Below are 49,303 nucleotides of genomic sequence, written 5' to 3' on the forward strand. Positions count from 1 at the left end.
CCACACATCACTCCACATAGTTTGCGACATACATTCTGTACCAACTATGCAAATGCAGGAATGAATCCAAAGGCATTACAGTACATTATGGGACATGCTAATATAGCCATGACGCTGAACTATTACGCACATGCAACATTCGATTCTGCAATGGCAGAAATGAAACGCTTGAATAAAGAGAAGCAACAGGAGCGTCTTGTTGCTTAGTAGTACAAATGAATTTACTACTTATTTACCACTTCTGACAGCTAAGACATGAGGAAATATGCAAAGAAACGTGAAGTATCTTCCTACAGTAAAAATACTCGAAAGCACATAGAATAAGGCTTTACGAGCATTTAAGAAAATATAAAAAGATAATTAGAAATTTATACTTTGTTTGTGTCAAAAAAATCTAACAGATGCTTGGGCTCAGCTCCCCAATAGTGGTCCTGTGTTAAATAATTGGTTAATGAGTGGGACGCTAGCTGTGACAGGGATTACGACAAGTTTGGCTGCCCTGACTCAGTTAGTAAAGGACCGTGAAAATCAAGTAGATCAGGATCTTTATTTATCGGATCAAGGAAAGTGGCGGTTACCATTTTCGTATCTAACGAGCGCAATCATCATCTCTTTTTTTATGCAGGCTCTTATGTATGTGCTGATGTGTGGCTATTTTAGAGAAGTTCCAGCACTGTCTTTATTACCTGAAGTACTCCCTATTATGCTGCTTAGTAGCCTGCTTTCTAGTTTAGTGAATGCCATTTTTGTTTATTTTTTCCAATCAGTAGACAGTCTTGGGAAGTTTTCGACCATAGTGGGTACAGCTTCTGGTTTTTTGGTAGGGACTTATGTACCTTTAGGTGTTCTACCTGATTTTGCACAACTACTAATGAAATGTACTCCAGCAACTTATATTGCTGCACTTTATCGGCAAGTACTCATGAAAGAAGCATTAAATGAGACCTTTAAAGGTCAAGATAATCTTCTTCAAGAGTTTCAAGAAAAAATGGGTGTTCAGCTCAAATGGCAAGCGTTATTGACAAAGGAACAAACATACCTTATAGTGTTAGGTGGTATTCTTCTAGCTTTGGGGATTTGGGTTTCCTTAGCAAAAAGATCGAATAAAAGAAAGTAAGTGAGAATTGGAGTAGGAATGAAGATTCGTTTTGAGGAAAAACAGGATATCCCAGAAAGCAACCCCTGTGTGGTCATTCAAGCTAAGCAATTATCTGATCAAGCACGAGAGGTGATGGACTATCTCGAACAGTTTTCGACAGTGAATCAAGTAGTGATCCCTATCAAAACAGATGATCATTTGATCATGGTGAAAATTGATGACATTATTCTAGCCGAGATTGATAAGAATCAGCTAACCATTTATACGACAGACAAAACGTTCACCGTCAGAGACACTTTGACAAATTTTCAACATCGGATTAATCGTCGTAATTTTTTACAGATATCACGCCACGCGGTGATGAATATCGACCATTTAGAATCGCTATCGGATAGTTTTTCAGGCAATATGATGGCTAAACTGACACGCGGAGTAAAATCAAGTGTCAGTCGGAAATATGTCAAATCCTTGATGGATTATTTAGGGGTATAGGAGAAAGTGATGAAACGAGTTATAGCTTATTTTGTATCTGGTATGAGGACAGGATCCTTCTTTTATTTGTGTTTGGTGTTATTATCCCATGTCTATCCTAACATCGTCTATCCCGCTGTAAATGTCCGCAATATCCTGGCGATCTTTTTAATGAGTGGAACAATGGGAGTCTTGACGTTCATTCTTGAGGAAGAAGAGTTTTTGACCTATAGTTTGCGTGTGGTCCTGCATTTAGTTGTGACAGCTACCATCTTAGCATTGACCTACTTATTTTTTGGCTGGGGGGCAGCCTTACGGAGCCCGATTCCTTGGTTGATCTTTCTAGCTATTTACGGCCTGATCTGGCTTTATCAGATTTGGCAGCTCCATAAAAAAACTCAACGAATCAACCAAGCTTTGTTGCATCGCAGAAAAGGGAAATAGTCCCAGAAAAAAGTGTATAAGAAAACCACGAAGTTAATAGGAAACTTCGTGGTTTTACTTTCTTAATAAGTCAAAACAAAGTATTTTTTCTTACCGCGACGGATAACGGTCAATTCGTTTTCTAATTTATCGCTATCGCTCAAGACATAGTCAAGGTCTTGGATGCGTTCGCCGTTAACGTAGATAGCTCCGTTTTGAACATCTTCGCGGGCTTGGCGTTTAGAATTTACCACACCAGCTGTGACCAAGAGTTCAACAATGTTGAGGTTGTCTTCTGCTTGGACCTGGTAGTTTGGCACACCACGAAGGCCTTGTTTGAGTTCTTTGACAGAAAGGTTTTTGATGTTTCCTGCAAAGAGTTGTTCTGTGATGTTGAGGGCTTCCTTGTAGGCTTCTTCACCGTGGACAAGGGTGACCACTTCACGCGCTAAGATCTTTTGAGCTAAGCGTTCATGAGGAGCAGCCTCAAACTGTTTGCGGATCTCTTCAATCTCATCAAGTGACAAGAAAGTGAAGATCTTCAAGAAGCGCACAGCATCCGCATCCATCACATTCATCCAGAATTGGTACATTTCGTATGGAGATGTTTTGTCTGCATTGAGCCAGACCGCATTGCCTTCTGATTTACCGAATTTCTTACCAGTTGCATCTGTGATCAAAGGCACAGTCATAACATGACCAGTTTTATCTGCTTTACGACGCATCAACTCAGTACCAGCTGTCATGTTTCCCCATTGGTCAGATCCACCGATTTGAAGGGTAACATTGTGTTCTTGGTTGAGGACGTAGAAGTCATAGCCTTGCATAATTTGGTAGGCAAACTCTGTGTAAGAAATCCCTGTCTCAATCCGTTTTTTAACAGATTCTTTACTCATCATAGCATTGACTGTAAAGTATTTTCCGACATCACGAAGGAAGTCAATAAAGCTAATGCTTCCGAACCAATCGTAGTTGTTGACCATTTCGGCTTTATTGTCCCCATTTTCAAAATCGAGGAAACGAGACAATTGCCCTTGAATGGAGCGAACCCATTCTTGTACAGTTTCTTTTGTTTGGAGACTACGTTCAGCATCTTTGAAGGACGGATCTCCAATGAGACCAGTCGCACCGCCAACGAGCGCATAAGGTTTGTGGCCTGCTAGTTGAAGACGACGGCTCGTCAAGATGGCAACCAAGTGACCAAGGTGAAGGCTGTCAGCAGTTGGATCATAACCAGTATAATAAGAAACCTGACCTTCTTCCAGTGCTTTGCGCAAGGCTTCTTCATCCGTCGTTTGAAATACCAAACCACGCTCTTTTAGCTCATCAAAAATGTGCATGTGTCTTTTCTCCTTTATAAGTTTATTCATTTCTCTATTCTACCATAAACCACGGAAATGGCAATGCTTTCCATCATTTTCTTATCCTTACCCAGGAAGAATGAGTGACGATTTCTACGCTCTTGTGATTGAAAACAAAGGGCCTAATCTGCTATAATATAGGGAACAAGGAGAAAGAATCAGTGAATCAATTAAAAGAGAAGCTGCAAGAGTTTTGGAAGAAAGTCCAAAAATTCTTTGCAAATATGTATACAGAAACTCCGAATAAGGAAAAAAATGAGGAAAGTAGCTGGTCTGTCGGTGATATTTTTGCGACCTTTTTACGAACCCTCAAACTCTTGTGGGATGTGATGATCGCCCTGTTCGTGTGCCTCTTTTTATTTGGCGCAGGGATTGGGATTGGTTATGCGGCGAGCCTCTTTAGCAACGTCAAGGTTCCAAAGACAGAAGAATTGGTCCAGCAGGTTCGCGACGTCAGCAGTGTTTCAAACCTGACCTATTCCGATAAGAGCTTGATTGCAGAAGTGGACAGCGATTTGATCCGCACGCCGGTAGCTGGAGATGCCATTTCAGACAATGTCAAGAAGGCTGTGATCGCTACTGAGGATGAGAATTTTGAAAGCCACAAGGGGGTTGTCCCTAAAGCCGTTCTTCGGGCAACACTTGGATCCGTAGCCGGTGTGGGTTCCTCTAGTGGGGGATCAACCCTAACCCAGCAGTTGATCAAACAGCAAGTTGTGGGAGACGCTCCGACCTTTACTCGTAAGGCGACAGAGATTGTCGATGCCTTGACTTTAGAGCGGGGAATGAATAAAAATGAAATCCTAACCACCTACTTAAATGTTTCGCCTTTTGGACGAAACAATCGGGGACAAAATATTGCGGGTGTGGAAGCTGCGGCTCAAGGGATCTTTGGCGTCTCTGCAAAAGACTTGTCTGTTCCACAAGCGGCCTTTATCGCTGGCTTGCCACAAAGTCCGATTGTCTACTCTCCTTATGCTGCAGACGGTAGCCTAAAGAGCAAAGAAAACCTCGAGTTAGGTTTGGCGCGTGCCAAAGACGTTTTGTTCAATATGTACCGGACGGGAGCCTTGTCGAAAAAAGACTACGAGACCTATGCTCAGTACGACTTGACCAAAGACTTCATCGCTCCAGATGGCATCGAGAAAACACCGCATGACTACCTCTACTTCCAAGCCATGGCAGAAGCAAAAGAGGCCATGTATGATTACTTGATCAAGCGAGACAATGTCACCAAGCAAGACTTGAAAAATAATGAAACCGTCAAGGCTTACCAAGAATTAGCTGAGAGCGAGTTGCGCGAAGGTGGCTACACCATTCAAACCACGATTAACAAACCGGTTCACAATGCGATGCAGGCCGCAGTAGCAAACTTTGGAAGCGTCTTGGATGATGGGACAGGTTTTGTAGAAGTTGGGAATGTCCTTATGGACAACCGAACGGGTGCCGTTTTAGGATTTATCGGCGGACGGAATTTTGACGGCAACCAAAACAACCATGCCTTTGATACAGAACGTTCCCCAGGGTCTACTATCAAACCACTGTTGGCCTATGGGATTGCCATCGACCAAGGCTTGATGGGAAGCAATAGCATCCTTTCTAACTATCCGACTAATTTCTCAAGTGGTGAGCCAATCATGCACGTGGATAGCCGAGGAACAGCCATGATGGATCTCCGTGAGGCCCTCAATACCTCATGGAATATTCCAGCTTACTGGACTTACCGGACTCTTCGTGAAAAGGGTGTGGATGTCCCATCCTACATGAAGAAAATGGGCTATGATATCCCTGAATATGGCATTGAAAGCCTGCCAATGGGGGGAGGAATTGAGGTCACTGTTGCCCAACATACCAATGGTTTCCAAACCATTGCTAACAATGGGAACTACCTCAAACGCTATATGGTAGAGCAAATCATTGATCGAGATGGGGACGTAGTCTACAAGCACGAGGCAGATCCTGTTCGTGTTTACTCTCCAGCAACGGCAACGATTATGCAGGATCTCTTGCGCGGGGTTATTACGTCTGGTGCTACAACGACCTTTAAGTCACGGATTAGCCAAATCAATCCAACACTGGCGGGTGCTGACTGGATTGGAAAAACCGGTACGACCAACTCAAATGGAGATATGTGGCTCATGCTGTCCACCCCTAATGTTTCTTTAGGAGGTTGGATTGGCCATGACAACAATGCTTCTATGCAGACCTTGACTGGATACAACAACAATGCCCAATACATGGCGCAGTTGGCGAATGCGATCTACCAAGCAGATCCAAGTCTCTTTGGGATTCAGGATAAATTCACTCTCGATAAGAGTGTGATCCGCTCTGAAGTGCTCAAATCGACTGGTGAAAGACCGGGCCGCGTCAATGTCAATGGCCGGGATATCGATGTGAGCGGTCAAACGGTAACCAGTCTTTGGGCTAAAAACGGAGCGCCAACCACTCAATACCGCTTTGCCATCGGGGGATCGGATAGCGATTATCAAAGTGCTTGGGCAGCCATTCTCGGCAATACCAGTGGAAATCAGTCGAATAATAAGAACAATTCGCCAACCAATAGTTCATCAAGCAATAGTTCAAATCGAAACAGCTCAAATCGTGGCAATCGACGCTAGTTTGATCCAGTAGAAAACCTAGAGAAAGCCTTGATTTTTGGAGCAAAAAACGGTATAATAGTGGTAACTAATTTGTCGTGTGCTTTATTTGAAATATTGTCCAAATAAGAGCTTACAGCAGTTAAATCTTACTTGAATAAGTCGATTTAGCTGCTCTTTTTGTGCCTATTTTTCAGGAAAAACCTAGTTTGTTACACAAATTTAATTTTTCTAAAAATTACAAAAAGCGACGAATGAGGTGAAGAGACAGCTCTTCACGTGATGCAAATCACACAATTGTAGTTAAAACCGGATAGGTGGTGAAAGTCATTTTACCAAGCTATCCTAGTATGGAAAAAGGAGCTAAAAACTTTGGCAGGACATGACGTTCAATACGGGAAACATCGGACCCGTCGTAGTTTTTCAAGAATCAAAGAGGTTCTTGATTTACCAAACTTGATTGAAATCCAGACAGACTCATTCAAAGATTTCTTGGATCATGGCTTGAAGGAAGTATTTGAAGATGTGCTTCCAATCTCAAACTTCACGGATACAATGGAATTGGAATTTGTGGGTTATGAAATCCGCGAACCCAAGTATTCACTTGAAGAAGCGCGCATCCACGATGCCAGCTACTCAGCACCAATCTTTGTGACCTTCCGTTTGGTCAACAAAGAAACAGGTGAAATCAAGACCCAAGAAGTTTTCTTTGGTGATTTCCCAATCATGACTGAAATGGGAACCTTTATCATCAATGGTGGAGAACGGATTATCGTATCTCAGTTGGTGCGTTCACCAGGTGTTTACTTTAACGACAAAGTGGACAAAAACGGTAAGGTCGGTTATGGATCAACGGTTATCCCGAACCGTGGGGCTTGGTTAGAGCTGGAAACCGATTCAAAAGACATTGCTTACACACGCATTGACCGTACGCGTAAAATTCCATTTACAACCCTTGTGCGTGCTCTTGGATTCTCAGGAGACGATGAAATCATCGATATCTTTGGGGACAGCGAATTGGTTCGCAATACCATTGAAAAAGATATCCACAAAAATCCAATGGATTCACGGACAGATGAAGCCCTCAAAGAAATCTACGAGCGTCTTCGTCCAGGTGAACCAAAAACAGCGGAAAGCTCACGTAGCTTGTTGGTAGCCCGTTTCTTTGATCCACGTCGTTATGATTTGGCACCAGTTGGTCGCTACAAGATCAACAAGAAACTTAATATCAAGAACCGCTTGTTGAACCAAACCATCGCAGAACCATTGGTAGATGCTGAAACAGGGGAAATCCTTGTAGAAGCTGGTACTGTCCTGACGCGCGATGTGATCGACAGCATCTCAGAACAATTGGATAACGGTTTGAACAAAATCACCTACATTCCAAATGATGCTGCTGTTTTGACAGAACCAGTTGAATTGCAAAAATTCAAAGTTGTCGCTCCAACAGATCCAGACCGTGTTGTCACCATCATCGGAAATGCTAATCCATCTGACAAAGTACGCATCGTAACTCCAGCAGATATCTTGGCAGAGATGAGCTATTTCTTGAACCTTGCAGAAGGTCTTGGGCGTGTAGATGACATCGACCACCTTGGAAACCGTCGGATTCGTGCCGTTGGTGAACTGCTTGCCAACCAAGTGCGTCTTGGACTTTCACGGATGGAACGAAACGTTCGTGAACGGATGTCTGTACAAGATAACGATGTCTTGACACCACAACAAATCATCAACATCCGCCCAGTAACTGCGGCAATTAAAGAATTCTTTGGTTCTTCACAGTTGTCACAGTTCATGGACCAACACAACCCGCTTTCTGAGTTGTCTCACAAACGTCGTTTGTCTGCTTTAGGACCTGGTGGTTTGACACGTGACCGTGCCGGATATGAAGTGCGTGACGTGCACTATACCCACTATGGTCGGATGTGTCCAATCGAAACACCTGAAGGACCAAACATCGGTTTGATCAACAACTTGTCTTCATACGGACACTTGAACAAGTACGGTTTCATCCAAACGCCATACCGTAAAGTAGATCGTGAAGCAGGCGTTGTGACAAATGAAATCGTCTGGTTGACAGCTGATGAAGAAGATGAGTACATCGTAGCGCAGGCCAACTCTAAGTTGAATGAAGAAGGTGGCTTTGCTGAACCGATCGTCATGGGACGTCATCGTGGTAATAACCAAGAGTTCCCATCTGATCAAGTCGACTACATGGACGTGTCTCCAAAACAAGTAGTTGCCGTTGCGACAGCATGTATTCCTTTCTTGGAAAACGATGACTCCAACCGTGCCCTTATGGGTGCCAACATGCAACGTCAGGCTGTGCCGTTGATTGATCCAAAAGCACCATTTGTTGGTACGGGTATGGAATACCAAGCAGCTCATGACTCAGGAGCTGCAGTTATTGCACAACATGGTGGTAAGGTTACCTATGCAGATGCGGATAAGGTGGAAGTTCGTCGGGAAGATGGTTCTTTGGACGTCTACCATGTTCAAAAATTCCGTCGTTCAAACTCCGGTACAGCCTACAACCAACGTACTCTTGTAAAAGTTGGTGAAACCGTTGAAAAAGGCGACTTTATCGCTGACGGTCCATCGATGGAAAAAGGGGAAATGGCCCTTGGTCAAAACCCAATCGTCGCTTACATGACTTGGGAAGGGTATAACTTCGAGGATGCCGTTATCATGAGTGAACGCTTGGTGAAAGAAGATGTCTATACATCTGTTCACTTGGAAGAATTCGAATCAGAAACGCGTGATACCAAGTTAGGCCCTGAAGAAATTACCCGTGAAATTCCAAACGTCGGTGAAGATGCTCTTCGTGACTTGGATGAAACAGGTATTATCCGTATTGGTGCGGAAGTAAAAGAAGGAGATATCCTTGTCGGTAAAGTAACACCGAAGGGTGAAAAAGACCTTTCTGCTGAAGAACGTCTCCTTCATGCTATCTTTGGAGATAAATCTCGTGAAGTGCGGGATACGTCTCTTCGTGTGCCTCACGGTGGAGATGGTGTCGTTCGCGATGTCAAGATCTTTACGCGTGCAAACGGAGATGAATTGCAATCGGGTGTCAACATGTTGGTTCGTGTTTACATCGCACAAAAACGGAAGATCCGCGTCGGAGATAAGATGGCCGGCCGTCACGGAAACAAAGGGGTTGTATCCCGTATTGTTCCTGTAGAAGACATGCCTTACCTTCCAGATGGAACTCCAGTCGATATCATGTTGAACCCACTTGGGGTGCCATCTCGTATGAATATCGGTCAGGTTATGGAACTTCACCTTGGTATGGCGGCTCGTAACTTGGGCATCCACATCGCAACACCTGTCTTTGATGGAGCAAGTTCAGAGGATCTCTGGGATACGGTCAAAGAAGCTGGTATGGATAGCGATGCTAAGACGGTTCTTTATGATGGCCGTACCGGTGAGCCGTTTGACAACCGTGTTTCTGTCGGTGTCATGTACATGATCAAACTTCACCACATGGTTGATGATAAACTCCATGCCCGTTCAGTCGGACCATACTCAATGGTTACTCAACAACCACTCGGAGGGAAAGCTCAGTTTGGTGGACAACGTTTTGGGGAAATGGAAGTGTGGGCCCTTGAGGCTTATGGTGCATCAAATGTCCTTCAAGAAATTTTGACCTACAAGTCAGACGATGTCAATGGACGTTTGAAAGCCTATGAAGCGATCACCAAAGGAAAACCAATTCCAAAACCAGGTGTGCCAGAATCCTTCCGCGTTCTTGTCAAGGAATTGCAATCACTTGGTCTTGACATGCGTGTCCTTGACGAAGATGATCAAGAAGTGGAACTTCGTGATCTCGACGAAGGGGAAGACGATGATGTGATTCACGTGGATGACCTTGAAAAAGCACGTGAAAAAGCAGCCAAGGAAGCTAAAGCAGCCTTTGATGCGGAAGAAGCAGAAAAATAATCAGTCAAAATGATTGTCTTGTGAGAAACGAATGTTTCTGATAGGATGATTCGATAATAAGATACAGACACAAGGAGGTGGTGAGAAAGTTGGCTTTCTTCCCCACCTAAGACTGTATTTAAATGAAACAAGTATGAAAACAAGGAAAGGTAAGAAATAGTGGTTGATGTAAATCGTTTTAAAAGTATGCAAATCACCCTAGCTTCTCCAAGCAAGGTCCGTTCATGGTCTTATGGAGAGGTCAAGAAACCTGAAACAATCAACTACCGTACATTGAAACCAGAACGTGAAGGTCTCTTTGATGAAGTCATCTTTGGACCTACAAAAGACTGGGAATGTGCGTGTGGAAAATACAAACGGATCCGTTATAAAGGAATCGTTTGTGACCGCTGTGGTGTGGAAGTAACACGTGCCAAGGTTCGTCGTGAACGTATGGGGCATATTGAGTTGAAAGCACCTGTATCACACATCTGGTATTTCAAAGGAATCCCTTCTCGTATGGGATTGACCTTGGATATGAGCCCTCGTGCTCTTGAAGAAGTCATCTACTTCGCTGCTTACGTGGTGATCGATCCAAAAGATACACCGCTTGAGCACAAATCCATCATGACAGAACGTGAATACCGTGAACGCTTGCGTGAATACGGACCAGGTTCCTTTGTAGCTAAGATGGGTGCAGAAGCGATCCAAGACCTCTTGAAACAAGTGGATCTGGAAGCTGAAATTGCTCTCTTGAAAGAAGAATTGAAGACTGCAACTGGTCAAAAACGTGTGAAGGCTGTGCGTCGTTTGGACGTCTTGGATGCCTTCTATAAATCTGGCAACAAGCCAGAATGGATGGTCCTCAACATCCTTCCCGTTATTCCACCAGATCTTCGTCCGATGGTCCAATTGGATGGTGGCCGGTTTGCCGCCTCTGACTTGAACGACCTTTATCGCCGGGTAATTAACCGGAACAACCGTTTGGCTCGTCTCTTGGAATTGAATGCACCAGGTATCATCGTGCAAAACGAAAAACGGATGCTCCAAGAAGCGGTTGACGCTTTGATTGACAACGGTCGTCGTGGTCGTCCGATCACAGGACCAGGTAGCCGTCCACTGAAATCATTGAGCCACATGCTCAAAGGGAAACAAGGACGCTTCCGTCAAAACTTGCTCGGTAAACGGGTGGACTTCTCAGGACGTTCCGTTATCGCCGTTGGTCCGACTCTGAAGATGTACCAATGTGGTGTACCACGTGAAATGGCCATTGAGCTCTTTAAACCATTTGTCATGCGTGAAATCGTTGCGCGTGATATCGTACAAAACGTTAAAGCTGCAAAACGCTTGGTAGAGCGCGGAGATGAACGGATCTGGGATATCCTCGAAGAAGTCATCAAAGAACACCCAGTTCTCTTGAACCGCGCACCGACCCTTCACCGTTTGGGTATCCAAGCCTTTGAGCCTGTCTTGATTGACGGGAAAGCTCTTCGCTTGCATCCACTTGCCTGTGAAGCTTATAACGCCGACTTTGACGGGGACCAAATGGCCATCCACGTGCCTCTTTCAGAAGAAGCCCAAGCTGAAGCGCGTATCTTGATGTTGGCTGCTGAACACATCTTGAATCCAAAAGATGGAAAACCAGTCGTAACGCCTTCTCAGGATATGGTTTTGGGGAACTACTACCTTACAATGGAAGAAGCGGGTCGTGAAGGGGAAGGCATGGTCTTTAAGGACCGTGACGAAGCTGTGATGGCGTATCGCAATGGTTATGTGCACCTACACTCACGTGTTGGGATTACGACCGATAGCTTGAACAAACCATGGACAGAAGCGCAACAACACAAGATTCTCTTGACAACTGTTGGTAAGATTCTCTTCAACGATATCATGCCTGCAGAACTTCCATATCTCCAAGAGCCAAACAACGCCAACTTGACAGAAGGGGTTCCAGCTAAGTACTTCTTGGAATCAGGTCAAGATGCTAAATCAGCAATTGAAAAATTAGAATTGAATGTTCCATTCAAGAAGAAAAATCTTGGGAACATCATTGCTGAAATCTTCAAACGCTTCCGTACAACAGAAACATCTGCTTTCTTGGACCGTTTGAAAAACCTTGGTTACAACCATTCAACCCTTGCTGGCTTGACAGTGGGGATTGCCGATATTCCAGTTGTTGAAGACAAGGCCGAAATCATCGAAGAATCTCACAAACGTGTGGAACAAATCACTAAGCAATTCCGTCGTGGTATGATCACAGATGATGAACGCTACAATGCTGTTACTGCTGAATGGCGTGCAGCCCGTGAACGATTGGAAAAACGCCTGATTGACAACCAAGATCCGAAGAACCCAATCGTTATGATGATGGACTCTGGAGCCCGTGGTAACATCTCAAACTTCTCACAACTTGCCGGTATGCGTGGTTTGATGGCCGCTCCGAATGGTCGGATCATGGAATTGCCAATCCTTTCAAACTTCCGTGAAGGTTTGTCAGTACTCGAAATGTTCTTCTCAACTCACGGTGCGCGTAAAGGGATGACCGATACGGCCTTGAAGACTGCCGACTCAGGTTACTTGACTCGTCGTTTGGTAGACGTTGCCCAAGACGTGATCATTCGTGAAGACGATTGTGGAACTGACCGTGGTCTCTTGATCCGCTCTATCACAGAAGGCAAAGAGATGATCGAGTCTCTGGAAGAACGTCTGAACGGTCGTTACACTAAGAAAACCGTTCGCCATCCTGAAACTGGTGAAGTCATCATCGGCCCAGACGAATTAATTACAGAAGACAAGGCGCGTGAAATTGTCAATGCTGGTGTGGAAGAAGTCACTATCCGCTCTGTCTTTACATGTAACACTCGCCACGGTGTCTGCCGTCATTGTTATGGTATCAACTTGGCGACCGGTGATGCGGTTGAAGTGGGTGAAGCAGTTGGAACCATCGCTGCTCAATCTATCGGGGAACCGGGTACACAGCTGACCATGCGTACCTTCCACACGGGTGGGGTTGCCTCAAATACCGATATCACGCAGGGTCTTCCTCGTGTCCAAGAAATCTTTGAAGCCCGTAATCCGAAAGGGGAAGCGGTCATCACAGAAGTCAAGGGTGAAGTTACAGCGATCGAAGAAGATGCTTCAACTCGGACTAAGAAAGTCTTTGTCAGTGGTGCAACTGGTGAAGGTGAATACGTTGTCCCTTACACTGCTCGCATGAAAGTCGAAGTGGGAGATCATGTTTCTCGTGGTGCAGCATTGACAGAAGGGTCTATCCAACCAAAACATCTCCTTGCTGTACGTGATGTCTTGTCTGTTGAAACATACCTCCTAGCGGAAGTACAAAAAGTATACCGTAGCCAAGGGGTAGAAATTGGCGACAAACACATCGAGGTCATGGTTCGCCAAATGATCCGTAAAGTTCGCGTCATGGATCCAGGAGATACCGACCTTCTCATGGGAACGCTCATGGATATCACAGACTTTACAGATGCCAATAAGGATGTCCTCATCTCAGGTGGGGTACCAGCGACAGCTCGCCCAGTTCTTATGGGAATCACCAAAGCCTCGCTTGAAACCAATAGCTTCTTGTCAGCTGCTTCCTTCCAGGAAACAACGCGTGTCCTTACAGATGCAGCAATCCGTGGTAAGAAAGACCATCTTCTTGGACTTAAGGAAAATGTTATCATTGGTAAGATTATTCCTGCAGGTACAGGGATGGCTCGTTACCGTAACTTGGAACCACAAGCGATTAACGAAGTTGAAATCATCGAAGAAGTGCCAGTAACAGATGGAACAGTCGATGAAGTTCAAACAGCTGAAGTCGTAGAAGAATAAGAAAAAAGTCGGAACTACATGTTCCGGCTTTTTTTTGAAAAAATTATAAAAATTTATTATTTGAAAAATAATTGTATAATTATTGATTTATTTTTTTACCAAAAATATTAGCCCGTTAAAAGTCGTGTCGTAAATACTTACAATTAGTGATTATATGGATATGTATTCTAAACACCAAAATAATAAAATGACTAACTATTAGTAATTTCTTTATAAAACCCAAATTCGGTTTGACATTTAAAGTCTTTGGCGGTAGAATGAGGAAAGATGTACAGAAATTAAAAAAATGTCGAATTACATGCATGTCGACGGGAGAAGTTTATGGGAAAATTGAAAATTATGGTTGTGTTTGGAACGCGACCGGAGGCCATCAAGATGGCCCCTTTGGTGCTGGAATTACAAAAACAAAAGGAGGTTATTGAGACCATCACAGTGGTCACTGCTCAGCACCGTCAAATGTTGGATCAGGTTTTAGAAACCTTTAACATCGTACCTGATTATGATTTGGATATTATGGGGAAAAGTCAGACCTTATTAGACATTACCTCTAAAATTCTGAATCAATTAGATCCAGTTATCAAAAAAGAAAAGCCGGATATGGTACTCGTCCATGGTGATACGACCACTACCTTTGCGGCGAGTCTGGTTACCTTTTACAATCAAGTCCGCATTGGTCACGTCGAAGCTGGTTTGAGAACCTTTGATAAATATTCGCCATATCCAGAAGAGATGAACCGTCAAATGACGGATGATTTAGCGGATCTGTATTTTGCGCCGACTGGCGAAAGTAAGGCCAATCTCTTAAAAGAAAATCATCCGGAATCCTCTATTGTGGTGACAGGAAATACTGCCATTGATGCGCTGAAACTCACGGTTCAAGAGGACTATCATCACGAAGTGTTAGATCAATTGGATCCAAAGAAAAAATTGATTCTTGTAACCATGCATCGAAGAGAAAATCAAGGCCAACCCATGAGAGCGGTCTTTGGAGCTCTGAGGGAAATAGTTGATCAAGAACCGGACATTGAAGTGGTTTACCCGGTACATCTTAGCCCAGCGGTCCAAGAGGCGGCAAACGATCTATTAGGAGATCATGATCGGATCCACCTTATCGCACCATTAGATGTGCTGGACTTCCACAACTTGGCTTCGAGAAGTTACTTTATCATGTCGGATTCAGGTGGGGTGCAGGAGGAGGCGCCATCATTAGGAAAACCGGTATTGGTATTACGCGATACAACGGAACGCCCAGAAGGAGTCAAAGCAGGGACCTTGAAATTAGTTGGTACGGATCCTGCCGTTGTCAAATCCACGATGACGGAGCTCTTAACCAACGAAAGCCTGTATCTCCAAATGGCAAATGCCAGAAATCCTTATGGGGATGGAAGAGCTTCTGAGCGAATCGTGCAAGCTATTAAACATTACTTTGGCCAGGGAGAGGCTACCGAAGAATTTCATGAGGGAGAGAAAGAATAAATGAAAAAAACGGAAAAATTAAGTAGATGGTTGCTGATTTTGATTGTTTTCGAAGTACTTCTTTTACTTTACTCCTTGTTTTTTGCAAGAGAGATTCTGATTGAAGAAGGATTGTTCTTTGTTTTAGGATTATTTTCTGCTATTGTTTTATCGGATTTATTGTTGACATGGACCATCCTGTTGTCATTTGCCCTAGGGATTGTCTTTTTGGTGGCGGGTGTTGTCTATATCCCCCTTCATCAAGCCTTGCTTCTGCTCTTTAGTTTTCCAATTTTGCTTGGAATTTTGACCCAAATTCGCTATCACCTCTTTAAAGAGATTGCAAAAGTGAAAGATCAAGAGTCAGAAGCTTACGCAGATTATCGCGACCGCATCGCTTCTTATGGTGGGCAAACCAATGATACGATTCAAGCCTTACTCATTCACTGGTCGCACGAGGAATTGTTCTTCCAATTGCAACCGAGAGAGTACAATCTGACCTTGAACCAAATCAACTATTTGGTAACGCATCATCTGAAGCCAAATGAAAGCTTGTATTACGTATCAGACGGTAATTTCTTGATTTTATCTTCTGATAGCGAGCGGGATCTGAAGAGCGATTATATGACGGTCTTAAAACCACAGTTGGAAGGACTGGTTTTCAAAGGAGAAGACGGGGTTCAGGCCATTCAATGTCAGTCAGGATTTCTTGTAGTGGATCAATCCAATCGAACCAAATACCATCGTTATAAAGAAATGATTCGTTACTTAAAACGTCAACTTGAAACAGATATTATTGTGGAATATTAGGAGGAAAACATGTCTCTTACAAATATATTTTTTAATATAGCTGTAGGCATTAGTGTATTTTTTGCCTTGTGCTTTATTGTATTATTTGTAGCTTATACGGTGATCTATCATCGTGTCAATAAAAACTTTAAGGCGGTGGACCATGATTAGTCAAATTGTGATGATTATTGCATTGATTTCGATTTGGTTATCCTTAGCTTGGGGCTTGGTCATTCTCTTTTCAGCCGTTCATTTTTGGTTCAAACACAGTGATTTTCGTGTCAATACAGATCCACTACCTTATTATCCAAAAGTGACGATCGTCGTACCCGCCCATAATGAAGATGTGGTCATTGCCCAAACAGCTAAGGCCATTCTCGACCTCAACTACCCCCATGATCGTGTGGAATTATTCCTCTTTGCGGATAATTGTTCCGATCGCACCTATGAAGAGTGTTTGGCGGTTAAAGCATTGCCAGAGTACGCAGGACGTGATGTAACCATTATCAATCGCAGTGGGACAGGTGGGAAAGCCGGTGTGCTAAATGATGCTTTGGCCATGGCGACTGGAGACTATATCTGTGTCTATGATGCAGATGCCATGCCTGAAAAGAATGCTCTTTATTTCCTTGTGAAAGAAGTGCTCAAAGATCCAGAGCGTCATGTGGCTTCTTTCGGCCGCAATAAAACGCGGAATGCCGGTCAAAACTTCTTGACCCGCTGTATCAACCAAGAGATTGTGGTCACCCAACGGGTTCACCATGTGGGCATGTGGCATCTCTTTAAGATTGGACGGATTCCAGGAACCAACTTCATTATTCAAACCGAATTTGTCAAGAGTATTGGAGGATGGAAAAACGGTGCCTTGACTGAGGATACGGATATTTCCTTTAAGATTATGCAAAGTGGAAAGTTGATTGCGCTAGCTTATAATTCAGAAGCCTTCCAACAGGAGCCAGAGACTCTGAAGAGTTACTATATGCAACGGAAACGTTGGGCCAAAGGGAATTATGAAGTGGTTCTTTCCAACTTCAAGCATTTATTTGGTAAGGGAAATTGGCGCGTGAAGTTAGAAGTGACCAACTATTCCTGTATCTTCTTCTGGTTCAATGCGGCCATCGTATTGTCTGACTTGATCTTTTTTGCCAATATTCTGGCCATGTGTATCCATACAGTGGTTCCAAGCGTGCAAATTCCATTTGCCTTTGATTCTGAAAATATCTACATTGCGCAATTGATGCTCTTCAATTGGATCTTGATGATCGGGCTTTATTTGCTTCAGATTAATGTGGCTCTTGCTTCACAATTTGGTCAAGCTACTACCAAGCAAATTTGGTTAGCTTTAGCTGCCTATTTCACCTATTCCCAACTCTTCATCATTGTGTCCATTGATGCCATTTCTTCGATTGTGATGGATAAACTATTGCACCGGAAAGAAACCAAATGGGTTAAAACAAAACGATTTGCAGGTTAGGAGAACTTATGAAAACGAAAAAAATGAGATATGTGTGGTTTCTAGTTATCCTTTGTATTTTCTGTTTGACCTTGTTTTTGGCGAGAACGAGAAGTAAGGTGGACATGCGAAATCGGATCTATCGTCAGTGGAATGAGCATTTTGTTGTTTCAAAAGGGAAAGAATCCTATGTTCGAACCACCAATGATAGCAATCAAACAGTAGTGTTATCCGAAGCGCAAAGTTATGGAATGCTCATTACTGTTGCAGCCGCCGAAAAAGGACAAGCCCAGCAAGCAGATTTTGATCGACTCTATCAATATTATCTAAATCATCGCTTGGAAGGTACCCAATTGATGTCTTGGAAACAAACCATCAGCAATGGACAAGCAAAGGATGAGGATCATAACGCCACAGATGGAGATCTCTACATCGCCTATGCTCTTCTAAAAGCCGCTCAGCAATGGCCAAAGCAAGCCAAAGACTACCAGGCTCAAGCCAAAGCGATTTTAGAAGATATTCTCGCACACAACTACAATGAAGAAACTGGTGTGTTAACGGTGGGGAATTGGGCTAATCAGGATTCGGGATTCTATCATTTGATGCGAACATCTGATACACTGCCAGCGCAATTCCAGATCTTTTATGAAGTGACAAAAGATTCAAAGTGGTTGGACATCAAAGAAAAGATGTTGCAACAACTCCAAACGATCAGCTCCCAAACAAAAACAGGTTTACTACCTGATTTCATCTGGGTAGATGAGCAAGGGACGCGCGTAGCAGATCCAAAGACGATTGAATCCAAGTATGATGGTGCCTACTCGTATAACGCTTGTCGCCTTCCATACAACCTTGTTCAAAGTAAGGACGCGGCCAGTCAAAAATTGGTGAAAAAGATGCTTAACTTTTTCAAGAGTCAAAGAAACCTGTATGCGGGTTATGACTTGAAAGGAAAGGCCTTGAACAATCATCAAGCAGCAAGTTTTTTGGCACCGATTGTCTATGCCTCTGAACATGAAAAAGGCTATTTGAAGTTGGTGCAACAGAACAAGTATATCTTTACACAAGATCTACCTCTGAACAACTATTATGATGCAACCATGACAACAATGATTGCACTTGAATTGTTCTAAATACTTGAGAAGAGAGAGTTTCCAAGATGGCTCGTCAGTTTGTTGGGACTCTCTTTTTTTGATTCTCGAAAAAAGGACCCAATAGCAATTAGGCAGTCTATTTTTAAAAAAAATGGTGAAAATCATCTGAAAACTACCTGAAAAATCATGCTCTGAGCAGAAAACTTTTATTCTCAAAGGATTTTCTATATAATAGAGGATACAAAGGATGGAAGAGTTTATGTATCGAGTGATTGAAATGTACGGGGACTGTGAACCCTGGTGGTTTTTAGAAGGCTGGGAAAAAGATATCGTCAGTAGTCGGAAGTTTGAAGACTATTACCAGGCTTTGAAATACTACAAGCAGAAGTGGTTGGAGTTAAATGAGCACTTTCCAAGTTATAAGAGTCGGAGTGACCTCATGACGATCTTTTGGGATACCAAAGAGCAAGAGTGGTGTGAGGACTGCAGTGAAGATGTGCAGTTTTTCCATTCGATTGTCCTCTTAGAAGACGAGCACAAGATCCCTAAAAGCAAGCTCCGTCCAGGTTACGAAAAGGAAAGAGGCAGTCGCAAACACCGTTCTTGTCAATATACACTCGATTCAAAAAAGGGGACGACCCTGTCATAAGAGAAATTCGGAAGATTTTTTAGAGCGATCTAGAAAGTCTTCTTTTTTTGTCTTCTTTTTCGAATAGTATAAGTGAGAGGAGGAACTATGGTTCAAGAAATTGCAAAAAAATTGATTCGCATGGGAAAGAAGGAAGAAGCCCAGGATCTCTACTTCATCCCTCGGAAGGAGGAGTACCAAGTTTTTATGAGAGTGGGAGATGAGAGGCGCTTTGTACAATCCTTCCCTTTTGAGGAGATGACGGCTATGATCAGCCACTTTAAGTTCGTAGCAGGCATGAATGTGGGAGAAAAAAGGCGGAGCCAGCTAGGCTCGTGTGATTACCCTCTGGAGGATGGGCTGGTATCGATTCGCTTGTCGACGGTGGGGGATTATCGTGGCTACGAAAGCTTGGTGATTCGGCTTTTGCATGATGAGGAACGCGAATTGCGTTTTTGGTTTGATCAACTACCTGAGTTGAAGAAGAAATTAGCTGGTCGTGGGCTTTATCTTTTTGCGGGGCCTGTGGGTTCGGGAAAGACCACTCTCATGCATGCTTTGGCACAAGAGCGCTTTGCGGACCAGCAAGTCATGTCCATTGAAGATCCTGTCGAGATCAAGCAGGATAATATGTTACAGCTTCAGCTGAATGACCAGATCGGCATGACCTATGACAACCTGATTAAACTCTCCTTACGCCATCGGCCGGACCTTCTCATTATTGGAGAGATCCGAGATAAGGAAACAGCTCGTGCGGTCGTACGAGCTAGTTTGACAGGGGTCACCGTCTTCTCTACGATTCATGCGAAAAGCGTTCGAGGTGTTTATGAGAGGCTTTTAGAGCTTGGAGTGAGTGAGGAAGAGCTCAAGATTGTTTTACAAGGTATTTGCTACCAACGATTAATTGCAGGAGGAGGTGTGGTCGATTTTGCGACGGAAAACTACCAAGAGCACTCAGCCAGCCGCTGGAACCAACAAATGGATCTCTTGGCTCAATCGGGATATATCCAGCTGGCTCGGGCACAAGCCGAAAAAATTATCTACAACTAAACAAAAGCAAATCATTGAATTGTTTTTGAATCTTTATTCGAGTGGTTTTCATCTGGCTGAGATTGTTGATTTTTTAGATCGTTCCTACCTAGTGGAGAGTCATTTGGTCTCCCAGATGCGAGCAGATCTCTCTCGGGGTCGGAGTTTTTCAGAGATGATGGCGGGGATCGGTTTTTCAGATGCGGTGACGACACAGCTGTCTCTCGCTGAGCTCCATGGAAATCTTATATTGAGCTTGGAGAAAATCAGTGCTTACCTAGAAAACATGCGCAAGGTCAAGAAAAAGCTGATCGAAGTTAGCACTTATCCTCTTATCTTACTTGGTTTTTTAGTTTTGATTATGCTAGGCCTGCGTAATTACTTGCTTCCTCAGATGGATAGCCAAAATATAGGAACGCAATTGATCAGTTCCTTCCCCCAACTCTTTTTGTCCTTAGGAGCGGGACTGGTGACCTTTTTCTTACTCGGATTTCTCTATTATCGAAAGTCAGACAAGATCAACGTTTTTAGAGCCTTGTCTCATCTGCCTTTCGGGAAAGGCATGATTCAAGCTTATTTGACAGCCTATTATGCTAGAGAATGGGGCAATCTGATTGGGCAAGGATTGGAGCTGTCTCAGATTTTTACCATGATGCAGGAGCAAAAATCCCAGCTTTTCCAAGAGATTGGAAGGGACTTAGCTCTTTCTTTAGACCGCGGTCAATCCTTTTCAGAGACGGTAGGGGGGTATTCTTTTTTCAAAAAAGAATTGCCGCTTATGATTGAATATGGTGAGGTCAAATCAAAGCTTGGAAGTGAGCTAGAGATCTACGCTGAAAAAACATGGGAGGATTTCTTTCGTCGGGTTCACAAGGCCATGAATGTGATACAACCCTTGGTCTTTGTCTTTGTGGCTCTTGTGATTGTCTTACTTTACGCAGCCATGTTGCTGCCGATTTATCAAAATATGGAGGTTCATTTATGAAAAAATTAAAAACCTATAAGGTAAAAGCTTTTACGCTTATTGAAATGTTGGTGGTCTTATTGATCATTAGTGTGCTCTTATTGCTCTTTGTGCCGAATTTGACCAAGCAAAAAGACTCCGTGAAAGAGACAGGAAATGCAGCGGTTGTCAAGGTGGTCGAAAGCCAGGCTGAATTGTATGAGCTCAATCATACCAATGACCAAGCCACTCTAGCCAAGCTGATTGCTGATGGAAATATTACCAACAAACAAGCAGAATCCTACCGTGCCTATTATGCGAAAAATAGTGGAGAAACACGTGCGGTTGCAGATTAAGGCCTTCACCTTGGTGGAGACACTCTTGACCTTGATGATCGTCAGTTTTATCTATCTTGGCTTATCGGGATCGATCAAGACGAGCTTTCAGCAGGTGGAAGAAAAAGTATTTTTTGCAGAGTTTGAACACCTCTATCAAGAAAGCCAGAAGATAGCACTAGCAAGGCAGACGGAATTGGATGTTGAAGTGACTGCGAGGAAGATTCAAACGCCCTATCAGACGGTGGAGATTCCTGATTCTGTTATTTTGCAAGATCCTAAAACTATTCGTTTAGACCGTGCAGGTGGCAATTCATCCCTGGCCAATGTTCACTTTCAGACACAGAGAGGAGTGGTGACCTATCAACTGTCGCTTGGAAATGGGAAAATTAAAAAAAGTATCCGTTCCCGCTAGTATTCTCATAGAATCCCTAGTAGCTTTGGGTTTATTTGCCATGATTACGACCTTATTGTTAGGGGAGATACGGCGTTCGCGCAAGGAGCGGCTAGCGGATTTCAAGGAAGTAGAAGTCTTGTCGGTCGCCCAAATGGCGCTTCAGACAGGGCAAAATCATCTGGAGGCTAATGGCATTCAGGTTCATGTTGACAAAGATGCCGATCAACTCACGGTCTATCATCAAGGAAAGGTGGTGCTGCATGTGGAATAAAAGGAGGATAAAAGCCTTTACCTTGCTCGAAGCCTTGGTCGCTCTCTTAGTGCTAAGTGGAGGTGTGTTAGTCTTTCAAGGCTTGACCAAACTCCTGCATGCTGAATTGGACTACCAAGCGCATCAAAAGCAGGAAGAATGGATCTTATTTCAGCAACAATTGCAGGTGGAATTGGACCGAAGTCATGTTGAAAAAGTGGAGAACAACCATATCTACTTGGTTCAGGATCAAAAACCAATTTCCATTGGCCAATCTAAAGGAGATGATATCCGAAAAACAGATGCTAAGGGCAGGGGCTATCAGCCTATGATTTCAGGTGTTCACTCTAGTCGGATTTGGCAGGAGGGAGAGTTGATTCATCTGCGTTTGAATTTTGAAGAAGGTCTAGAAAGGGAGTATGTTTACCATGTGGTACCAGCGATGCAAAATGAAAAAAGTTAAGGCTGGTGTCTTGCTCTACGCCCTCTTGATGGCAGCGATTTTCAGTCTCTTACTTCAGTTTTATCTTCACCGTCAGGTCGCGGAAAAACGGATCTTAAAGACGAGTCAAGATCGACTTCGGGCCTATGCTTTGGTACAATTGGCTCTTGAAAAAAGAAAGGGTGATGAGAAGGCATCAGAGATTCACTTAAAGTCTGGAGTCGTTCAGCTACAGCAGGACCCTGGTTTTCTTCATGCCCAGACTAAGATGGATGGAGAAAGCTATGAGTTTGTTCTTCCTGTAAGGGAAGAAAAAGAAAGCAAGAAGAGTCCAAAAGAAAAGAAGAAGACACAGAAAGATAAGGAGAAGGCGGGGAGCGAAAAGCCTTCTGACGAGACGCCAAAAGAGAGCAAGGAACCATCAGAAAATAGCGAAAAAGACTAATTTTTGGTATGATAGGGTGCGGAGGAAATCATGAATTTCGAAAAAATTGAACAAGCCTATACCTATCTATTAGAAAACACTCAAAGTATTCAAAATGAATTGTCGACCAACTTTTATGATGCCTTGATTGAACAAAATGCCATGTATTTGGATGGCAAGACAGATCTAGACATTGTTAAAAACAATAGCAAAAAATTAAAAGAACTAGGTTTAAGTAAGGAAGAATGGCGCAGGGCTTATCAGTTTCTCTTTATGAAGGCCGCACAGACCGAGCCCTTGCAAGCTAACCATCAGTTCACACCGGATGCAATTGGCTTTATCCTAACGTTTTTGATTGATCAATTGGCCAAAAGTGACCAAGTTGATGTTTTGGAAGTAGGGAGTGGTACAGGCAATCTCGCTGAGACCATTGTCAACAATAGTCGCCTGGAAATGAGTTATTTGGGATTGGAAGTGGATGATCTCTTGATCGATTTGTCTGCTAGTATTGCAGATGTTATGGCGTCGAGTGTGGCATTTGTCCAAGGAGATGCGGTACGCCCTCAAGTCTTGAAAGAAAGCGATTTGATTGTGAGTGATCTTCCCATCGGCTACTACCCTGATGATGCAATTGCACAGCGTTACCAAGTAGCAAGCTCAGAAGGGCATACCTATGCCCATCACCTGATGATGGAACAGGCCTTGAAGTATTTGAAGCCTCAAGGAGTGGCGATCTTTTTAGCGCCCAATAATCTTTTGACGAGCCCTCAGAGCGATCTCTTGAAGGCCTGGTTGAAAGAACATGCCCAACTACTAGCCATGATGACTTTGCCCGAATCCCTCTTTTCAAACCCAGCTTATGCTAAGACTATTTTTGTCTTTAAAAAGCAAGAAGAAGGACAGATGCAACCATTTGCCTATCCATTTACAAATTTACAAGATCAAGATGAGATTGTTCGCTTTATGGAAAGTTTCCAAAACTGGTTACAGGATAGTGAAATTTGAGCAAAGATCTGTTATAATAGAGAATGTGAAAACGCTTGATGAGGTGAAAATATGTCGAAAACAATTTCAATTAATGCAGGGAGCTCCAGTTTAAAATGGCAATTGTACCAAATGCCAGAGGAAACCGTTCTTGCAAAGGGATTGATTGAACGAATTGGTTTGAAAGATTCTATTTCAACTGTTAAATTTGATGATCGTTCTGAAAAACAAGTATTGGATATTCATGACCATACACAAGCTGTAAAAATCTTGTTGGATGATTTGATTCGCTTTGATATTATCAAGTCATACGATGAGATTACAGGGGTTGGTCACCGTGTCGTTGCAGGTGGAGAGTATTTCAAAGATTCTGCTTTGGTAGATGACGAAGTTCTTCGAAAAGTGGAAGAATTGTCTTTGTTAGCACCACTTCATAATCCTGCCAATGCTGCCGGCATTCGTGCCTTTAGAGAGATCTGTCCAAATATTACCAGTGTCGTAGTATTTGATACGTCCTTCCATACGACGATGCCAGAGAAGGCTTATCGCTATCCTCTTCCAACGAAATACTACACAGAAAACAAGGTTCGCAAATACGGTGCCCACGGGACCAGCCACCAGTATGTAGCTGGGGAAGCGGCAAAACTCCTTGGGAAACCATTGGAAGAATTGAAATTGATCACTTGCCATGTCGGAAATGGGGTATCTGTTACAGCGGTTGACAAGGGAATTTCTGTCGACACATCGATGGGCTTCACGCCTCTAGGTGGCGTCATGATGGGAACGCGGACAGGGGATCTCGATCCAGCGATTATTCCTTACTTGATGGAACATACAGAGGATTTCAATACACCTGAAGACATCAGCCGCATCTTCAATCGTGAATCAGGTCTTCTGGGTGTTTCTGAATCTTCTAGCGACATGCGGGATATTCATACGGCGATGCACAATGGAGACGAAAAAGCCAAATTGGCTTACGATATCTTTGTCGATCGTTTGCAAAAATACATTGGTCAATACTTAGCTGTCTTGAATGGTGCAGATGCCATCATTTTTACAGCAGGGATCGGTGAAAACGCAGTAAACGTTCGTTCTTCTATTATCAATGGGATCAGCTGGTTTGGCTGCAAGGTCGACCCTGAAAAGAACGTCTTTGGAGTTGTCGGAGATATTTCCACAGCCGATTCCCGTGTGAAGGTATTGGTTATTCCAACTGATGAAGAGTTGGTGATTGCGCGTGACGTTGAACGTTTCAAAAATCAGTAAACTGAAATAAAATGAGAAGGCTGAAGGCGAAAGCCCCAGCCTTCTTATTTTATGCAAGAAAGAGGTTGTTCATTGAAAAAAATACAGTCTTTTGTTCGAGAGCACCCATTATGTAAGAATGCTCTCTGGCTCCTGCTTTTTGTGCCCTTATTCTTTCTCTCCCAATTCCCCCTCATCACCATGGTTTATTCCCTTCAAGACAGAATGGATGCGGAGTGGGTTACTGTTCTTACAGCCTTAGCTACAGTGGTGGTGCTCTTTATTTTTTATATAGTCATCAAAAAGAGCCCTCTTGAGAGCTTAGATGCTCGGGTTATTACCTGGCCGACTTTGGGGAGAAATTTTCTCTTTCTTCTCTTATTGATGGCTAATAACCTACTCGCCTATCCCTTTTTGAAACAAGAGGCAGGTGGTACGACGGCAAATCAAGCGGCTCTGAATGAACTACAATCTCATGCTCCTTTTCTTGCCATGGGAATGGTCGTGATCCTTGCCGCTCCGATTTTAGAAGAGCTGCTCTGTCGGGCTATCATCCCTCGTTTGATCTTTCGAGGGGCAGAACCGATCGGTTACCTAGCCGGTGCTCTCTTTTTTACTTACTTGCATGGACCGAGTACCCTAGGGGAATGGGTAGCCTACGGAGGCATGTCCTTGATCCTAACTTGGGTGGCTTATCGCTACCAGCGGGTCGAGTATAGTATCTGTCTCCATATGACCTTGAATGCGCTAGCTTATTATTATCCGACTGTATTCCTCCTTTGTTTATTACCAGTATCGAGAGTTTTCTTCCATGATAAATTATGATAAAATGGTAGGTACCAATGAGTTTTGATGCGGAACCTTCGTACAGAAGGTCAGAAAAAATAAGCAATCCGTATGGAGAATGAACTCAGAGGTTTAGAACATTTGTTCTAGGCTCTTTTGTTCGCAATCATGCTGTAGGAAGGGAATTGAAGGAGAACGAAAATGATTGATAATAAATGGCTGAGTGGCCAAGGGACCCTTCTTTGTGGGATCTTAAATGTCACTCCGGATTCATTTTCTGATGGCGGTAAGTATACGAGTGTGGATGCAGCCTTGCAGCAGGCGAGAAAACTGGTCCAAGAAGGAGCGCAGATCCTAGATATCGGAGGAGAATCGACGAGACCGAGACCAGGCAGTCATTATGTGGAGATCCAAGAAGAGATTGACCGCGTGGTTCCGGTGATTGAAGCCATTCGGAAAGAAAGTGATGTCTTGATCTCGGTGGATACCTGGAAGTCCCAGGTGGCAGTTGCAGCGCTGGAAGCTGGAGCTGATATTGTCAATGATATCACTGGTTTTCTTGGAGATCCAAAGATGGCCACTGTTGTGGCAGAGCATGAAGCTAGTGCGGTTCTCATGTTTAATCCAGTGATGGCAAGGCCAGATCATCCAAGTTCCACAATTTTTCCAACTTTTGGTTTTGAACCAGCTTTTACAGAAGCAGAGCTTCAAACAATGGCGCAAGAACCGATTCAAGACGTGATGTGGACCTTCTTTGACCGCTCGCTTGCGCTAGCAAAAGAAGCCGGTGTCCAGATGGACCGGATCATGCTGGATCCTGGGATTGGATTTGGTTTGACCAAACGTGAGAACTTGCTCTTGTTGCAAGAGCTTGAAACCATCCACCAAAAAGGTTATCCGATCTTTCTAGGGGTCTCCCGCAAACGCTTTGTGGTTAATATTATTGAAGAAGCTGGATTTGAGACAGATCCTGCAACGGAGACTGGTTTTTGGAATCGGGACCTGGCTTCGAGCCATTTGACGAGTATTGCAGCCAGTCAAGGAGTCGAAGTGGTGCGGGTGCATGACATTCCCCTTCACAAGATGGCGGCCAGCTTAGGACAAGCCATTTTCCAAGCCCAAGAGGCAGCAGATACCAATTTAAAACAATACAAGTAAATGAAGACAAAAGAACATCAGTTGGATCTTCGTTGGCTAGAAGCCTATCGTTCTCAGGATCCACATTTTGGCTTGGAGCGCATGGAAGCTCTCTTGGCTTTGAGAGGACATCCTCACCTAGACTGTCGGGTTATTCATGTTGCGGGGACCAATGGCAAAGGATCTACCATTGCTACCTTATCCCAACTTTTGAGACAGGCAGGTTTACGCGTTGGAGTCTTTACCTCTCCTTATCTGATCCATTACAATGACCAGATCACCATTAATGGCGAAGCCATCTCCGATCGAGACCTGCAAATCTACCTGGATAGCTACCAGCAGCTCCTGCAAGCTGAACAATCAAGGGCCATCTTTCAAGGTTTGACTGAATTTGAAGTGATGACGGCCATCGCCTATGATTATTTTGCTCACGAGGAGCTGGATTACGTGATCATGGAAGTCGGTATGGGGGGACGACTAGACAGTACCAATGTCTGTCAGCCTGTTCTGACCGCGATCACTTCGATTGGCTTGGATCATGTTGCCCTTCTTGGGCCTGATCTGGCTTCCATCGCCCGTGAGAAGGCTGGCATCATTAAGCCAGGAATTCCTCTGGTCCTAGGGAAATTAGAAGCAGAAGCTAGCCAAGTCATTGAAGGCATTGCGATTCAGAAGCAGGCACCGATAACAGCCTATGACAGAGATTACCAAGTTGAGCTAGAGGCCTCTTGTTTATCTGGTCAATCCTTTTCTTATCACAGTTCCAAAAGAGAAACAGCCTCTTATCAAGTAGCGCTCTTAGGTCATCACCAGGCTAGAAATGCAGCTCTTGCGATCAGTATCTGTGATGTACTTTTTGAAAGAGAAGGGCGTGAACTCTTGTCAAGAGAGTTAGTGGATGAGGCCTTGCATCAAGTCGTCTGGCCTGGCCGGATGGAAGTAGTCTCGCAAAATCCCATGATCTTGCTGGATGGGGCTCATAATCCCCATGCCGTTGCGCCTTTGATCGCAAGTCTTCGGGAACTTTTCCCAGGTCAAAAAAAGACCATTCTTTTTACCTGCATCCGGACCAAAGCCTTAGAAGAGATGCTCATTCAGTGGCAGGAACTAGAAAATAGTCGCTTGATCCTCACGACCTTTGAAGATCCAAGAGCCTATTCTCAAGAAGAGATGACAGCTGCTGCAAAAAACCACCAGCTTGAGGAAGTGGACTGGCGAGAGTTTCTACAAAACTGGCAGGCTGGAGATGATGAGCTCCTCGTTGTAACGGGATCGCTCTACTTTCTCAGCCAAGTACGACCTTATTTATTAAAAACAGAAAAATCCAACTAGGAGATGATATGGATACAAAGAAAATTGAAGAAGCAGTGAAAATGATCATCGAAGCAGTCGGTGAAGATGAGAACCGTGAGGGACTCCTGGAAACTCCGACCCGCATCGCAAAGATGTACCAAGAGATCTTTTCAGGTTTGGGACAAACAGCAGAAGAGCATTTGTCAAAATCATTTGAAATCATTGATAACAATATGGTGGTTGAGAAGGATATTTTCTTCCATTCCATGTGTGAGCATCACTTCTTGCCGTTTTATGGCAAGGTACATATTGCCTACATTCCAAATGGCCGTGTTGCTGGGCTTTCAAAACTGGCTCGGACGGTCGAAGTTTATGCTAAAAAACCACAGATTCAGGAACGATTGACGGTCGAGATCGCTGACGCCTTGATGGATTATCTGGGAGCACAGGGAGCACTGGTCTGGGTAGAAGCAGAGCATATGTGTATGAACATGCGTGGTGTCCGTAAACCTGGGACTGCTACAGTGACAACGGCTGCGCGTGGATTGCTTGCGACAGATAAAGACTTGAAAAATGAAGCCTATAAACTCATGGGCCACTAATGGCTGACTATAAGAGGTGAAGAGAGTGGATCAATTACGGATCAAGGACTTAGAGGTATACGCCTATCATGGTGTTTTTCCGGCAGAAAAAGAATTGGGACAACGCTTTGTCTTGGATGTTTGGGTGGATTATGAAATGACCCGAGCTGCTCGTACAGGTGATTTGGAAGCTTCGATCCATTATGGAATCTTAGCGGAACAGTTGACCGAGTGGATACAGGCTGAAAAGATTGATTTGATTGAAACGGTTGCCTTTCAATTGGTGCAAAAAATTTTCGAAAGCTATGCATTTGTAGAAAAAGTTCGTCTGGAGTTGAAAAAACCTTGGGCTCCTGTTCCCTTGCCACTCGAGACTTGTTCGGTGACAATCGAACGAGAGAAAAAACGAGCCTTTATTGGCCTTGGTACCAATATGGGAGATAAACAACTGCAGCTAGAGACGGCGCTAGAAAAAATCAAGGATCGAGGCATTCACCTTCTTCAAATGTCCACAAGGATTGAAACGGAACCTTGGGGAGGAGTGGAGCAAGACGCCTTTTTGAATCAGGTGGCAGAGGTTGAAACCTGGATGACCCCAGAGGATTTACTAGAGACCTTACTTGCCATCGAGCAGGAAATGGGACGTGTTCGTGAGGTCAAGTGGGGGCCGCGTGTGATTGATCTAGATCTGCTCTATATGGAGGATACGATTTGTTACAGCCCTAGCTTGATCTTGCCACATCCTTATGTGGCAGAGCGCGCCTTTGTATTAGAATCTTTAAATGAAATTGCTCCTCATTTTGTGGACCCTGTTCAAAGAAAGCCCATTCGCCAATTATGGGATGCTGTCAAATAGTCTCTCTTCTTTGCATCATAAAAAAATCCCTGCTCGAGGGATTGTTCAAATTGTAGACAAAGACTTCTTAAAAAACTTTCCTTAGGTGAGTACGGACGTCTGCGAACTTCTACGAAGTTCCAAGACTAATGATTGAGCCTGTGGTCTCAATCATTCCGAGTGCCTGAAACTGATTCGTTTCAGGCACTTTTCTCACGGCGGAAAGTTTCAGAATATGATTGAATAACTATAACGAGTATAATTTTTAAAGAATTGATTAGATTTTATTAAAGATTCGTTTATCTACACTCTCAACAATCCCTCGAACGGGATTGTTTTTGTTTGTCTTGCTTTATTTACGATACAAGCGATCGTATTGGTAGACGGGGTCCATGGTGACGTGGATACCGAGCTTGCGAAGGACATTCTTGTCTTCGTCTGTCAGCATAACAGTTGAATGGGCTTCGCTGCCTTTCAACTTGCCTAATTCTTGCATAGCAAGCTTAGCGTCTTCATTGCTCATGGCCGTAATAGCAAGGGCAATGAGGATCTCGTTCGAGTGAAGACGAGGGTTACGGCTACCCAAATGATTGATCTTCAAGCCTTGGATCGGTTGTACGTACTCTGGCTCGATCAACTTAGTTTCTTTGTCAATGTGAGCTAATTTCTTAATGGCATTGATCAAGAGGGCTGCGGTTGGACCAAAGAGATCAGATGTTTTTCCGGTGACCATCTCGCCATTTGGCAATTCAAGGGCCAAGGCTGGTTCGCCTGTTTCTTCTTCTTTCTGACGGGCAAGGACGGTCACTTTCCGATCATTTGGTGTAATGCCCAAATCATTCATCAAGAGCTCAATCTTTTTCACAGCCCCTTCACTGACACGTTCTGCCTTGACATCCAAGATGGTTTGGTAATAGCGACGGATGATTTCTTGTTGGGAAGCTTCAATCGCAGCATCATTGTCCACAATGGCAAAGCCAACCATATTGACACCCATGTCTGTCGGAGAAGCGTAAGGGGAGGTTCCCAAGATCCGTTCCAACATCCGCTTCAAGACAGGGAAGATTTCGATATCACGGTTATAGTTGACCGTTGTTTCCCCGTAGGTTTGGAGGTGGAAGGGATCGATCATATTGACATCGTCTAGATCCGCAGTCGCTGCTTCATAGGCCAAGTTGACTGGGTGGTGCAAGGGAAGGTTCCATACTGGGAAGGTTTCAAATTTAGCATAGCCAGATTTGATGCCATTCAATTGGTCATGGTACATATTGGACATACACGTTGCCAATTTACCAGAACCAGGACCAGGAGCCGTCACAACGACCAAATTGCGGCTGGTCTTGATGTAGTCATTTTTCCCCATCCCTTCAGGAGAGATGATGTGGTCCATATCAGTCGGATAGCCCTTGATCGGATAGTGTAGATAAGAGGCAATCCCACTTTTATCCAGTTGCTTACGAAAGGCGTCCGCTGCGGCTTGTCCAGCATATTGGGTGATCACGACCGAGCCTACAAAGATCCCTAATTCGTTGAATTTATCGATCAAGCGCAGTACTTCTTGGTCATAAGAAATCCCAAGATCCCCACGCGCTTTTGAGTGCTCAATGTTGTTGGCATTGATGGCAATGACAATTTCCACCTGGTCCCGCAATTCTTGGAGCAACTTGATTTTATTGTCTGGTTCATAACCAGGCAGGACCCGAGCAGCGTGGAAATCCTCTAACATCTTGCCACCAAATTCGAGGTAGAGTTTGCCATCGAATTGGTTGATCCGCTCGATAATGTGGTCACGTTGCAAATTCAAATACTTTTCAGAACTAAAAGCTTGTTTTTTCATCTAAATCTCCTGTAAATAAGGGGAGCCTGCTCCCTACACGAAATATTCATTCTTTCATATTATATCAGAAAACAGATGGAAGACAAACTATTCTCTGTCGCTTTCCGTAGAAGAGATTAGGCATCATAGAATTTGATTGTTCAGGCATATTTTTTACATAAAATAACCTAAGTAATGATAAACAAATAAAATGAGGTAGTCTATTAAGGTCATTGCGGGGGGCACTTAAACTTTCCGCTGTGAGAAAAGTGCTAGAAACACTACTGTTTCTAGCACTCGGGAGTTTTGGGAGTAAAACAGTTTGGGAAACTGTTTTAGCCTGAGCCAAAAAAATGAAAAGCGAAGGGTCCAAAACTAAGTCATAGAACTTCCTGGATCGCTGAAATCATCCACTGGATAATTTCACCTAACGTCCGTACTCACCTAAGGAAGGTTTTTAAGAGGATTTTATCCTCTATCTGAAAGCCCCTTACGGAGCCTCGTGATCAATGCTCTTAATAGTGTTTGATCACATCAACTGTTGAGCGATCCAATTTCTTAACCAAGGCTTGCAAGAAGGCTTGGGCTTGCAAGAAATCATCCATAGCATAGAGGGTTTGGTGAGAATGGATATAGCGGGCACAGACACCGATGGTGGTAGATGGCACTCCGCCGTTCTTCAAGTGTGCGGCACCAGCGTCGGTTCCCCCTTTACCACAGTAATATTGGTATTTGATGCCGGCTTCTTCAGCAGTTGTAAGTAAGAAATCTTTCATATTAGGCAAAAGGATGTGACCAGGATCATAGAATCGGATCAGGGTTCCTTCGCCAATAGCACCTTGGCCTCCAAAGATATCAGCAGCTGGGGAACAATCGACAGCAAGGAAGACTTCCGGATCAAATTTAGTGGTAGAGGTATGCGCACCACGAAGTCCCACTTCTTCTTGAACATTGGCTCCAACATAGAGTTCATTGTTCAATTCTTGACCAGAAAGATTCTTGGCCAATTCGCTGACCATCAAGACGCCGTAGCGGTTATCCCATGCTTTAGAGATCACATTTTTACCATTTGCTGTGAGAATAGCAGAGCTGTCTGGCACCAAGGTGTCCCCAGGATGGACGCCATAGCTTTCAGCCTCAGCTTGGTTGCTAAATCCAGCATCAAAGACAATGTCCCCAATAGCAGGAACGGTTGGACCGCCCGCGCCACGTGTCAAATGTGGAGGGACAGATCCAGAAATAGCAGGGTATTCACGGCCATCGCGTGTCAAGAGTTTGAAACGTTGGCTGCTAACCACCATCGGGTTCCAACCCCCGATTGGCACCACGCGGAAAGTCCCGTCAGCTTTGATTTCGCTGATCATAAAACCAACTTCGTCCATGTGGGCAGCGACTTGGACGCGAGGGGCATCACTCGCTGTTGAGTGTTTGATCCCAAAGATTCCACCGAGACCATCGGTCACGATCTCATCCACATGAGGGGTCAATTGTTGGCGCAAATAGTCCCGTACAGGGGCTTCATGGCCGGAGATAGCGGGAATTTCAGTTACTTCTTTGATTTTAGAAAATAAATCAGTCATAGGTTACCTTCTTTCTGATGTTATTTTATCATTTTTTTGGCGAGGATGGTAGCCTCATGGGAGAGGTGTTTCTGTTGGAGAGCCAGGAGGAAACCCTAGCTCGACCATTGTCCCCTTGCTGATTTTGTGTTACAATAGGCACTATGAAAGCAAAAAAAATTATTTTATCTAGTCTGGCTGTCGCGAGTGCCGGAGCTCTTGCGGCTGGTGTTTATAAAATTGCCAAAGATCAAAAGCGTCTTCGTACCCAAGAAGAGTTGGTTGCAGAAGTCCGGGAGCAGATGGAAGCTATGGGAGCGATTGCGACCCTGTATGTGGAACTCTATGAGTCTAGTGAAGAGCGTTTGGTAGGGGGCGTTATCTTTGAGGATGAGCGCCATTACCGCTTTGTCTACGAGGACGGTCTCTTGCATTATGAAGAGGAAAAACTATGATCACACCAAATTCTCTAGAAGAAATTGCTTCTTATATAGAGCAAGAAGGCAAGAAAGTCTTTGTCTTTTCAGCAGATTGGTGTGGGGATTGTCGCTATCTCCAACCTTTTTTGCCGGAAATTGAGGCGGAAAACCCTGAATTTACCTTTATCTTGGTGGACCGAGATGCTTATATGGATCTGGCGAAAGTCTGGAATGTGTACGGAATTCCGAGTCTGGTCGTACTGGAAAAAGACAAGGAAATCGGACGGTTTGTCAATCGGGATCGAAAAACCAAAGCGCAGATTACAGCATTCTTAGCAGGATTAAAATAGGAGAAAAACATGATTGTAACATACAACAAAGAACAAGTTGGCGATGTCTTGATGCTGACCTTGAAAAATAGTGGAGAAGCAAAGCTCGCTGTTGAAAGAAAAGGAAAGGTGGCTCGCGTTTACCGTGAGGACAAGCAAGAAACGGTTGCCTGGAATATCTTTGATGCCTCATCTTTCTTTGCCATCGAAGGAAATGGACAAGTCTTTTTGACGGATGAGCAAGTAGCTCGGTTGAACCAAGAGTTGGAAAGCGAAGGCTTTGCAGAACGCTTGGTCAATGACCGCGAACCGAAATTTGTGGTGGGAGAAATCCTTGAAATGGTGGCCCATCCAGATAGTGACCATTTGAATATCTGTCAAGTAGCAGTTGGGCCGGATAAGACGGTTCAGATCGTGGCAGGAGCTCCAAATGCGCGTGTCGGTCTCAAGACCATTGTCGCTCTTCCAGGTGCCATGATGCCAGATGGCAGCTTGATTTTTCCAGGTGCTCTTCGTGGTGAAAAAAGTGATGGCATGATGTGCAGTCCTCGCGAATTGCACTTGCCAAATGCTCCTCAAAAACGAGGCATTATTGAGTTAGATGACGCAGAAGTCGCAGGGACACCTTTTGATCCTGCCCGTCACTGGCACGGATAAAAATAAGAAGATTCTAGGATGTTTGTAGTCCTAGAATTTTTTTATGGGAGCACCTCCATTTTTGAAGATTTTTTCGAATAAATAGATAGGAGGTAAATGATGTATAATAAAGTTATTTTAATCGGTCGCCTAGTAGCGGCTCCAGAATTGCATAAAACCAGCACAGATAAATCGGTTGCTCGCGTGACCGTGGCGGTCAATCGCCGTTACAAGGATCAAAATGGAGAGCGGGAAACCGATTTTGTCAATGTCGTTGTCTGGGAGAAATTGGCTGAAACCATGGCTAGTTATGCCAGTAAAGGCAGCTTGATCTCTTTGGATGGAGAGATCCGTACCCGTCGCTATGAAAAAAATGGGGTTATGCAGTATGTGACAGAAGTCCTCTGTCAGAGCTTCCAGTTGCTTGAGAGCCGGGCTCAACGAGCGATGCGTGAAAATGGTGGGACAGGAGATCTTGCTGATATTATCTTAGAAGAGGAAGATTTACCTTTCTAGAAAGACAGAACCATCAGACTTTGTGGAGAGGTTGGGATAAAAGTCCTAGCCTCTCCATTGTCTTTGGATTGTCGAGCAAGACGCAGTGGTTGAGTGCTCAAAGCACTGCTTTGAGGTGGCGGATAGAACTTGCGAAGCAAGTATCCTAAGTCTTTGTTCGCTTTTTAAGCTTCAAAGATGCCCTATGTTGACGGAAACTATGTTTCCTTTATCTGCAACCTTCAACAGTCTCCCAGACTGTTGAAGCTGTGCGGAGGTGGGACGACGAAATCGAATTTTAACGAATGACCGATTTCTGTCCCACTCTCTCTTTTTTAGTCTTAGAGAAAGCTTGGTAAATCCCCAAAGATAGGGGAAATCGAATCGTTTTTTGCCCTTTTCGAACTTGAAGATTCTCTGCTTTATTTGAGGTGTTTTTTTCTTGACTATTTCTGACCAAGTGATACAATAGAAACATAGGTTAGCACTTGGGTGATTAGAGTGCTAAAATACAAGTATGGAGGAACGACAATGTTAAAACCATTAGGAGACCGCGTGGTCTTAAAAGTAGAAGAAAAAGAACAGACTGTTGGAGGTTTTGTTCTCGCTGGTGCGAGCAAGGCCGATACAAAAACAGCTGAAGTAGTAGCTGTTGGTGAAGGAGCTCGTACCTTTACGGGTGAGTTGATCGCACCAAGTGTAAAAGCAGGAGATCAGGTCTTGATAGAAAGCCATGCAGGCATTGAAGTCAAAGATGGGGATGAAACCTACACCATCGTTGGAACATCAAATATTCTTGCAATTGTAGAGTAAGAGAAGAAAGAGGTAAGAAAAATGGCAAAAGATATTCAATTTTCATCAGACGCACGTTCTGCCATGGTTCGTGGTGTCGATATTTTAGCAGATACAGTCAAAGTCACCTTAGGCCCTAAAGGACGCAATGTAGTCCTTGAAAAATCCTTTGGTTCACCATTGATCACAAATGACGGTGTGACCATCGCAAAAGAAATCGAATTGGAAGACCATTTTGAAAATATGGGTGCCAAATTGGTGTCAGAAGTGGCTTCTAAGACCAATGATATCGCAGGTGACGGTACAACAACCGCAACGGTCTTGACCCAAGCCATCGTCCGTGAAGGGATCAAAAACGTCACAGCAGGTGCCAACCCAATCGGCATCCGCCGTGGGATTGAGACTGCTGTTGCAACAGCAGTAGAAGCTTTGAAAAACAATGCGATCCCTGTATCCAGCAAAGAAGCGATTGCTCAAGTCGCTGCCGTGTCTTCACGTTCTGAAAAAGTCGGTGAATATATCTCCGAAGCCATGGAAAAAGTTGGCAAAGATGGGGTCATCACCATTGAAGAATCCCGTGGGATGGAAACAGAACTGGAAGTCGTAGAAGGTATGCAGTTTGACCGTGGTTACCTTTCTCAATATATGGTCACTGACAATGAAAAAATGGTGGCTGATCTTGAAAATCCATACATTTTGATTACGGACAAGAAAATTTCAAACATCCAAGAAATCTTGCCATTGTTGGAAAGTATTCTTCAAAGTAGCCGTCCACTCTTAATCATCGCAGATGATGTAGATGGCGAAGCTCTTCCAACGCTTGTCTTGAACAAGATTCGTGGTACCTTCAATGTTGTCGCTGTCAAGGCACCAGGCTTTGGAGATCGTCGCAAGGCGATGCTCGAAGATATTGCGATCCTTACAGGTGGTACAGTGATCACAGAAGACCTCGGCTTGGAATTGAAAGATGCTACGATCGAAGCCCTTGGTCAAGCAGCGAAAGTCACTGTTGACAAGGACAGCACGGTGATTGTTGAAGGGTCTGGTAACCCAGAAGCAATTGCCAACCGTGTCGCTGTCATCAAGTCTCAAATCGAAACCACTACATCTGAATTTGACCGCGAAAAATTACAAGAACGTTTGGCTAAATTGTCTGGCGGTGTTGCCGTGATCAAGGTCGGTGCTGCGACAGAAACAGAATTAAAAGAAATGAAACTTCGTATCGAAGATGCATTGAACGCTACTCGCGCAGCCGTCGAAGAAGGGATCGTTGCCGGAGGTGGTACAGCCCTTGTCAATGTCATCTCTGCAGTTGCAGCTCTTGAATTGGAAGGGGATGAAGCAACAGGACGCAATATCGTCCTTCGTGCTTTGGAAGAGCCAGTTCGCCAAATTGCTCACAATGCTGGTTACGAAGGATCTATTGTGATTGATCGCTTGAAAAATGCCGAAGTCGGAACAGGATTCAATGCTGCAACAGGTGAATGGGTGAATATGATTGATGCAGGAATCATCGATCCTGTCAAAGTGAGCCGTTCAGCCCTTCAAAACGCAGCTTCCGTTGCCAGCCTCATTTTGACAACCGAAGCAGTCGTAGCCAACAAACCAGAACCAGCTGCTCCGGCAGGACCAGCAATGGATCCAAGCATGATGGGTGGGATGATGTAAGACACTTAGCCTAAAGGGTGCCGAAGCACCTCATTAGGCTACGGCAAGTACTATGGTGCCTTGCCGAAGTGTCTTACTAAGAAAATAAAGAAGGCATTGTCGGCCTTCTTTATTTTCTGTCGTAACCGGTACACGATTGAGGCTTTGCCTCTAATCATTTGACGCCAACCGCTATCAGGCGGTTTGGCTAATCATCTTACTAGCTCAAAGGGAGGAAAGTAACGTTCCTCCCTTTTTCGCGTCGTAACTCCTTGGTTAATTTATCAGGTGTATTTATTGTTACGGCAAGCACCATGGTGCCTTGCTGAAGTGTCTTACTAAGAAAATAAGAGAGTGGGACAGAAATCGGTCATTCGTTAGAATTCGATTTCGTCGTCCCACCTCCGCACAGTTGAGTAGGGCTGTAAAAGCTGATGAAATCAGCGTAGTAGAGCCCACTCAACCACTGCGTCATGCTCGACAATCCAAAGACAATTGAGAGGCTAGGACTTTTGTCCCAGCCTCTATTTTCTGTCGTAACCTGTGTGCTTGATAGAGGCTATGCCTCTAATCATTTGACGCCATCCGCTATATTGCGGCCTGGTTAATCGTCTTACTAGCTCAAAGGGAGGAAACTATCGTTCCTCCCTTTTCACGTTGTAACTTGTTCTAGTTGCTTGCTTCTTTTTGTTATGGAATAATATTTTTATTTTAAATTTTGTAACAGAAATGATAAATACTAGTTAAAGAGGACTTGTGTAGATGCTTGAAAATAAAGCGTTTGTGGTATTTTTTGGTGAAGAAGTATTTGCCAACAAATTGCAATACAAATTAACTGATTTTGTAATAATTCTAGTGTATACTATTAAGAGTAGATCACAGGTCTACATTGTTGCAAGGGGAGAACTTCCCACATACATGTCTATTGACAATAAAACTTGATCGTAATATCGCTGTTAGTAAAATGAGAGTTTGAACGTAGTGTAGATTTTATCGACCTTTTTCATATTAAAAAATATTTTTCAAATTCCCCTTGCGCAAGCTCTTCCGGATTCCTCCGGGAGGGTTTTTTCTTTGCAATAAAATGGTTCTTCTGTACTCGTCCTTCAAGTACTTGGATAGTTCTTGCTATTCTAAAGCTCTAATGGAAGGCTTTTTTATTACATGCTAATAGAAGAAATCAATGCCGTAGTTTTCTTTTAGATAGGTCGCTAACTCGGCTTTTTCTTCCTCTCTAAATCGACAGAGGCTAAGGGCGAGACGCAATTTCAAGGTGCTTGTATTGATGATGATGTTTGACTTAGAAATATCTTCTAGCTGGGTGACTTCTCTGAGGTTAAAATCTAAATAGCAAGCCTTGCTGTTGACATGATCAGGGTCGCTGACGTCCACTTCAACATACGATGCTCGCAACAATTCTTCTTTGGGGATGAAGATTTCTTTTGAGAAGAAAAGCCCAGGATAGACATATATACCTTCAAAGGTGAATTCAAAGGAGACTCTGTGGTTAGTCAGTCTTTTGATGCCTGCAATTGTTGCATAGATTGCAGCGAAAAAGAGGACGGTTGGAATCACAGTGAGAAGATTCAGTTGAGAAAAGTCGATCAATCCATGTAAGAGAAGAAAGAAAATTTGAATGAATACACCTGATGCAAAGAGTAGATAGCCACCACCGACAAATTTTGAATAATAGATTTTCATAGAAAGCTCCTTGTATATAATAGAACTCGCCAACGCTTTTTCAAGTAGAAATAGCAGAGGTCGTACAGAGTTAAAATTCTAGCTATATTCATCATATCCTTTGGAGCGAAGTTCTGTCAACCTTTTAGCAAGCTGCGAGGCCGTAGCTTTCGTATGATTTAGTAGTTGGTTTGTGGTATACTAGTCTTGTTGTGAATTTGAACTTTTGATCAATGGTAGTAGCTGTTGTTTTCTTAATGTTGATTAAACTGATAATTACTTTTATTTCAACTTATAAATTGAACAAATATCGTTATATAAAAAAATAAAAGAGGTAGTATGTCTATTTCGTTTACTTATTGTGGAGTTGCATGTGGAGTCCTTTCTATTGATAATAAATTTTATATAGGAATTGATCCTGATTTATCTCCCAAAGGAACTTTAGTTCAGTTTAAAGGATTTGTGTCCGAGAAACAAACTAATGTCAATCATGATAAGTCTCTTCTTAATAAAGTTGATGTATGGCTAATAACTCATGGTCATCATGATCATTTAGATGATGTAGGAAGAGGTTATCTGAAAGGTAAGACTGTCGTTTCTCCCAATAAGAAAATCTTAGATGGAGTATCATGCTTAAATAATATTGTTTTAAAATGGGGAGAAGAAACGCAGTTTTCTGTCGGTGACTATCTTATTACTATCAAAGCCTTACCAGCCCATCATGCTAGTAATTACATTATGCAAAAAATAGTTGGTAAAGTTAATGGTTATCAAATATCAATTGCAAGTTCATCAGAAACTAAGGTGATTTATTTTACGGGTGATACTATTTTCTATTCAAATTTAACAAAAAGTGTTCCCAAAAATATAGATGCTATTTTTGCTAATTTAGGTGCAGTAAAATCTGATTCGTTTGGTGGACCATTTACAATGGATTTGAAAATGCTAAACCAAATGAATGATCTACTTCAACCTAAAAACATTTATCCAATTCATATTGAAGACTATAGTCATTACAATACGACCAATAAAGAGGTCGAAGCTGCAAAATATAAGGTTTTATCTATTGGAGAGATTATTGATATCTAATTGATTAGATGAATAAACGTATAGTAGAAAAGTTTTTGAATAAAATAAGCCAAAGTGGGTCTTAAAATAGAGATTACTCGTACCAATACTGATAAAGTTTGGGTAGTAGAGGTAGGATTTTTGTAGTTGTGTATTATGAAATTCGGATGAAGAAGAGAAAATTTGTATTCTATTCGTTACTAGTAGTTCTGTTATTATTTTTCAGTGGTTTTCACTACAATAAGTATCAGCGGATTCACAATACTTTTGATGAAATATACTATGAGGAAAGTGATGTCGGAAGTATTTGTCCGGCATTTTTTTATGAACAATAGGAAGGCTGAAATGATTCAAAAACAAATACAGGAAATGCTAGATCATCAGTCTATTATTAGAACATCTGATGTAGTAAAAAATGGTCAACTCATAAAGATTGCCAGGAGGATTTATATCACCGATTGGTCTCAGTAGATGAGTATGCCATTTTCCAACTCCAACATCAAAAAGTGATTTATTCTTATCTATCAGCATTGTATCTCCATGGGCTAATAGATGTTATCCCTAAATACAAAGAGGTGACGGTCTATACAGGTTATAATCCTCATCGATTTCCTAAGGAGGTAAAAAGGCATTTCATCCAGAAAGAATTGTATGAAGTCGGTGTGACAAAGATATAAACGTCCTTCGGAAATGAAGTGAAGGTATATGATTTGGAGAGAACAATTTGCGATCTCATTCGCGAGCGACAAAAGATAGATGTGGAAATATTTTCGACTTCTTTAAAGATATATATTCAATCTTCAGATAAAAATCTTCGAAAACTTTACCAGTATGCTCGAGCGTTTCATGTGCTCGAAAACGTTCAATCATTAATAGAGGTTTTATATTCATGATTAAAAATGTGGGGCAAATGATGGGGCCAATCAGTTATAGACAAGCAAAAAAGCCTTGGAACTCAAGGCTTTTTCCTGTTGATTTAGATGCCCCCTACATGAAATACTTCATTTTAGTGTAGAAGAAAATAGCAATAGATGCTTGAAATAGAGGAGTTCTTTTTAAAATCTTTCTTCGAATTGAAGTGATTTGAAATACAATTTGGTACAAATTTGGTACAAATAATCAAATCACAATTCTATCCTATATTTTTTCTAGAATTTAATAATATAATCATTGACTAAATTGATTTCTACGCTAGAATAAAGAAATGATGTAAAAGAATCTAGTACTATGTAGTACAGAAAAATTGACTTAAATTATTTGTTTAACTCTTAGAAGTTAGTATACATTAACATTTTCCTTTAGAACTAATCACAAAAAGAACTTGTTTCAGAATTTGTTAAGTTTAGTAAGTTTAAAAAATTAAAAAAATGCTATTATAATATTTTTTGTATTATTAAAAATAATTTAAAATCAACAAATAATACAAATTTTATGGTAGAATATAGTTAGCTTTATATAAAAAAACTATTGTTAATTTAAGTTTTCTTTGACAAAGTTTTTACGTTTGGAGGATGTTTTGGAGGCATACCATGGTACTAAAATTGAGAATAAAGAGAAAATTGTAAGTGAAAGCTTTATTATTAGTGATACACCAAATCGTATTCCAAATGATTTAGGAAATGGCATATATTTTTTCCTAGATAAAGGTAGTAATTATAAAAATCCAAAAGAAATGGCTGAATCATTTGTGAAAAATTATAGAAATTGTTCAAATGATGAACATATAATTTTTAAAGTTACAGTTTCTGATGAGGCCAAGTTGATAGATTATAATGATGCAGATAATGCAGCATTTTTTGAAAACTTTAGAAACAAAAGCTTAAATATTATACTGAAACACTACGATAGATTTGTATATCATTCCCAAATAAAGTCTTCATCTATTCCGGGTAGTTTAAAGAGAGCTAATTTAGATGGTATTGTTTTTGAGTTATTAAGAAATAAAGCGCATTATGATGGCGTAGTCAAAGATACCTATACCCCTCAAGATAAAAAGTATAATAAAAGTTCTTTTTCTAACGGTAGAGAGCTTTGTCTCTATAGCCTTGATAAAATTCTTGAGATTAAGGAAGCAACGTAACCTAAAAAGGAGAAATGTAAAATCATGTTTTTAAAATTAGACACACTGTTGAGTGAAGAAGATTATCATGTAACTGATGAGGAAGTGATTCAGGCTTTTAAAAATTTAGGATATGTATTAAAGGAGGAAGATGCTAGAAAAAATTTAGATATCTTATGTGAATTTATTCATAGTAAAGAGACTGAAGATGGTTCATCAATATTTTCATTACCTAATTTTTCTGAGTCTTCTAGCTTAACCTTTAAACAAGATATTGAGACCTCGTCATTATATGAAGTTAATATCTATGATCTCTTTGAAAAATTTGCAAAATTTGAAGAGCCATATCAAAAGTTACAAGGAAATAATAAAGTTTATATAACAAATACTACAACTGAATCCACGGAAAGTAATTCAATTGTTAAGACTTTAAATGAAACGTTGGTCGCATAAATGAATACAAAAGAAAATATAAGTCAATTTCAGTTTTCTAGACCTAGATTGAAAGAAGCAATTTTTTTAGCCAATTCTGATGATAATACTGACGATATAGTGTTTTCATTTGAAACAAAAGTTCAAGAGCCGGAAAAAGATGAGGATGACAGTAAGTTATTTGCTAAAGTGATGTTTACTGTCTCAAACTTCGAAGACTTGTCACCTACATCTGATGTACCGTACTTTTTAAGAGTCTCTATGGAATCAACATTTTCATGGGATGAAATGCTAGATTTCTCAGTTGAAGATTTTTTAAAAGTTAATGCACCCTCACTTTTATTGTCATTTATTCGTCCTGTTGTTGCAGAATTAACAGGGTTATCCGAATACAAACAACAGTATTTACCGTTTATTGATTTTTCAGCAAATAAAAAAATATAATATCATCCCAATTGTAGTAATAAAAAAATCAATTTGATGATTATTAAGGCTCTATAATTTCACAGTGGTTTCACTCACCATAGAAATTATAGGGCCATTTTTCGTTAATTAACTATAGTTAATTAAGAGTGAATAATTTTTTGCTATAAATAATCTTATAATTAAAGAATGAATCGAGAAGTTTCCGAAAAAGAAGTCTTTTCCTGAAAGAGGTTGATTGTTCATTTTAGTATATACCGTATTTTACTTTATAAACACTTGTAGTCTGACTTTATTTATCGAAGGAGGAACAAATGAACGATTTTGAATACGGCTTACCTGTAGCTTGGCTAGTAGAATTTACTGAAGCTTTAAACGAAGCTTTAGATTTTAGAAAATTTGATGTAACTTTAGATAGTATAAATTTAAAACCAAGTCTAGAAAACAATAGACTAGTTGATAAAATTAAGGATGAGTTATCAAGCTTCCTTCCTTATGGACAATTGAAGAATAATAAGAGTCCAATCTATTTTGATTTAAACTATCCAGATGATTGCTTAGGTATAGTATCATTTAATAGCAGAAACTACATTGATGCAGACTTATTACATGAATATTTTGAAAAAATGGATTTGTTGAAGGAGGATGCGCCAAAAGAATATTACAGCGCTCTCATCAAGCAATGGATTAACGATGCAGAAATTATAGAAAACGAAGTTCAACAACTTCTTCGTCAAATAACAAAAAAACATTTTAATCAGTAACACTCTAGTATAAAAATTGGTTTCTTTTTTTCACAAAAGGAAATTAACTTTTAGAACTGAGAATAGCGTGACTTATTCTTTTCTCATGTTATAGCTTTTTATCATTTAATTTTATTATTTTTGAAAAAACGATTGCTGTTATAACAGACATTTTCAACATTTTCTATTATAATAGACATTTTTGTTGCAATTCTGTAATTTTATTTTGGCATACTATATTGAAAAAGGAGGTATATTTATGAGAAAAATTATTAGTGTTCTGTTTGTTTCGCTCCTAGCTATCACCCTTATTTCATGCTCCAATCAAAATAACCAAACTTTAGATGGAGAATATTATTGGATAAACGAAAATCGAAATGAACGAGTATTTATGATTTCTGGAAATAAGGGAACAATTGACAGTGGTGAAGCTGATACCTTTGTCATTGATAAAGAGAATGAAACCATTGAATTGATGGGATCACAAATCATAAATCGAAGCGAAAGCTATACATTTAATGATGGAGTATTTACTGTTGATATTAGTGGAATAAAACATGATTACTATTTAAAAGGTAGTGAGGCATATAAAAATGCTCTAAAACAATATGGATATAAATAACATTATTCACACCTATTTTACCGAATAGGTGTTTTTTGTGCTGAATAGATTACTTCAAAAAACTTTTAAGCTTATTCTTAACCGAATAGCTTATATTTCATGTAAATTAGCTTAATCAAAGAAATTGGATTATATTTTATTATACAATGGATTCATGAATAATTTAAAAGAAGCAAATATTAGAAAAGCCATTTGGCATATTAGACGTCACCTAAACGAACTATTAAACTCACAGGATGAAAAATATAGGAAACATGAAATGTTTCACCTAAGATCTAGTATTGAATGTTTAGAACGTGTGATGAACAACGAAAAACCCTATCCACCTATGGATAGGGAAGAAGTGTTTTAAAAGTCATTGTATCTATTATATTATAAAATTTAGTATTAAAAAAGTATGTTTTTGAAATGATAAAAATAGATACGACCATCCCAGATAGGTTCTCTATCCCCTTTAGAAATTTCTCTGTTAATATGTTTAGATTTTTTTAGTGCCAGTTTTAAATAGTCAATAGCGTCTTCTTCGATTTGTTTAGATGATTTAGACATAATTAACCTCTTAATAAGTTGTTCTATACTAAGTATTATATCAATTTATGTGATAATTTTTCTAAATTATCCTTGCTATCCTAATATCATTCCTAAGAAAATCAAAGATTTATGACTAAATGGATAGATGATTACGAATATAAGGTTAGGAGATTAGAGAATTTTATCAATATACTTGATAATACAAGAAATCAAAATGTTACCAAATTAGAACGGGAAACAAAATCAGTATAGTTATTTGAGATACCATGAAAAAATTATAAGGCTGATAGTATTAATATCACTATCAGCCTTACAGGTTATTTAACGTTTCAGAAAAACTATAATGTCAAGATTAACTATACAGTATCTAATTCCTTCAAATAATTTTCTATCTTCATCAACATTAAAGGATTGTTATAAATCTTACATAACTCTCTTGCTTCTATATAATAATTTTTGACTTGTTCTTTGTCTAGAAATTTGGCTCCAGCATTTCCTACAAGAATAAGTAGGGGAGCCAGTTGGTAGCTTGTCTGTCTTTGTTTACAGAGTTCAATCGTCTCAAGAGCTTCTTGGATAGCTTCGTTATATTTTTCCTTTGACACTAGGTAGTGAGCGTAGTTGTAACGAACTCTGATGTAGCCAAATAAAAACTCTTGATGCTCAAAATTTTTTGTCTGATATAACTCCATTAAATGAGAGTAGTTTGCCTCATATTCTTGTTCACGACCCACTAAGGAATAGAAATTAGATAGAGTATTCAATACCTTTAAATAAATCAGAGTATTTGAGGAGACTTTTAATAATATATTTTCCAATGAAGAAATAGCCTCACACTTACTGTCATATTGATAGAAGTCAATAATAGCTTTAATCCATTCAAGGTAAGTTCGGTCTTCTAGTGTTAGAAAAGTACTTCGTTCAATCTCTATTCTATAAATATATTCCAAATCATCATAATTTCTGTCATCTAATAGTCGAGCAGATAATTGCTTGAAATTAGAGAGGTTAGATTTAATTTCAATTTGTTCATTAAAAAAATAATCTAATGGTACTTCAAGTCGTTGTGAGAGTTTGAACAAAAGGTCTGCGGAGGGAATGAAATACCCTCTCTCAATTTTACTAATCTGGCTTTGTTCACAAATTCCTTCTGCAAGAGTTTGTTGGGAGAGTCCTAGCTCTTTTCTTTTTAATCTGAATTTCTCTGCGAGTGTATTCATTAAAGATAATAAACCTTCCTATTTGCTTAATTTCATTATAAAATTTTTAGTTCAAAATAGCAAGTTAAAGGAATAAATAATTCTTTATGGTAATAAAAAAAAAAAAAGTTCAAAACGCAATAAAAATAATTGCCTAAATAATATATATGTATTAGAATAAAAACAAGGAAAAAGAAAGGGGTTTCATTGCATGAGAAAAAAACGTGGAATTAAAAAATTAGTTACATTTGCATTACTAGGTGTTTTTATGTTTAGTAATACAATTCCTTACCAACAGTTTATTCAGAAGAATAAACAATTGGAGATTCGAGTGCAATCACAAAAGGAGTCCAATGGTCTTGATGTTGGGAAGGCTGATTAGTTGATTAAATGATGAAAATACTAATTAACTATAAGGAGGGACTGTGTTATGGTAACTAAGTATTACAAGTATATTCCTTGGTTGGTCTTAGGGGCTATTGGATCTTATGAATCCGCAACTTATTTTGGACATAGTACATTTGATATACTGTATTTATCTATTGTTTTTATGATTGTTTACGTAGCTTTGTTTATTCTACACGAAAAATATCTAAAATATAAATATAAAGAAATATTTACACATATTATGAGCAATCCTGAAAAAGATCATCATCCCTAGTAAGATATAGCATAATAAAGTCCTAGCAACCAGATTGTACTGACTCCAAAAAAGTTAGGTAAATAGGCTATCCAAAGGATTTAGTTCTGTATTGCACATGACTGAGTCCTTTTCTATTATTTGTATAGAAGTGTATACATTTTTAATCTATAGTCGTAGAGATTTAGTAAAACTATAGCCAAATATAGATCTTTTTCTAAAATTTGCTAATGTCTGTTATAATGGACATTATTTGAAATTTCTATTATAACAGACATTGATACAGCTTTGTAACATTATTTTGGTGTAGTAATATTATAAAAGGAGGCGAGAAACATGAGAAAATTTGTTAGCATATTATTGTTGTCATTATCAATAATTACGCTAATTGCTTGCACTAAAAATAAGCAACAATCTCTGGATGGCGAATACTATTGGATATCAAGTGAAAGAAATGAATTAGCATTTACTATAAAAGGGAATAGAGGTTCAATAAAACACGGAGAAGCTGATAGTTTTACAATTGATCAAGAAAGTAACACCTTCCTTTTATCAGGAGAAGGTAGAGCTGATTCAACAGTAAAATATAAAGTTAAGGATGACACCATTACAGTCGATATATCTGGAATAGAACATGAATATTACCAAAAAGGCAGTAAAGCATATAATAAAGCACTTCAACAATATAATAAGTAGAAATAGAGCGATGAAGTTTTGATTTCTTATTTATATTAGGTTATAAGAAAACACCCTGAAAGATAGTATGATTGATTAAATCTACTGATGTTGTTTTCGGAATAATTGTTATATTGACAAGACAATATGGAAAAAGGAGAATGATTCATGAGTAATATTTTGGTGACAGGCGGTTGTGGCTATATTGGTTCAAGATTAGTTGAAGAATTGCTAAATAATCAAGAAAATAAGGTTGTTGTTTTAGACAGCGGTATATTTGGTTTTGATTCACTATCTGAGTTTTTATATTCAGAACGTTTTAAATTAGTTAAGGGGGACATTCGAATCAAAGAGGACATTTTGAAATCCCTAAATCAAATTGATACAATTATTCATTTGGCAAGTCTAGTTGGAGAGCCTTCATGTGTTGTTGACAAAGATATCGCTTACGATATTAACGTTCGTGGAACAAGAAATCTAGTAGAATGTGCAGTCAAAAAGGGGGTGAAAAATTTTATTTTTGCCTCAAGCTGTAGTGTCTATGGTTTTGGTAAAGATAAGTTTGATGAACATAGTATTCCCAATCCTGTTGATTATTATGCAGAGCTAAAGCTACTTTCAGAGAAAGATTTATTAAATTATAAGGATAAGTTGAATATTATCATATTGCGATTTTGTACCGTTTTTGGTTTATCGAGGAGGATGCGATTTGACTTAGCTGTAAATGTAATGACTGCCTCTGCATTAAATAACGGAGTTATAAATGTTTACGGCGGTCAGCAAGAGAGACCATTTATTCATTGTGGAGATGTGGCCAGAGCTATCAATTTGCTTTTTGAAGAAAGATGTAAAAATAAATATACAGATAACGGTATAGAAGTATTTAATGTTGGTAATAATTCTGAAAATTATAATCTTACTGAAGTAGCTAGCATAATTTCAAAAGCTACTGGAAATACTAAAGTAAACTTAGATGGTTTAAAGGAAGATAATCGAAGCTATAGTGTTTCTTTTGATAAAATAGAGCAGTTGGGTTTTTCATCACTGAAGTCTATTGAAGTTGGAGTAGAAGAAATTGCAAATAGCATGAAATCAGGGTTAATTAATAATCCATTCTGCGATATATATAGCAACGTAAAAGTTGCTACTAAGGAATATTTGAATTAAGGAGTTAGAATATGAAACAATTAGCAATATTAGGTGGGAAACCAGCGTTTTCAAGTCAATTAAAATTTATAAAACCTATGTTTCCTACTTATTCAGAATCAAAATATGAGTCATACTTTAACGAAGTTTTTAAAACTGGGATGCTCTCAAAAGGGAGATTTTTAGAAAAGTATGAGTCTGAGGTGAGCAGTTATTTAGGAGCTCCCTATGTAACTGCTGTCTCTTCTGGGACTATAGGATTAATTTTAGCATTAGAAGCATTGGGAATAAAAAGTGGTGATGAAGTCCTTGTCCCTAGTTTTACATTTTGTGCAACTGTTCATGCAATTAAAAAGGTTGGAGCTATTCCTGTTTTTGTAGATTGCAACTCTGAAACATTTACAATCGAAACAAATAACATTGAAAAATATATCACTCCTAAAACAAAAGCAATTATGTACTGACCCCAAAAAGTTAGACAAATAATTTAAGTGAAGGATTTAGTTCTGTATTGCACAGGACTAAGTCCTTTTAATTTTACCTTAATTCGTTTGTTGTTGTAGTAATCAATATAGTCTACAATGGC

Annotated in this window: 51 protein-coding genes and 1 pseudogene (1 of these 52 running past the window's edge); 45 read left to right on the top strand and 7 right to left on the bottom strand. The window is 41.0% G+C overall.

The window, feature by feature from the left end:
• The 4 genes and pseudogenes from JX304_RS10465 to JX304_RS10480 form a co-directional block, all read left to right on the top strand.
• On the top strand, positions 1-207 hold the end of the coding sequence (locus JX304_RS10465) for a tyrosine-type recombinase/integrase (RefSeq protein WP_001291561.1). 1,011 nt of this gene lie to the left of the window's left edge; 207 of the gene's 1,218 nt are visible here — the last part of the coding sequence; its start codon lies off the left edge, out of view; it ends in the stop codon at positions 205-207.
• 178 nt (positions 208-385) lie between these two features.
• Positions 386-1,117: pseudogene (locus JX304_RS10470) on the top strand (ABC transporter permease); the annotation flags it as partial.
• 18 nt (positions 1,118-1,135) lie between these two features.
• Entirely contained in the window at positions 1,136-1,591 is a 456-nt protein-coding gene (locus JX304_RS10475) for a LytTR family DNA-binding domain-containing protein (RefSeq protein WP_049496832.1), read from the top strand.
• A gap of 9 nt (positions 1,592-1,600) precedes the next feature.
• The gene (locus JX304_RS10480; RefSeq protein WP_049496835.1) at positions 1,601-2,014 is read left to right on the top strand and encodes a DUF3021 domain-containing protein; all 414 of its coding nucleotides are present in this window, start codon (positions 1,601-1,603) and stop codon (positions 2,012-2,014) included.
• Between the two features lie 62 nt (positions 2,015-2,076).
• Here the strand turns inward: JX304_RS10480 and tyrS are convergent, their stop codons facing one another.
• Positions 2,077-3,333 (bottom strand): tyrosine--tRNA ligase, encoded by a 1,257-nt coding sequence (tyrS, locus tag JX304_RS10485; RefSeq protein ID WP_003004779.1) that lies wholly within the window; start codon positions 3,331-3,333, stop codon positions 2,077-2,079.
• Between the two features lie 182 nt (positions 3,334-3,515).
• Here tyrS and pbp1b point away from each other — a divergent pair, with 182 nt between their 5' ends.
• The 22 genes from pbp1b (at position 3,516) to folK (ending at position 29,827) form a co-directional block, all read left to right on the top strand.
• On the top strand, positions 3,516-5,972 hold the full coding sequence (gene pbp1b, locus JX304_RS10490) for a penicillin-binding protein PBP1B (protein WP_205012480.1): 2,457 nt from the start codon (positions 3,516-3,518) through the stop codon (positions 5,970-5,972).
• Between the two features lie 351 nt (positions 5,973-6,323).
• Complete coding sequence (gene rpoB, locus JX304_RS10495; RefSeq protein WP_205012481.1) at positions 6,324-9,893, top strand: DNA-directed RNA polymerase subunit beta; 3,570 nt, start codon at positions 6,324-6,326, stop codon at positions 9,891-9,893.
• A gap of 159 nt (positions 9,894-10,052) precedes the next feature.
• A complete protein-coding gene (rpoC, locus tag JX304_RS10500) occupies positions 10,053-13,706 on the top strand; it encodes a DNA-directed RNA polymerase subunit beta' (protein WP_205012482.1) in 3,654 nt (1,217 codons plus the stop codon).
• Between the two features lie 321 nt (positions 13,707-14,027).
• Complete coding sequence (wecB, locus tag JX304_RS10505) at positions 14,028-15,182, top strand: non-hydrolyzing UDP-N-acetylglucosamine 2-epimerase (RefSeq protein WP_205012483.1); 1,155 nt, start codon at positions 14,028-14,030, stop codon at positions 15,180-15,182.
• Positions 15,183-15,971 (top strand): hypothetical protein, encoded by a 789-nt coding sequence (locus JX304_RS10510; RefSeq protein WP_205012484.1) that lies wholly within the window; start codon positions 15,183-15,185, stop codon positions 15,969-15,971.
• Positions 15,972-16,113: 142 nt separating this feature from the next.
• Positions 16,114-17,424: a glycosyltransferase family 2 protein gene (locus JX304_RS10515; protein WP_205012485.1), complete on the top strand. Its 1,311-nt coding sequence runs from the start codon at positions 16,114-16,116 to the stop codon at positions 17,422-17,424.
• A gap of 8 nt (positions 17,425-17,432) precedes the next feature.
• Positions 17,433-18,536 carry a glycosyl hydrolase family 8 gene (locus JX304_RS10520; RefSeq protein ID WP_205012486.1) on the top strand — a complete coding sequence of 368 codons (1,104 nt, stop codon included), beginning with the start codon at positions 17,433-17,435 and terminating at the stop codon, positions 18,534-18,536.
• A gap of 220 nt (positions 18,537-18,756) precedes the next feature.
• Positions 18,757-19,146 carry a DUF1033 family protein gene (locus JX304_RS10525; protein WP_205012513.1) on the top strand — a complete coding sequence of 130 codons (390 nt, stop codon included), beginning with the start codon at positions 18,757-18,759 and terminating at the stop codon, positions 19,144-19,146.
• A gap of 87 nt (positions 19,147-19,233) precedes the next feature.
• Positions 19,234-20,175: a competence type IV pilus ATPase ComGA gene (gene comGA / locus JX304_RS10530; RefSeq protein ID WP_205012487.1), complete on the top strand. Its 942-nt coding sequence runs from the start codon at positions 19,234-19,236 to the stop codon at positions 20,173-20,175.
• Positions 20,108-21,139: a competence type IV pilus assembly protein ComGB gene (gene comGB / locus JX304_RS10535; RefSeq protein ID WP_239649438.1), complete on the top strand. Its 1,032-nt coding sequence runs from the start codon at positions 20,108-20,110 to the stop codon at positions 21,137-21,139. The genes comGA and comGB overlap by 68 nt, the downstream gene beginning before the upstream one ends.
• The gene (gene comGC / locus JX304_RS10540; protein WP_101770912.1) at positions 21,136-21,453 is read left to right on the top strand and encodes a competence type IV pilus major pilin ComGC; all 318 of its coding nucleotides are present in this window, start codon (positions 21,136-21,138) and stop codon (positions 21,451-21,453) included. Before comGB ends, comGC begins: the two co-directional genes overlap by 4 nt.
• Complete coding sequence (comGD, locus tag JX304_RS10545; RefSeq protein WP_003004513.1) at positions 21,443-21,847, top strand: competence type IV pilus minor pilin ComGD; 405 nt, start codon at positions 21,443-21,445, stop codon at positions 21,845-21,847. The genes comGC and comGD overlap by 11 nt, the downstream gene beginning before the upstream one ends.
• A complete protein-coding gene (gene comGE / locus JX304_RS10550; RefSeq protein WP_205012488.1) occupies positions 21,813-22,100 on the top strand; it encodes a competence type IV pilus minor pilin ComGE in 288 nt (95 codons plus the stop codon). Before comGD ends, comGE begins: the two co-directional genes overlap by 35 nt.
• The gene (gene comGF, locus JX304_RS10555; RefSeq protein ID WP_205012489.1) at positions 22,090-22,542 is read left to right on the top strand and encodes a competence type IV pilus minor pilin ComGF; all 453 of its coding nucleotides are present in this window, start codon (positions 22,090-22,092) and stop codon (positions 22,540-22,542) included. Before comGE ends, comGF begins: the two co-directional genes overlap by 11 nt.
• Positions 22,529-22,966: a competence type IV pilus minor pilin ComGG gene (comGG, locus tag JX304_RS10560; protein WP_239649436.1), complete on the top strand. Its 438-nt coding sequence runs from the start codon at positions 22,529-22,531 to the stop codon at positions 22,964-22,966. The genes comGF and comGG overlap by 14 nt, the downstream gene beginning before the upstream one ends.
• 30 nt (positions 22,967-22,996) lie before the next feature.
• Positions 22,997-23,950: a class I SAM-dependent methyltransferase gene (locus JX304_RS10565; RefSeq protein ID WP_205012491.1), complete on the top strand. Its 954-nt coding sequence runs from the start codon at positions 22,997-22,999 to the stop codon at positions 23,948-23,950.
• Between the two features lie 51 nt (positions 23,951-24,001).
• Positions 24,002-25,195 (top strand): acetate kinase, encoded by a 1,194-nt coding sequence (locus JX304_RS10570; RefSeq protein WP_205012492.1) that lies wholly within the window; start codon positions 24,002-24,004, stop codon positions 25,193-25,195.
• 72 nt (positions 25,196-25,267) lie between these two features.
• On the top strand, positions 25,268-25,999 hold the full coding sequence (locus tag JX304_RS10575) for a CPBP family intramembrane glutamic endopeptidase (protein ID WP_205012493.1): 732 nt from the start codon (positions 25,268-25,270) through the stop codon (positions 25,997-25,999).
• Positions 26,000-26,161: 162 nt separating this feature from the next.
• Positions 26,162-27,118 (top strand): dihydropteroate synthase, encoded by a 957-nt coding sequence (gene folP / locus JX304_RS10580; RefSeq protein WP_205012494.1) that lies wholly within the window; start codon positions 26,162-26,164, stop codon positions 27,116-27,118.
• Positions 27,119-28,429 (top strand): bifunctional folylpolyglutamate synthase/dihydrofolate synthase, encoded by a 1,311-nt coding sequence (locus tag JX304_RS10585; protein WP_205012495.1) that lies wholly within the window; start codon positions 27,119-27,121, stop codon positions 28,427-28,429.
• A gap of 8 nt (positions 28,430-28,437) precedes the next feature.
• Positions 28,438-28,992 carry a GTP cyclohydrolase I FolE gene (folE, locus tag JX304_RS10590; RefSeq protein WP_200772870.1) on the top strand — a complete coding sequence of 185 codons (555 nt, stop codon included), beginning with the start codon at positions 28,438-28,440 and terminating at the stop codon, positions 28,990-28,992.
• A 25-nt stretch (positions 28,993-29,017) separates the two neighbouring features.
• Positions 29,018-29,827 (top strand): 2-amino-4-hydroxy-6-hydroxymethyldihydropteridine diphosphokinase, encoded by an 810-nt coding sequence (gene folK, locus JX304_RS10595; RefSeq protein ID WP_205012496.1) that lies wholly within the window; start codon positions 29,018-29,020, stop codon positions 29,825-29,827.
• A 331-nt stretch (positions 29,828-30,158) separates the two neighbouring features.
• On the opposite strand, the gene JX304_RS10600 is transcribed toward folK, so the two are convergent.
• Complete coding sequence (locus tag JX304_RS10600) at positions 30,159-31,643, bottom strand: DUF1846 domain-containing protein (RefSeq protein ID WP_205012497.1); 1,485 nt, start codon at positions 31,641-31,643, stop codon at positions 30,159-30,161.
• Between the two features lie 494 nt (positions 31,644-32,137).
• Positions 32,138-33,202: a glutamyl aminopeptidase gene (gene pepA / locus JX304_RS10605; RefSeq protein WP_205012498.1), complete on the bottom strand. Its 1,065-nt coding sequence runs from the start codon at positions 33,200-33,202 to the stop codon at positions 32,138-32,140.
• 143 nt (positions 33,203-33,345) lie between these two features.
• Between pepA and JX304_RS10610 the strand changes: the two genes are divergently transcribed.
• The 6 genes from JX304_RS10610 (at position 33,346) to groL (ending at position 37,520) form a co-directional block, all read left to right on the top strand.
• A complete protein-coding gene (locus tag JX304_RS10610) occupies positions 33,346-33,636 on the top strand; it encodes a DUF4651 domain-containing protein (RefSeq protein ID WP_205012499.1) in 291 nt (96 codons plus the stop codon).
• Positions 33,633-33,950 (top strand): thioredoxin family protein, encoded by a 318-nt coding sequence (locus JX304_RS10615; protein ID WP_205012500.1) that lies wholly within the window; start codon positions 33,633-33,635, stop codon positions 33,948-33,950. Before JX304_RS10610 ends, JX304_RS10615 begins: the two co-directional genes overlap by 4 nt.
• 9 nt (positions 33,951-33,959) lie before the next feature.
• On the top strand, positions 33,960-34,586 hold the full coding sequence (gene ytpR / locus JX304_RS10620; RefSeq protein ID WP_205012501.1) for a YtpR family tRNA-binding protein: 627 nt from the start codon (positions 33,960-33,962) through the stop codon (positions 34,584-34,586).
• Positions 34,587-34,685: 99 nt separating this feature from the next.
• Entirely contained in the window at positions 34,686-35,081 is a 396-nt protein-coding gene (locus JX304_RS10625) for a single-stranded DNA-binding protein (protein WP_205012516.1), read from the top strand.
• A gap of 510 nt (positions 35,082-35,591) precedes the next feature.
• A complete protein-coding gene (groES, locus tag JX304_RS10630) occupies positions 35,592-35,873 on the top strand; it encodes a co-chaperone GroES (RefSeq protein WP_200772876.1) in 282 nt (93 codons plus the stop codon).
• A gap of 21 nt (positions 35,874-35,894) precedes the next feature.
• A complete protein-coding gene (gene groL / locus JX304_RS10635; protein ID WP_205012502.1) occupies positions 35,895-37,520 on the top strand; it encodes a chaperonin GroEL in 1,626 nt (541 codons plus the stop codon).
• A gap of 1,146 nt (positions 37,521-38,666) precedes the next feature.
• On the opposite strand, the gene JX304_RS10640 is transcribed toward groL, so the two are convergent.
• Positions 38,667-39,200 (bottom strand): hypothetical protein, encoded by a 534-nt coding sequence (locus JX304_RS10640; protein ID WP_205012503.1) that lies wholly within the window; start codon positions 39,198-39,200, stop codon positions 38,667-38,669.
• A gap of 318 nt (positions 39,201-39,518) precedes the next feature.
• On the opposite strand from JX304_RS10640, the gene JX304_RS10645 reads away from it, so the two are divergent.
• From JX304_RS10645 to JX304_RS10675, 8 genes are all read left to right on the top strand, one after another.
• Complete coding sequence (locus JX304_RS10645; protein ID WP_205012504.1) at positions 39,519-40,268, top strand: MBL fold metallo-hydrolase; 750 nt, start codon at positions 39,519-39,521, stop codon at positions 40,266-40,268.
• Positions 40,269-40,705: 437 nt separating this feature from the next.
• Positions 40,706-40,924 (top strand): hypothetical protein, encoded by a 219-nt coding sequence (locus JX304_RS10650; protein WP_205012505.1) that lies wholly within the window; start codon positions 40,706-40,708, stop codon positions 40,922-40,924.
• A gap of 212 nt (positions 40,925-41,136) precedes the next feature.
• Positions 41,137-41,262, top strand: a complete 126-nt coding sequence (locus tag JX304_RS10905; protein WP_275576593.1) for a hypothetical protein — start codon at positions 41,137-41,139, stop codon at positions 41,260-41,262.
• A gap of 501 nt (positions 41,263-41,763) precedes the next feature.
• On the top strand, positions 41,764-42,327 hold the full coding sequence (locus tag JX304_RS10655; protein ID WP_205012506.1) for a hypothetical protein: 564 nt from the start codon (positions 41,764-41,766) through the stop codon (positions 42,325-42,327).
• Positions 42,328-42,351: 24 nt separating this feature from the next.
• Positions 42,352-42,759: a hypothetical protein gene (locus JX304_RS10660; RefSeq protein ID WP_205012507.1), complete on the top strand. Its 408-nt coding sequence runs from the start codon at positions 42,352-42,354 to the stop codon at positions 42,757-42,759.
• On the top strand, positions 42,760-43,182 hold the full coding sequence (locus tag JX304_RS10665) for a protein-export chaperone SecB (protein WP_205012508.1): 423 nt from the start codon (positions 42,760-42,762) through the stop codon (positions 43,180-43,182).
• Positions 43,183-43,475: 293 nt separating this feature from the next.
• Positions 43,476-43,925 carry a hypothetical protein gene (locus tag JX304_RS10670; RefSeq protein WP_205012509.1) on the top strand — a complete coding sequence of 150 codons (450 nt, stop codon included), beginning with the start codon at positions 43,476-43,478 and terminating at the stop codon, positions 43,923-43,925.
• Between the two features lie 238 nt (positions 43,926-44,163).
• Positions 44,164-44,526, top strand: coding sequence for a hypothetical protein (locus JX304_RS10675; RefSeq protein WP_205012510.1), 363 nt, complete (start codon positions 44,164-44,166; stop codon positions 44,524-44,526).
• A gap of 387 nt (positions 44,527-44,913) precedes the next feature.
• Here the strand turns inward: JX304_RS10675 and JX304_RS10680 are convergent, their stop codons facing one another.
• Positions 44,914-45,075 (bottom strand): hypothetical protein, encoded by a 162-nt coding sequence (locus JX304_RS10680; RefSeq protein ID WP_173019420.1) that lies wholly within the window; start codon positions 45,073-45,075, stop codon positions 44,914-44,916.
• Positions 45,076-45,413: 338 nt separating this feature from the next.
• Entirely contained in the window at positions 45,414-46,277 is an 864-nt protein-coding gene (locus JX304_RS10685) for a helix-turn-helix domain-containing protein (protein ID WP_123159718.1), read from the bottom strand.
• Positions 46,278-46,467: 190 nt separating this feature from the next.
• Between JX304_RS10685 and JX304_RS10910 the strand changes: the two genes are divergently transcribed.
• The 5 genes from JX304_RS10910 (at position 46,468) to JX304_RS10705 (ending at position 49,181) form a co-directional block, all read left to right on the top strand.
• Positions 46,468-46,638 (top strand): PhrA family quorum-sensing system peptide, encoded by a 171-nt coding sequence (locus JX304_RS10910; RefSeq protein WP_001227861.1) that lies wholly within the window; start codon positions 46,468-46,470, stop codon positions 46,636-46,638.
• A 48-nt stretch (positions 46,639-46,686) separates the two neighbouring features.
• Entirely contained in the window at positions 46,687-46,917 is a 231-nt protein-coding gene (locus JX304_RS10690; protein WP_205012511.1) for a hypothetical protein, read from the top strand.
• 315 nt (positions 46,918-47,232) lie between these two features.
• Positions 47,233-47,592, top strand: coding sequence for a hypothetical protein (locus tag JX304_RS10695; protein ID WP_049474687.1), 360 nt, complete (start codon positions 47,233-47,235; stop codon positions 47,590-47,592).
• A gap of 147 nt (positions 47,593-47,739) precedes the next feature.
• Positions 47,740-48,738 carry an NAD-dependent epimerase/dehydratase family protein gene (locus JX304_RS10700; protein ID WP_049474688.1) on the top strand — a complete coding sequence of 333 codons (999 nt, stop codon included), beginning with the start codon at positions 47,740-47,742 and terminating at the stop codon, positions 48,736-48,738.
• 11 nt (positions 48,739-48,749) lie between these two features.
• Positions 48,750-49,181: an aminotransferase class I/II-fold pyridoxal phosphate-dependent enzyme gene (locus tag JX304_RS10705; protein WP_205012512.1), complete on the top strand. Its 432-nt coding sequence runs from the start codon at positions 48,750-48,752 to the stop codon at positions 49,179-49,181.
• Positions 49,182-49,204: 23 nt separating this feature from the next.
• On the opposite strand, the gene JX304_RS10710 is transcribed toward JX304_RS10705, so the two are convergent.
• Positions 49,205-49,303: IS3 family transposase (locus JX304_RS10710; protein WP_205012517.1), on the bottom strand; the 99-nt coding region annotated here is incomplete at its 5' end.

This window comes from Streptococcus parasanguinis (assembly GCF_901875555.1).
Classification (GTDB): domain Bacteria; phylum Bacillota; class Bacilli; order Lactobacillales; family Streptococcaceae; genus Streptococcus; species Streptococcus parasanguinis_H.

Excerpts from the sequence above, each read along its gene's own strand:
- JX304_RS10905 (WP_275576593.1), top strand. The coding sequence starts at position 41,137 with ATGATTAAAAATGTGGGGCAAATGATGGGGCCAATCAGTTATAGACAA.
- JX304_RS10700 (WP_049474688.1), top strand. The coding sequence starts at position 47,740 with ATGAGTAATATTTTGGTGACAGGCGGTTGTGGCTATATTGGTTCAAGA.
- groL (WP_205012502.1), top strand. The coding sequence starts at position 35,895 with ATGGCAAAAGATATTCAATTTTCATCAGACGCACGTTCTGCCATGGTT.
- JX304_RS10645 (WP_205012504.1), top strand. The coding sequence starts at position 39,519 with ATGTCTATTTCGTTTACTTATTGTGGAGTTGCATGTGGAGTCCTTTCT.
- comGA (WP_205012487.1), top strand. The coding sequence starts at position 19,234 with ATGGTTCAAGAAATTGCAAAAAAATTGATTCGCATGGGAAAGAAGGAA.
- JX304_RS10585 (WP_205012495.1), top strand. The coding sequence starts at position 27,119 with ATGAAGACAAAAGAACATCAGTTGGATCTTCGTTGGCTAGAAGCCTAT.
- JX304_RS10610 (WP_205012499.1), top strand. The coding sequence starts at position 33,346 with ATGAAAGCAAAAAAAATTATTTTATCTAGTCTGGCTGTCGCGAGTGCC.
- JX304_RS10600 (WP_205012497.1), bottom strand. The coding sequence starts at position 31,643 with ATGAAAAAACAAGCTTTTAGTTCTGAAAAGTATTTGAATTTGCAACGT.
- JX304_RS10690 (WP_205012511.1), top strand. The coding sequence starts at position 46,687 with ATGGTAACTAAGTATTACAAGTATATTCCTTGGTTGGTCTTAGGGGCT.
- JX304_RS10695 (WP_049474687.1), top strand. The coding sequence starts at position 47,233 with ATGAGAAAATTTGTTAGCATATTATTGTTGTCATTATCAATAATTACG.
- comGF (WP_205012489.1), top strand. The coding sequence starts at position 22,090 with ATGTGGAATAAAAGGAGGATAAAAGCCTTTACCTTGCTCGAAGCCTTG.
- pepA (WP_205012498.1), bottom strand. The coding sequence starts at position 33,202 with ATGACTGATTTATTTTCTAAAATCAAAGAAGTAACTGAAATTCCCGCT.
- comGG (WP_239649436.1), top strand. The coding sequence starts at position 22,529 with ATGAAAAAAGTTAAGGCTGGTGTCTTGCTCTACGCCCTCTTGATGGCA.
- JX304_RS10515 (WP_205012485.1), top strand. The coding sequence starts at position 16,114 with ATGATTAGTCAAATTGTGATGATTATTGCATTGATTTCGATTTGGTTA.
- folE (WP_200772870.1), top strand. The coding sequence starts at position 28,438 with ATGGATACAAAGAAAATTGAAGAAGCAGTGAAAATGATCATCGAAGCA.
- JX304_RS10675 (WP_205012510.1), top strand. The coding sequence starts at position 44,164 with ATGAGAAAAATTATTAGTGTTCTGTTTGTTTCGCTCCTAGCTATCACC.
- comGE (WP_205012488.1), top strand. The coding sequence starts at position 21,813 with ATGGGAAAATTAAAAAAAGTATCCGTTCCCGCTAGTATTCTCATAGAA.
- JX304_RS10670 (WP_205012509.1), top strand. The coding sequence starts at position 43,476 with ATGAACGATTTTGAATACGGCTTACCTGTAGCTTGGCTAGTAGAATTT.
- JX304_RS10680 (WP_173019420.1), bottom strand. The coding sequence starts at position 45,075 with ATGTCTAAATCATCTAAACAAATCGAAGAAGACGCTATTGACTATTTA.
- comGC (WP_101770912.1), top strand. The coding sequence starts at position 21,136 with ATGAAAAAATTAAAAACCTATAAGGTAAAAGCTTTTACGCTTATTGAA.
- JX304_RS10665 (WP_205012508.1), top strand. The coding sequence starts at position 42,760 with ATGAATACAAAAGAAAATATAAGTCAATTTCAGTTTTCTAGACCTAGA.
- JX304_RS10660 (WP_205012507.1), top strand. The coding sequence starts at position 42,352 with ATGTTTTTAAAATTAGACACACTGTTGAGTGAAGAAGATTATCATGTA.
- JX304_RS10910 (WP_001227861.1), top strand. The coding sequence starts at position 46,468 with ATGAGAAAAAAACGTGGAATTAAAAAATTAGTTACATTTGCATTACTA.
- JX304_RS10625 (WP_205012516.1), top strand. The coding sequence starts at position 34,686 with ATGTATAATAAAGTTATTTTAATCGGTCGCCTAGTAGCGGCTCCAGAA.
- JX304_RS10480 (WP_049496835.1), top strand. The coding sequence starts at position 1,601 with ATGAAACGAGTTATAGCTTATTTTGTATCTGGTATGAGGACAGGATCC.
- JX304_RS10615 (WP_205012500.1), top strand. The coding sequence starts at position 33,633 with ATGATCACACCAAATTCTCTAGAAGAAATTGCTTCTTATATAGAGCAA.
- groES (WP_200772876.1), top strand. The coding sequence starts at position 35,592 with ATGTTAAAACCATTAGGAGACCGCGTGGTCTTAAAAGTAGAAGAAAAA.
- JX304_RS10640 (WP_205012503.1), bottom strand. The coding sequence starts at position 39,200 with ATGAAAATCTATTATTCAAAATTTGTCGGTGGTGGCTATCTACTCTTT.
- JX304_RS10520 (WP_205012486.1), top strand. The coding sequence starts at position 17,433 with ATGAAAACGAAAAAAATGAGATATGTGTGGTTTCTAGTTATCCTTTGT.
- JX304_RS10475 (WP_049496832.1), top strand. The coding sequence starts at position 1,136 with ATGAAGATTCGTTTTGAGGAAAAACAGGATATCCCAGAAAGCAACCCC.
- folP (WP_205012494.1), top strand. The coding sequence starts at position 26,162 with ATGATTGATAATAAATGGCTGAGTGGCCAAGGGACCCTTCTTTGTGGG.
- tyrS (WP_003004779.1), bottom strand. The coding sequence starts at position 3,333 with ATGCACATTTTTGATGAGCTAAAAGAGCGTGGTTTGGTATTTCAAACG.
- JX304_RS10570 (WP_205012492.1), top strand. The coding sequence starts at position 24,002 with ATGTCGAAAACAATTTCAATTAATGCAGGGAGCTCCAGTTTAAAATGG.
- ytpR (WP_205012501.1), top strand. The coding sequence starts at position 33,960 with ATGATTGTAACATACAACAAAGAACAAGTTGGCGATGTCTTGATGCTG.
- JX304_RS10705 (WP_205012512.1), top strand. The coding sequence starts at position 48,750 with ATGAAACAATTAGCAATATTAGGTGGGAAACCAGCGTTTTCAAGTCAA.
- JX304_RS10565 (WP_205012491.1), top strand. The coding sequence starts at position 22,997 with ATGAATTTCGAAAAAATTGAACAAGCCTATACCTATCTATTAGAAAAC.
- JX304_RS10685 (WP_123159718.1), bottom strand. The coding sequence starts at position 46,277 with ATGAATACACTCGCAGAGAAATTCAGATTAAAAAGAAAAGAGCTAGGA.
- JX304_RS10525 (WP_205012513.1), top strand. The coding sequence starts at position 18,757 with ATGTATCGAGTGATTGAAATGTACGGGGACTGTGAACCCTGGTGGTTT.
- JX304_RS10510 (WP_205012484.1), top strand. The coding sequence starts at position 15,183 with ATGAAAAAAACGGAAAAATTAAGTAGATGGTTGCTGATTTTGATTGTT.
- wecB (WP_205012483.1), top strand. The coding sequence starts at position 14,028 with ATGGGAAAATTGAAAATTATGGTTGTGTTTGGAACGCGACCGGAGGCC.